46 protein-coding genes (1 of these 46 running past the window's edge) are annotated in these 57,671 nt (G+C 72.7%); 29 read left to right on the top strand and 17 right to left on the bottom strand.

The annotated features are described in order from the left end of the window. Window positions 1-2,093 carry the 3' portion of a TPM domain-containing protein gene (locus tag CUC05_RS15410; protein ID WP_108667016.1) on the top strand. Its footprint begins 238 nt before the window's first position, so the window shows 2,093 of its 2,331 coding nt (coding positions 239-2,331); the start codon falls outside the window, past its left edge; the stop codon is at window positions 2,091-2,093. Window positions 2,094-2,109: 16 nt separating this feature from the next. On the opposite strand, the gene CUC05_RS15405 is transcribed toward CUC05_RS15410, so the two are convergent. The 3 genes from CUC05_RS15405 to CUC05_RS15395 all read right to left on the bottom strand — a co-directional run bounded on the left by CUC05_RS15405 (window position 2,110) and on the right by CUC05_RS15395 (window position 3,970). After that, window positions 2,110-3,132, bottom strand: a complete 1,023-nt coding sequence (locus CUC05_RS15405; protein WP_108667015.1) for an NAD-dependent epimerase/dehydratase family protein — start codon at window positions 3,130-3,132, stop codon at window positions 2,110-2,112. Window positions 3,133-3,202: 70 nt separating this feature from the next. Beyond that, window positions 3,203-3,682: a hypothetical protein gene (locus CUC05_RS15400; protein ID WP_108667014.1), complete on the bottom strand. Its 480-nt coding sequence runs from the start codon at window positions 3,680-3,682 to the stop codon at window positions 3,203-3,205. A gap of 69 nt (window positions 3,683-3,751) precedes the next feature. Next, window positions 3,752-3,970, bottom strand: coding sequence for an antitoxin (locus CUC05_RS15395; protein ID WP_205712365.1), 219 nt, complete (start codon window positions 3,968-3,970; stop codon window positions 3,752-3,754). Between the two features lie 119 nt (window positions 3,971-4,089). Here CUC05_RS15395 and CUC05_RS15390 point away from each other — a divergent pair, with 119 nt between their 5' ends. Then, window positions 4,090-6,552, top strand: coding sequence for an ATP-binding protein (locus CUC05_RS15390; RefSeq protein WP_108667013.1), 2,463 nt, complete (start codon window positions 4,090-4,092; stop codon window positions 6,550-6,552). A 249-nt stretch (window positions 6,553-6,801) separates the two neighbouring features. On the opposite strand, the gene CUC05_RS15385 is transcribed toward CUC05_RS15390, so the two are convergent. Then, window positions 6,802-7,641 carry a siderophore-interacting protein gene (locus tag CUC05_RS15385; protein ID WP_108667012.1) on the bottom strand — a complete coding sequence of 280 codons (840 nt, stop codon included), beginning with the start codon at window positions 7,639-7,641 and terminating at the stop codon, window positions 6,802-6,804. Window positions 7,642-7,738: 97 nt separating this feature from the next. On the opposite strand from CUC05_RS15385, the gene CUC05_RS15380 reads away from it, so the two are divergent. The 11 genes from CUC05_RS15380 (at window position 7,739) to CUC05_RS15330 (ending at window position 24,338) form a co-directional block, all read left to right on the top strand. After that, complete coding sequence (locus tag CUC05_RS15380; protein WP_205712364.1) at window positions 7,739-8,794, top strand: siderophore ABC transporter substrate-binding protein; 1,056 nt, start codon at window positions 7,739-7,741, stop codon at window positions 8,792-8,794. Further along, the gene (locus tag CUC05_RS15375; protein WP_205712363.1) at window positions 8,791-9,819 is read left to right on the top strand and encodes an ABC transporter permease; all 1,029 of its coding nucleotides are present in this window, start codon (window positions 8,791-8,793) and stop codon (window positions 9,817-9,819) included. Before CUC05_RS15380 ends, CUC05_RS15375 begins: the two co-directional genes overlap by 4 nt. Beyond that, window positions 9,812-10,840, top strand: coding sequence for an iron chelate uptake ABC transporter family permease subunit (locus tag CUC05_RS15370; RefSeq protein WP_205712362.1), 1,029 nt, complete (start codon window positions 9,812-9,814; stop codon window positions 10,838-10,840). The genes CUC05_RS15375 and CUC05_RS15370 overlap by 8 nt, the downstream gene beginning before the upstream one ends. Then, window positions 10,837-11,595 carry an iron ABC transporter ATP-binding protein gene (locus tag CUC05_RS15365; RefSeq protein ID WP_108667010.1) on the top strand — a complete coding sequence of 253 codons (759 nt, stop codon included), beginning with the start codon at window positions 10,837-10,839 and terminating at the stop codon, window positions 11,593-11,595. The genes CUC05_RS15370 and CUC05_RS15365 overlap by 4 nt, the downstream gene beginning before the upstream one ends. Before the next feature lie 95 nt (window positions 11,596-11,690). Next, a complete protein-coding gene (locus CUC05_RS15360; protein WP_108667009.1) occupies window positions 11,691-11,957 on the top strand; it encodes a hypothetical protein in 267 nt (88 codons plus the stop codon). 72 nt (window positions 11,958-12,029) lie between these two features. After that, window positions 12,030-15,401, top strand: coding sequence for an exodeoxyribonuclease V subunit gamma (recC, locus tag CUC05_RS15355; protein ID WP_108667008.1), 3,372 nt, complete (start codon window positions 12,030-12,032; stop codon window positions 15,399-15,401). Beyond that, window positions 15,398-18,844, top strand: a complete 3,447-nt coding sequence (locus tag CUC05_RS15350) for a UvrD-helicase domain-containing protein (protein WP_108667007.1) — start codon at window positions 15,398-15,400, stop codon at window positions 18,842-18,844. Before recC ends, CUC05_RS15350 begins: the two co-directional genes overlap by 4 nt. Beyond that, window positions 18,841-20,712, top strand: a complete 1,872-nt coding sequence (gene recD, locus CUC05_RS15345) for an exodeoxyribonuclease V subunit alpha (protein ID WP_157965616.1) — start codon at window positions 18,841-18,843, stop codon at window positions 20,710-20,712. The genes CUC05_RS15350 and recD overlap by 4 nt, the downstream gene beginning before the upstream one ends. A 79-nt stretch (window positions 20,713-20,791) precedes the next feature. Further along, window positions 20,792-21,070 (top strand): type VII secretion target, encoded by a 279-nt coding sequence (locus CUC05_RS15340; RefSeq protein ID WP_108667005.1) that lies wholly within the window; start codon window positions 20,792-20,794, stop codon window positions 21,068-21,070. A gap of 8 nt (window positions 21,071-21,078) precedes the next feature. Next, window positions 21,079-23,265, top strand: a complete 2,187-nt coding sequence (locus tag CUC05_RS15335) for a hypothetical protein (protein ID WP_108667004.1) — start codon at window positions 21,079-21,081, stop codon at window positions 23,263-23,265. Further along, a complete protein-coding gene (locus CUC05_RS15330) occupies window positions 23,262-24,338 on the top strand; it encodes a hypothetical protein (protein ID WP_108667003.1) in 1,077 nt (358 codons plus the stop codon). Before CUC05_RS15335 ends, CUC05_RS15330 begins: the two co-directional genes overlap by 4 nt. Before the next feature lie 62 nt (window positions 24,339-24,400). Here CUC05_RS15330 and CUC05_RS15325 read toward each other — a convergent pair whose 3' ends face one another. Genes CUC05_RS15325 through CUC05_RS15310 form a run of 4 tightly spaced genes read right to left on the bottom strand, consistent with a single transcriptional unit; the run spans window position 24,401 to window position 27,020 of the window. After that, window positions 24,401-24,793, bottom strand: coding sequence for a hypothetical protein (locus CUC05_RS15325; protein WP_108667002.1), 393 nt, complete (start codon window positions 24,791-24,793; stop codon window positions 24,401-24,403). A gap of 38 nt (window positions 24,794-24,831) precedes the next feature. Next, window positions 24,832-25,539, bottom strand: coding sequence for a uracil-DNA glycosylase (locus CUC05_RS15320; RefSeq protein WP_205712361.1), 708 nt, complete (start codon window positions 25,537-25,539; stop codon window positions 24,832-24,834). Further along, entirely contained in the window at window positions 25,526-26,299 is a 774-nt protein-coding gene (locus tag CUC05_RS15315) for a M50 family metallopeptidase (RefSeq protein ID WP_108667001.1), read from the bottom strand. Before CUC05_RS15315 ends, CUC05_RS15320 begins: the two co-directional genes overlap by 14 nt. After that, entirely contained in the window at window positions 26,292-27,020 is a 729-nt protein-coding gene (locus CUC05_RS15310) for a PP2C family protein-serine/threonine phosphatase (RefSeq protein ID WP_108667000.1), read from the bottom strand. The genes CUC05_RS15315 and CUC05_RS15310 overlap by 8 nt, the downstream gene beginning before the upstream one ends. 108 nt (window positions 27,021-27,128) lie before the next feature. Here CUC05_RS15310 and CUC05_RS15305 point away from each other — a divergent pair, with 108 nt between their 5' ends. The 3 genes from CUC05_RS15305 to CUC05_RS15295 all read left to right on the top strand — a co-directional run bounded on the left by CUC05_RS15305 (window position 27,129) and on the right by CUC05_RS15295 (window position 32,059). After that, complete coding sequence (locus tag CUC05_RS15305) at window positions 27,129-29,222, top strand: helicase-associated domain-containing protein (protein WP_157965615.1); 2,094 nt, start codon at window positions 27,129-27,131, stop codon at window positions 29,220-29,222. Continuing rightward, window positions 29,219-30,925, top strand: a complete 1,707-nt coding sequence (locus tag CUC05_RS15300; RefSeq protein WP_205712360.1) for a DNA repair helicase XPB — start codon at window positions 29,219-29,221, stop codon at window positions 30,923-30,925. The genes CUC05_RS15305 and CUC05_RS15300 overlap by 4 nt, the downstream gene beginning before the upstream one ends. Window positions 30,926-31,276: 351 nt before the next feature. Continuing rightward, a complete protein-coding gene (locus CUC05_RS15295; protein ID WP_420810908.1) occupies window positions 31,277-32,059 on the top strand; it encodes an SDR family oxidoreductase in 783 nt (260 codons plus the stop codon). A 412-nt stretch (window positions 32,060-32,471) separates the two neighbouring features. On the opposite strand, the gene CUC05_RS15290 is transcribed toward CUC05_RS15295, so the two are convergent. From CUC05_RS15290 to CUC05_RS25900, 4 genes are read right to left on the bottom strand one after another with little or no spacing between them, the layout of a single operon-like run. Beyond that, complete coding sequence (locus CUC05_RS15290) at window positions 32,472-33,599, bottom strand: hypothetical protein (RefSeq protein ID WP_108666997.1); 1,128 nt, start codon at window positions 33,597-33,599, stop codon at window positions 32,472-32,474. Further along, window positions 33,592-34,128, bottom strand: coding sequence for an RNA polymerase sigma factor (locus CUC05_RS15285; RefSeq protein WP_108666996.1), 537 nt, complete (start codon window positions 34,126-34,128; stop codon window positions 33,592-33,594). The genes CUC05_RS15290 and CUC05_RS15285 overlap by 8 nt, the downstream gene beginning before the upstream one ends. Window positions 34,129-34,183: 55 nt before the next feature. Beyond that, on the bottom strand, window positions 34,184-34,396 hold the full coding sequence (locus tag CUC05_RS15280; protein WP_108666995.1) for a hypothetical protein: 213 nt from the start codon (window positions 34,394-34,396) through the stop codon (window positions 34,184-34,186). Between the two features lie 55 nt (window positions 34,397-34,451). Then, a complete protein-coding gene (locus tag CUC05_RS25900; RefSeq protein ID WP_276308904.1) occupies window positions 34,452-35,567 on the bottom strand; it encodes a transglycosylase family protein in 1,116 nt (371 codons plus the stop codon). A gap of 124 nt (window positions 35,568-35,691) precedes the next feature. Between CUC05_RS25900 and CUC05_RS15270 the strand changes: the two genes are divergently transcribed. From CUC05_RS15270 to CUC05_RS15260, 3 genes are all read left to right on the top strand, one after another. Continuing rightward, a complete protein-coding gene (locus tag CUC05_RS15270) occupies window positions 35,692-37,059 on the top strand; it encodes an MFS transporter (RefSeq protein ID WP_108666993.1) in 1,368 nt (455 codons plus the stop codon). A 96-nt stretch (window positions 37,060-37,155) separates the two neighbouring features. After that, window positions 37,156-40,236 carry a beta-propeller domain-containing protein gene (locus CUC05_RS15265; protein ID WP_157965614.1) on the top strand — a complete coding sequence of 1,027 codons (3,081 nt, stop codon included), beginning with the start codon at window positions 37,156-37,158 and terminating at the stop codon, window positions 40,234-40,236. A 119-nt stretch (window positions 40,237-40,355) separates the two neighbouring features. Beyond that, on the top strand, window positions 40,356-41,411 hold the full coding sequence (locus CUC05_RS15260) for a class I SAM-dependent methyltransferase (RefSeq protein WP_108666991.1): 1,056 nt from the start codon (window positions 40,356-40,358) through the stop codon (window positions 41,409-41,411). 19 nt (window positions 41,412-41,430) lie between these two features. On the opposite strand, the gene CUC05_RS15255 is transcribed toward CUC05_RS15260, so the two are convergent. Beyond that, complete coding sequence (locus tag CUC05_RS15255; protein ID WP_108666990.1) at window positions 41,431-42,291, bottom strand: GGDEF domain-containing protein; 861 nt, start codon at window positions 42,289-42,291, stop codon at window positions 41,431-41,433. Then, a complete protein-coding gene (locus CUC05_RS15250; RefSeq protein WP_170128025.1) occupies window positions 42,284-43,120 on the bottom strand; it encodes a GGDEF domain-containing protein in 837 nt (278 codons plus the stop codon). The genes CUC05_RS15255 and CUC05_RS15250 overlap by 8 nt, the downstream gene beginning before the upstream one ends. A gap of 135 nt (window positions 43,121-43,255) precedes the next feature. On the opposite strand from CUC05_RS15250, the gene CUC05_RS15245 reads away from it, so the two are divergent. Together CUC05_RS15245 and CUC05_RS15240 are read left to right on the top strand one after the other, a co-directional pair. Next, a complete protein-coding gene (locus CUC05_RS15245; protein ID WP_108666988.1) occupies window positions 43,256-45,295 on the top strand; it encodes a serine/threonine-protein kinase in 2,040 nt (679 codons plus the stop codon). Window positions 45,296-45,340: 45 nt separating this feature from the next. Beyond that, window positions 45,341-46,258, top strand: coding sequence for a serine/threonine-protein kinase (locus CUC05_RS15240; protein WP_108666987.1), 918 nt, complete (start codon window positions 45,341-45,343; stop codon window positions 46,256-46,258). Between the two features lie 16 nt (window positions 46,259-46,274). Here the strand turns inward: CUC05_RS15240 and CUC05_RS15235 are convergent, their stop codons facing one another. The 3 genes from CUC05_RS15235 to msrB form a co-directional block, all read right to left on the bottom strand. Then, window positions 46,275-47,324: an HpcH/HpaI aldolase/citrate lyase family protein gene (locus CUC05_RS15235; RefSeq protein WP_108667131.1), complete on the bottom strand. Its 1,050-nt coding sequence runs from the start codon at window positions 47,322-47,324 to the stop codon at window positions 46,275-46,277. Between the two features lie 81 nt (window positions 47,325-47,405). Then, entirely contained in the window at window positions 47,406-48,143 is a 738-nt protein-coding gene (locus CUC05_RS15230; RefSeq protein ID WP_108666986.1) for a YcnI family copper-binding membrane protein, read from the bottom strand. Window positions 48,144-48,249: 106 nt separating this feature from the next. Continuing rightward, window positions 48,250-48,684 carry a peptide-methionine (R)-S-oxide reductase MsrB gene (gene msrB / locus CUC05_RS15225; RefSeq protein WP_108666985.1) on the bottom strand — a complete coding sequence of 145 codons (435 nt, stop codon included), beginning with the start codon at window positions 48,682-48,684 and terminating at the stop codon, window positions 48,250-48,252. A gap of 117 nt (window positions 48,685-48,801) precedes the next feature. On the opposite strand from msrB, the gene CUC05_RS15220 reads away from it, so the two are divergent. The 8 genes from CUC05_RS15220 (at window position 48,802) to CUC05_RS15185 (ending at window position 57,360) form a co-directional block, all read left to right on the top strand. Continuing rightward, the gene (locus CUC05_RS15220; protein ID WP_108666984.1) at window positions 48,802-49,101 is read left to right on the top strand and encodes an MGMT family protein; all 300 of its coding nucleotides are present in this window, start codon (window positions 48,802-48,804) and stop codon (window positions 49,099-49,101) included. Between the two features lie 46 nt (window positions 49,102-49,147). Then, the gene (locus CUC05_RS15215; RefSeq protein ID WP_108666983.1) at window positions 49,148-50,221 is read left to right on the top strand and encodes a 5'-3' exonuclease; all 1,074 of its coding nucleotides are present in this window, start codon (window positions 49,148-49,150) and stop codon (window positions 50,219-50,221) included. Window positions 50,222-50,334: 113 nt separating this feature from the next. Beyond that, a complete protein-coding gene (locus CUC05_RS15210) occupies window positions 50,335-50,991 on the top strand; it encodes a DUF2461 domain-containing protein (RefSeq protein WP_108666982.1) in 657 nt (218 codons plus the stop codon). 96 nt (window positions 50,992-51,087) lie between these two features. Further along, entirely contained in the window at window positions 51,088-52,239 is a 1,152-nt protein-coding gene (locus tag CUC05_RS15205; protein WP_108666981.1) for a hybrid sensor histidine kinase/response regulator, read from the top strand. An 86-nt stretch (window positions 52,240-52,325) separates the two neighbouring features. Beyond that, window positions 52,326-53,894 carry a GMC family oxidoreductase gene (locus tag CUC05_RS15200; RefSeq protein WP_108666980.1) on the top strand — a complete coding sequence of 523 codons (1,569 nt, stop codon included), beginning with the start codon at window positions 52,326-52,328 and terminating at the stop codon, window positions 53,892-53,894. Window positions 53,895-53,935: 41 nt separating this feature from the next. Next, complete coding sequence (locus tag CUC05_RS15195; RefSeq protein WP_108666979.1) at window positions 53,936-55,987, top strand: CHRD domain-containing protein; 2,052 nt, start codon at window positions 53,936-53,938, stop codon at window positions 55,985-55,987. After that, window positions 55,987-56,715, top strand: a complete 729-nt coding sequence (locus CUC05_RS15190) for an SGNH/GDSL hydrolase family protein (protein WP_108666978.1) — start codon at window positions 55,987-55,989, stop codon at window positions 56,713-56,715. Before CUC05_RS15195 ends, CUC05_RS15190 begins: the two co-directional genes overlap by 1 nt. 30 nt (window positions 56,716-56,745) lie before the next feature. Beyond that, entirely contained in the window at window positions 56,746-57,360 is a 615-nt protein-coding gene (locus CUC05_RS15185) for a PH domain-containing protein (RefSeq protein WP_157965613.1), read from the top strand. Window positions 57,361-57,671: the final 311 nt, after the last annotated feature.

The following is a 57,671-nucleotide window of genomic DNA, read 5'->3' as shown; positions in this document are numbered from 1 at the left end:
CGATCGTCGAGGGATGTCAGGGCCTGACCGACGGGAGCGGTGAGTGGGGCGGCAACGTCCTGGCGGTGCTGGTGGCGGTGGAGGATCGCGAGACCGCCGTGTACGAGGGCGGGGAGCTCCCGGAGCTGGACGTGAACGAGACCGACGTCGACATCGACGTCATGAACCCGCGGTTCGCCGAGGGTGACCTGGCTGGCGGGCTGGTCGCCGGGCTGGACCGCATGGCGGCCATCCAGGCCGAGGTCGCGGGGTCGGCCACGGCCGACGCGGACGGGCCCGACGGCGGGGGCACCGGCTGGTTCGCCGGCGGGGTGGGGGCGACCGTCCTCGCCGGTGGAGGGGCCGCGCTGGCCGCACGGTCCCGGACGGCACGTCGCCGGCGCGAGGAGGCACACGCGAGGGCCGTGGCCGCCCAGGCCGACATGGCGCAGACCATCGTCGACATGGAACGCGACCTCGACATCGCCGTCCTGGACGCCAACGCCCTCGCCGACCGCCTGGCGCTGGTCGAGGCCACCCCGCTGCGCCAGCAGCTGACCACCGTCCGCGGCACCGTCATGTCCGTCGTGACCCGGTGGTACGCGCTGACCCAGCAGGTCGACGCCACACCCAGCGGGGACCCGGTGACCTACGACCGCGTGGCCGAGGAGATCGTCGAGCTGGCCCCGACGGCCGTGCACGCCCGCGAGCTCGTGGCCGGCTTCGCCGCCGACGTCGCGGCGTTCGTGGCGGTCGAGGAGGGACTCCCCAGCCGGCTGGACGCCCTCGGCAGTCACCACGATGCCGCCCGATCCGCCATCGCCGATGCCCAGCAGCGGGGCTACCGGACCGACCCGGCGGAGGCCGACCTGTCGGTCTCCGTCGCCGCACTCGGCCGGGCCCGCGACGCCCACGCACAGCGGCTGGTCCGCGGCACCGACGAACACCTGGACCTGGCCGAGGCCGCGGTCGCGGAGGCCATCGAGTGGGTCGAGGGCATCGAGGAGATGCGCGCGGCGCTCGCCGAGGACCTGGCCTCGTTGCGCGCCCGGCGGCAGGCGCTGGAGGATCGCGTCGACGCCGCCGGCACCACGATGGAGTCGCTCGAGGCGCGATGGGCCACCGCGGCATGGGAGGACGTTGCCGGCAACGGCAGCGAGGCCGAGGCCGAGCTGGCCCGGGCGGCCGACGCCCTGCACGCGGCGGAGCACGCCCAGCTCATGGACGTGCAGGACTGGGACGAGGCCCATGACGCCCTGGACGCCGCCGAGGACGACCTCGACGACGCCGCGGCGCTGCTGGACGCCATCCACGCCCGTGACGCGGCGCTGCAGGAGGCCGCGGACCTGGCCCCCAGCACGCTCGCCGGTGCGGCGAGTGCGGTGGCGGAGGCGGCCGCGTTCGCGCGGCAGCACACCACCGACGTCAGCGACCCGATCGAGTCACGGATCACGCAGCTGACCAGCCGCATGGAGCAGGTCGAGTCCACCCTGTCGGAGGACCGTCCCAACCCGGCGGCCGTCGTCGCCGCGGCCGGGCAGGTCCAGGCCGAGGTCGCCGAGCTGCTCGCGACCGCGCGGCAGGAGGTGACCGCGGCGGACATGGCCCGGCGTCGTGCCGAGCAGACGGTGTCGTCGGCCCGCCAGGAGCTGCACCAGCTCCAGCGCTACGCCACCAGCCATCGTCGTTACGTCTCCGCCGGCAGCGCCCGCGCCCTGCAGGACATCACCGACCGGCTCGCGCAGCTCGACGCCGTCACCGATCCCGTGCAGCGCGAGACCCGGGCCGCCGGCATCCAGCGGGAGATCATCGGCCTGTCCGACGACATCCGCCGGTCGGTCCGCCGCGCCACGGCCACTCGGCCGAGCCCCTACGGGCCGGGACGCGGCGGCTACGGCGGGGGCCTGGGTGGCGCCTTCGGCACCAGCCGGCCACGTCGCAGCTCGGGCGGGTTCGGTGGTGGCTTCGGCGGTGGGTCCGGCCGGGGTTCGTCGAGCCGGGGTTCGTCCAGCCGCAGCCGGACCGGGTCCAGCAGCCGCAGCCGGTCGGGGTCGTCCTCGCGCAGCCGGTCCAGCTCGGGCCGGTCGCGCAGCGGACGCAGCTCCCGCTGGTGAGGGGTGGCGTCCGGCCTCAGGTCCAGCGCAGCATGTCGTCGAGCAGTCCCTGCTCGCGATGCTGCCTCAGGATGGGCAGCCGCTTGTAGAGCCGCTGGAAGGTGTCCATCGTCAGGCCCAGCTGCTGGTAGGCCTCGTACAGCTGCTCGGCGCCCTTCAGGGCGGTCCACTGGGGCTGGTAGGCGGGCAGGTGGCGACCGATCTTGGAGAAGTCCACCTGGTAGCTGCGCGGGTCGTTGCCGGCCTCGCCAGTGATGCTCAGCGTGGCCTCGGGCACGACCTGCTTCACGAACCCGGCGATCTCGGCGACCTGGTAGTTCTCGTCGTCACGGCCGACGTTGAACGCCTCCCGCTGCACCTGCTCGGCCGGGGCCTCGACGGCCGCGAGGAAGGCCCGTGAGATGTCCTCGATGTGCACGATCGGACGCCACGGGGTGCCGTCGGAGAGCACCTTGATCTCCTTGGTCAGGTACGCCCACCCGACGAGGTCGTTCAGCACGATGTCGGTGCGCAGCATCGGCGACCAGCCGTAGGCGGTGGCGTTGCGCATGCTCGTGCACACGAAGTCGTCGGTGGCCAGCTCGAACAGCTCGGCCTCGACGCGCACCTTGCTCTCGGCGTAGGGGGTGACTGGCGCGAACTCGGCGGTCTCGTCCAGCGCCCCGGCCCCACCGGCCTTGCCGTAGATGGAGCAGGAGGAGGAGTACACGTAGCGGCCCACCCCCGCGGTGCGAGCGCACTCGGCCAGGTGGATCGACGCGTGGTGGTTGATGTCGTAGGTGGTCTGGGGCTCCAGGCTGCCGACCGGGTCGTTGGACAGCGCGGCCAGGTGCACCACGGCGTCGAAGCCCTCGAGATCGGCCGGCTGGACGTCCCGGAGGTCCTTGCGGATCTCCGGCAGCGGCGGCAGGGGGTCGCCCATGACGGACTCGGCGAAGTATCCCGTGTCCAGCCCGGTCACGTCGTGGCCCGCCTCGACGAAGAAGGGGGCCATGACGGCCCCGATGTATCCCAGATGCCCCGTGAGCAGAATGCGCATGTCGGGCAGCGTAGAGGCTCTGGTCCTCTCGGTTGTCACCCAGGGGGCAGCTGCGCCGCGTCGTCGGTCGTCAGGCGTGCAGGCCGAGCGCCCGCCCCAGGCGATCCGGTTCGCCGCCCGCCCGTGCCACGTCCATTTCGTAGGCCGACCCGTCGGAGAACCACAGCGTGCCCTTGTGGGCCAGCTTGGCCTTCTCCACCTGCACGGCCTGCACGGCCTCGCGGGGCACCCAGCCGAGCAGCTCCTTGGGACGGCCCATCATCTCGCCGAAGGCGTGGACGACGAGCCGACGGTCCGTGACGGACAGGAACACCTTGCGCTTGGGGAACTGGTCGGCCCACGTGCCCTCGGGCGCGTCCGGTGCCCCGTCCCGCCGCTTCTTGTCCATCGCCGCGGCGACACCCAGCCCGACCACGCCGCCGACCCCGCCGGCGACGGCCTGACGGGCCATGGCCCCACGGGGGGTGACGATCGCCGTCTCGAGGACCTGCTCCCCGGGCTCGAGCGTGTCCGCAGCGTGCTTCAGGATCTTCTTCGCCAGATCAGCCATGGGGGGATGATGCGCCAACGGGCGGCCCGTCGGGCCGCCCGTCACACATTGGCAATCGTCGGCGGCCGGCTACTCGGCCTTGTCGTCGCCCATCTTGCCGATGAAGTCCTTGGCGGCCTTCGCCGCGCCCTCGACCTTGTCGTCGATGTTGTCGGGGGTCTTGTCGGTGATCATGTCCTTGGCCTTGTCGATGGCCCCGGTGATCTTGTCCCCGTGCTCCTCGGCCAGGTCCTCGGCCTTGTCCTTGGCGTCGTCCAGCATGTCCTTGGCCTTGTCGGCGAAACCCATGGTCCTCATCCTTTTCATTTCTCGGTGACTGACTGTGTGGGCGGAGCCTAGCGACCCCACGGGGCTAGTCTCCATCCGCGACCTGTCCGATTCCCCCAGAACGAAGCGAGCAACCAGCGATGACCTCGACCGGAGCGCTCCACCTCGGTACCGCTGCAGACACCGACGAACGAGTGGAGGTGGACGCCGAGGACCTGACCACCCACGGGGTGATCGTGGGCATGACGGGCTCGGGCAAGACCGGCCTCGGCATCGTGGCGCTGGAGGAGGCCCTGCTGTCGGGCATCCCCACGCTGGTGCTGGACCCCAAGGGCGACATGGCCAACCTGTGCCTGACGTTCCCCCGGTTCAGGGGTGAGGACTTCCGTCCGTGGATCGACGAGGCCGAGGCCCAGCGCGAGGGACGCACACCCGAGGACCATGCGGCCGCCAAGGCGGAGCTGTGGCAGGGGGGCACGGCCCGGAGCGGCATCACCCCCGAGTGGATGCAGGCGTTGGCCGACGTCGACGTGACCATCTACACGCCGGGTGCCACCACCGGGGTCGGTCTGGACCTGGTCGGCCGCCTGGACGTCCCCGCCGACGCCGACCCCCAGGCGGTCAACGACGAGGTCACGGACCTGGTCTCGGGGCTGCTGGCGCTGGTCGACGTGGACTCCGACCCGCTGACCGGTCGCGAGCACATCCTGCTGACCAACCTGCTGACCGACGCGTGGGGCAAGGGCGAGTCGCTGGGCCTTCCCGACCTGGTCGCCCGCGTGCAGGACCCGCCGCTGCGCAAGCTCGGCGTGATGGACCTCGACACGTTCTTCCCGGCCAAGGACCGCATGGGCCTGGCCATGCGCCTCAACGGCATGCTGGCCTCCCCGACCTTCGCGGCTTGGGCGCAGGGGGCCCCGCTGGACATCCAGCAGATGCTCTTCGGTGACGACGGCAGTGCACGCTGCGCGGTCGTGTCGCTGGCCCACCTCGACGACAACGAACGGCAGTTCGTGGTCACCCTCGTGCTGTCCCGGCTGATCACCTGGATGCGCGGGCAGTCCGGCACCTCCTCCCTCCGGGCGATGGTCTACATGGACGAGGTCTTCGGGTTCGTGCCGCCGGTCGCCAACCCGCCGGCCAAGCAGCCGATCCTCACCATCCTCAAGCAGGCCCGCGCCTTCGGGGTCGGCATGGTGCTGTCGACGCAGAACCCCGTCGACCTGGACTACAAGGCGATCTCCAACGCCGGCACGTGGATGATCGGCAGGTTGCAGACCGAACGCGACCGCGACCGGCTGCTGGAGGGCATGCGCTCCGCTGACGGCGCGGTCGACATCGACGCCGTGGCCGCCGCGATCTCCAGCCTGGACAAGCGGCAGTTCGTGCTGCACTCCGCCAAGGACGGTGGCCGCGGGGTCTTCGGCACCCGCTGGGCGATGAACTACCTGGCGGGCCCGTTGACCGGTCCACAGATCGCCCAGCTCATGGCCGACAAGAAGGCCGAGCTGGCCGCCGCCGCGGCCACCGCCAGCGCGCCGGCCACAGCCTCGCCGACCGCCCCGACCACACCCCCGTCGACCACCCGCGCCGGGGAGGGCGCGGCAGCAGGGACCGCTGCGGCCGTGCCCGCCCCACCCGCCGGGACGACCCTTGCCGACGACGAGTCCACCGTCGCCCCGACCGTGCCCGACGAGGTCGTGCAGCGCTACCTCGACCCGGCGGCCGCATGGGCGGGCGAGGTCGGGGCGATCCCGGGCGGCACCCGCCTCGAACCCCACGTCGCCATCAGGGTGCGGATGACGTTCGACGAGACCAAGGCCGGCCTCGACCACACCGAGGAGTTCGAGGCCGTCCTCCCGCTTAACGACGACCCCAAGGACCTCTCGGGGCTGACCACCGTCGACTACGACGACCGTGACCTGCGCGAGGACGCACCGGACGGCGCGGTGTGGGTCATCCCGGAGGCGAAGATCGGCAACAAGACGTGGTGGAAGTCCGTCGAGGTGGGCGTGCGCGACGAGCTGTACCGCACCCGCACGATGACGGTGCTGCACAACACCGAGCTGGACTGCTGGAGCCGACCGGCGGAGACCCGCGAGGCGTTCGAGCAGCGCTGCGAGGTCCTCTCCGAGCAGCGCGAGGACGAGGAAGCGGCCAAGGTGCGCGACCGGTTCGCGACGAAGGCCGACCGGATCACCGCCGCCATGCGCACGGCACAGGACCGGGTCGCCCAGCTCGAGGCGGACGTCTCCTCGCGCAAGTCCAGCGAGCTCATCAACATCGGCTCGTCCATCCTCGGTGGGTTCCTCGGTGGGCGGAAGTCCGCGCGTGGAGTGGCAGCAGACCTGCGGCGGGCCGCCTCCAAGCGGGGCACCACCTCGCGCACGCAGCAACGGCTGGACACCGCCCAGGGCAAGCTCGTCGACGCCCAGGAGGACCTCATCGAGCTCGAGCAGGAGCTGTCGGCGGAGCTGATGGACATCGACCACCGCTGGATGCAGGCCGCCAGCGCCATCGAGGAGGTCGAGGTCGACCTGGAGAAGAACGACATCGACCTGGTTGCCGTCACGCTCGTCTGGGTACCCACGGCCGCCGCCTGAGCCCGCGTTCTCGGTCTCCACAGCGGTTGTCCACACCTGTGGACAACCGCGTGCTCGGTCTGTGGGGCGGGGGCGCCGCGCCGGGCGACCACCCGGCCACGGGATCGCGTTGTGCACTTCGGGCACGTGGTGCACTGAAGTGCACGAGCCGGCCCTCAGCTCGTGCACGTCGGGCGGCATGTGCGCGGAAGTGCACGAGACGGCTGTCGTGGAGGGGGGGGCGGGGGGCAGGGGGAGTGGTGGCGGCCGTCAGTCGCCGTAGTCGTGGTCGGGGTGGTCCGCCGTGCCGGCACGCCAGTAGCCGCGGATGACGACCCGGTCGCGTGCGCAGCCGTGGACATCCAGCAGGTCCCGCCGGATGTCGCGGACGGTCCGGGCCTCGGCGGCCACCCAGGCGTGCGCCTGGGACGGCAGGTCGGCTGCGACGACCGCCGCACGCAGCAGCGCGCCCGGCTCGTGGTCCCCGCGGGCCAACCACGACACCGTGGCCCCGGCGGGTGAGGCGACGTCCTGCGCGTCGGCGAGCTCGGGCACCTCGACGAGGACCTGCAGGGCCGTGGCGGAGGGGACGGCGGCGGCGATGGCGATGATCGCCGACAGGGCGGTCTCGTCGCCGGCCAGCAGCAGGTGGGCGGCGTCGGGGGAGGGGTGGTACCCCCGGCCCGGACCGGCCACGCCGATCACGTGCCCCGGTTGGGCCCTGGCTGCCCAGCTGCTGGCCGCACCCTCGCCGTGCAGCACCATGTCGACGGACAGGCGGTGGGTGGACGGGTCGAACGCACGTGGGGTGTAGGTCCGGACGATCGGCCTGCTGGCGCGTTCCGGGAACTCCAGGCCGTTCGGACCGAACGTGGGGATCGTGGCCACCCGTTCGCCGGGGGTGGGCAGGAACAGCTTGACGTGGCCGCCGAACCCGTCCCGTGCGGGATCGAAGTCGGCCAGCTCGGGGCCCTCGACGGTGACGCGCTGCACGTGCGGGCTGATGCGCTGGCTGTCGGTGACCGTGGCGCGGCGGATGCGCCGACGGGGAGGCCCGGTCGGTGGGGCGGTGGGCGTCGTCTCGGTGGCAGTGCGCTCGGTGGCGGGCATGGCGGTCCTCTCGGGCTGGATTTGCGTCGGCACAACGGCGTAGGTAAACCTCACCTTACTTAAGCAAGCCTTACCTCACCCAACTCGGAGATCCACGATGACCGCCCGTCCCCGCCGCATGCCGCTGCGCGCCCTCCTGCTCGTCCTGCTGCTGTCGCTCGCCGCCGCGTGTGCCGACACGACCGCCACCGCCGACGCGACCGGATCGTCCACCGCCACCGCCGACGCCGACGCCGACGCGAGCGGATCGTCGACCGCCACCGCCACCGCCACCGCCACCGCCGACGCCGACCCAGCCGACGGCGCGGCCGCCGACGAGGTGGTGATCGCCCACGCGCAGGGCGAGACGACCGTGCCGACCGATCCGGAGACGGTCGTCGTGTTCGACCTCGGCGCGCTCGACATGCTCGACTGGGCTGGCGCCCCGATCGCCGGTGTCCCGGACGTGCCGAACCTGCCCGAGCACCTGGCGCAGTACGCAGGCGAGGAGTACGCGAAGGTCGGCACGCTGTTCGAGCCCGACTACGAGGCCGTCAACGCCCTCGAGCCCGACCTGATCGTCGTCGCGGCTCGCTCCTCGACCGTCTATCCGGAGCTGTCGGAGCTCGCGCCGACCATCGACCTGACCACCGACGACGACGACTTCCTCGGGTCCATCGAACGCAACCTGGAGATCATCGGGGAGATCCACGGTGTGCAGGACCGCGTCGCCGACGCCCTTGCCGACGTCGATGCCGCCATCGCCGCGGTCAACGACAAGGCGGCCGAGGCCGGCACCGGGCTGATCGTGCTGACCACCGGCGGCGAGGTGTCGGCCTACGGGCCCGGCTCGCGCTTCGGCATCATCCACGACCTGCTGGGTGTCGCCCCGGCAGTCGAGGACGTCGAGGCCGCCACCCACGGCGACGCCATCTCGTGGGAGTTCATCGCCGAGGCGAACCCCGACCACCTGTTCGTCCTCGACCGCGACGCCACCATCGGGGAGGACGGCGAGGCCGCATCGGTCATGCTGGACAACGAGATCGTCCACCAGACCACCGCCTGGGCCAACGGCGACGTGCACTACCTCGACGGCGTCAACTGGTACCTGGTCCCCTCGGGCCTGCGGTCGGTCCAGGCGATGATCGGCGAGATCGACGCCGCCCTGTCGTGACCGGTCCCCTCGTGACCGGGCCCGTGGTGACCGGCCTCCTGCGCTCGCCGGGCAGGCGCTCGGCTGGCTGGACCGTCCCCATCGGGATGGGCCTGCTGGGCGTTGCCACCGTGGCCTCCATGGCCATCGGGGTCAGCGACCTCGACGTCGTGGGGGTGGTCCGTGCTGACCCCGATGCGCTGCGGCTGCTGCTGGTCAGCCGCCTGCCCCGGGCCGTCGCGATCCTGCTCGCCGGGGCCGGTGCCGGCGTGGCAGGGATGATCATGCAGCACCTGGCCCGCAACCGGTTCGTCGCCCCCTCGACCGCCGGCACGATCGAGTCGGCGGGCCTGGGCATCGTCGTGGCCACACTCGCCTTCACCGGCGCCTCGCTGATGGTGAAGATGGTCGTGGCCGTCGCCTTCGCGATGGCCGGCACGGCGATCCTGCTGGCGCTGCTGCGTCGCCTGGAGCTTCGCGACACGCTGATGATCCCGCTGGTCGGCCTGCTGTTCGGCGGGGTCGTCCGGTCGGTCGCGACGTTCCTCGCCTATCGCCTCGACCTCCTGCAGTCCCTCGGCGCGTGGACCAACGGGGACTTCTCCGGCGTGCTGCGCGGCCGCTACGAGCTGCTGTGGCTGGTCGCCGGTGCCGTGCTCCTCGCCTACCTCTGGGCCGACCGGTTCACGGTCGCGGGCATGGGGGAGGAGATGGCCACCAACCTGGGGCTGTCCCACCGTCGGGTCGTCGCCACCGGGCTGTTCGTCGTGGCCGCGGTGACCGGCATCGTCGTGGTCGTCGTCGGCGCCATCCCGTTCCTCGGCCTGGTGGTCCCCAACGTCGTCTCGTTGTGGCGCGGGGACAACCTGCGGTCCTCCCTGCCGCTGGTGGCCCTGTGCGGTGCCGGCTTCGTCCTCGTGTGCGACGTCATCGGCCGCGTCGTCAGGTACCCCTACGAGGTGCCCGTGGGCACCGTTGTCGGCGTGGTCGGCAGCGTGGTGTTCCTGGCCCTCGTCCTCAGGCGTCCCGTTCGTGTCGGTGGTTGAGTTGCTCGTGCCCAACCACCGGCCCGACATCCGGGGCGGTCCGACGGCGCCGTGGCCGGGGGGCCACGGCGACCGTCGGACTCGTCGCGTCCTGCTCGTCCTGCTGGCCGTGGCGCTCGCGGTCGTCGCGGCCTTCATGCTGCTCGGCGTCCGGGGCTCCTGGGCGTTCGCGCTGGAGCTGCGCGCCACCAAGGTGGCAGCCATGGTCGTCGTCGCCGCCGCGGTCGGGACCTCCACGGTCCTGTTCCAGACCATCACCACCAACCGGATCCTGACCCCCAGCATCATGGGCTTCGACGCCCTCTACGTGCTGATCCAGTCCGCCGCCGTGTACTGGTTGGGCGGGCTGGAGGTGTCGCGGGTCCGCCCCGAGGTCCGCTTCGCCGTCGAGACCGCCGCCATGGTCGGGTTCGCCCTCGTCCTGCATCGGCTGCTGTTCGGATCGACCGGCCGCGACCTGCACGCCGTGGTGCTGGCCGGGGTCGTGTGCGGCACGTTGTTCGCCTCCGGCAGCGACCTCGTCGGTCGCCTGATCGACCCCAACGAGTTCGTCGTCCTCGCCGACCGGCTGTTCGCCAGCGTCAACACCGTGCGGGAGGAGCTGCTGGCCCTCTCCGCCGTCGTCGTCGCCGGCGGGGCCGGGCTGGCCTGGCGGGGCAGGCGCCAGCTCGACGTCGTGGCCCTCGGCCGCGAGACGGCGCTCGGCCTCGGCGTCGACCACCGCCGGCTCGTCACCGCACAGCTCGTGCTGGTCGCCGTGCTGGTGGCCGTGCCGACCGCCCTGGTCGGTCCGGTCACCTTCCTCGGGCTGCTGACGGCGAACCTCGCGCGGCAGCTGACCGGCACCAGCCGCCATGCCGTCGTCCTGCCCGCGGCGACGCTGCTGGGCGTCATCGCGCTGGTCGGCGGCCAGCTCGTGCTCGAGCGACTGCTCGGGTTCGGCACAGCCCTGGGCATCGTCGTCAACCTCGTCGGCGGCCTGTACTTCCTGGTGTTGCTGATGAAGGAGGGTCGCCGATGATCGTCATCGACGGCGTGACCAAGTCCTACGGATCGACGGTGGTCGTCGACGACGTCTCGCTGGTGCTGCCGAGGGGAGGGGTGACCGCCGTCATCGGCCCCAACGGGGCCGGCAAGTCGACGCTGCTGTCGATCGTCGGCCGCTTGCTGGACCCCGACCGAGGGTCGGTCACCGTCGACGGGATGGACGTGGCGTCCACCCCGTCGCGGGACCTGGCCCGACGGCTGGCAATCCTGCGCCAGGACACCCACCTCTCGGTCCGGGTGACCGTCCGCGAGCTCGTGGCGTTCGGCCGGTTCCCCCACTCGCGGGGCCGGCTGTCGGCGGAGGACACCACCGCCGTCGCCGAGGCGATCGCGTTCCTGGAGCTCGAGCCGTACGCCGAGCGGTACCTCGACCAGCTGTCGGGCGGCCAGCGCCAGCGGGCGTTCGTCGCGATGACGTTGGCGCAACGAACCGACTACGTGCTGCTCGACGAGCCGCTGGCCAGCCTCGACATGCGGCACTCCGCCGCCATGATGCGGTTGCTCCACCGCATGGCCAGCGAGCTCGGTCGCACCGTCGTGGTGGTGATCCACGACATCAACTTCGCGTCGTGGCACGCCGACCGGATCGTCGCCATGCGCGACGGGAGGGTGGTCGCCGACGGACACCCCACCGACATCGTCGAGGGGGCCGTCCTCAGCGATGTCTTCGACACGCCCGTGGACGTCCACGAGGTCGCCGGCAAGCGGCTGGGGGTGTACTTCGGCTGACGCCGGTGCCCTTACCAACCCCTTACCGGGCCCCGCGACGGCGGATCGTGGTGGTACGACCTGTGCCCTCAACGACCGCGTCGACAGGACACCTGATGATCTCCCCACGCCACACCATGACCGCCCTCGTGCTCGCCCTCGGGCTGCTGCTGACCGCCTGCGGTGGTGGCGGGAGCGACCTCGTCCAGACCTTCGTCGACGAGGGCGCCACCCAGGAGGAAGCGGAGTGCTTCGTCGACGCCGTCGGCGACGAGCAGGCCCAGCTGCTGGTCGACAACATCGACGCCGACGAGCCGCCGGAGGGCATCGACATCGACGCCCTGACCGATGCGCTGATCGAGTGCGGGGTCGACCTGGACTGATCACCCACCGGTGAGGAGTCCGCACTGCCCGGGTCGGCCGATGTCGCACCCGGGCAGTACGGTGTCGCCGCGATGCTCGAGGTGACGCGGGGTGCGACCGGTGACGTCCTGGTGGGGGCGCTGGCCGACGTGCTCGCAACCCCGCTGCCCGACCCGATGGCCCGCGAGCACGTCGTGGTCCACAGCCACGGCATCGAGCGTTGGATCAGCCAGCACCTCGGCCTGCGGCTCGGTGCGACGGGGCGGGCCGACGGGGTGTGCGCCAACGTCGCGTTCCCCTCGCCATCCGACGTCGTCGCCGAGGTCATGCGCGCCGCCGGGGCCGACCCGGTCGCGGTCAGGGCCTGGCAGCCGGCGTCGCTGACCTGGCGGTTGCTGGACCTCGTCGACCGCGGCCTTCCCCCGGCCGCGCGACCGCTGGCCGCCCGCACCGAGGCGGCCGGCGATCGACGGCTGGTTCCCCTCGGCCTGCTCGCCCAGCAGCTGCACCGCTACGCCGTCCACCGCCCCGACATGGTGCTGGACTGGCTGGACGGCGGCCGTGGTGACGGCGCCGGTGGGACGCTGGACGACGCCGACGCCTGGCAGGCCGAGGTCGTCCGGCTGCTCGCCGCACACATCGACCGGCCCGCCTTCCCCCAGCAGGTCGTCGACACGGTGGCGGCGCTCGACGGCGGTGCTCCCACCCCTCCGGGGCTCCACCGCCTCGCGCTGTTCGGGTTCACCGCCATCCCCTCGACCCAGCTGGCGGTGCTCGCCGCGCTTGCCCGACGCATCGACGTGCACCTGCTGCTGCTGCATCCGTCCGCGGCGGACTGGGCGGCCGTGCAGTCCGTCACGGGCACGATCGACGCCCGGGGCCTGCCGATCCTGCCGGCCCGGCGGGACGTCGTGCTGCCCGATCCGCGAAACCGCCTGCTGCGTGCCTGGGGGCGCGACGTGCGCGAGCTGCAGGTCGTCGTCCAGACCGTCGCCGACGGCACCCGTGACGTCGACGCCGACACCGCGGACACCCTGCCGATGCGCCCGACGATCCTTCAGCGCCTGCAGCGCGCCGTGCGGACCGACTCGCCCCTCGACGGGGTGACCGGGACGGTCGATCCCGACCAGAGCGTGCAGCTGCACGCCTGCCCCGGCCGGGCCCGCCAGGTCCAGGTGCTACGTGACGAGATCCTGCGGGTCATGGCCGCCGACTCGACGATCCGCCCGCGCGACATCATCGTCATGTGTCCCGACGTCGAGGCCTTCGCCCCGCTGGTCGCGGCGCACCTGGCGGGCGGCGGCAGCGCGGCGGACGACCGGCCCGACCTGCGCGTCCGGCTGGCCGACCGGTCGTTGCGGCAGACCAACCCGATCCTGCGGCTGCTCGACGAGGTGCTGGACCTCGCGGCCACGCGCGTCACCGCCAGCCGCCTGCTGGACCTTCTGGCCGCCGACCCGGTGCGTCGCCGGTTCGGCTTCGACACCGATGACCTCGAGGACATCGGCACGTGGCTGGAACGGGCCGGGGTGCGTTGGGGCGTCGACGCGGCCGAACGGTCACGCTTCGGCCTCGACGGCGTGCGCCACAACACCCTCGACGAGGGACTCGACCGGCTGCTGCTGGGGGTGGCCATGGCCGACGAGGGCAACCGGACCCTCGAGGGGATCACGCCCTACGACGACATCGAGGGGACCGGCGTGCGCACCGTGGGCCGCCTGGCCGAGGTCGGCAACCGGCTGGCCGCCCTGCTGCCCCAGCTGCGCACCCCCCGCCCGGTCGACGCGTGGGTCGACCTGCTGGGCGACACCGTCGACCAGCTCGGCCTGGCCTCCCGGGACGAACCGTGGCAGCGCACCGAGCTGACGGCGCTGCTCCGTGACCTGGCCGACAGCGCCGACGGCCTGCCGACGGACGTGGCGCTGGGCGAGGTCCGCGACCTCCTGGCCGACCGGCTGCGCGGCCGACCCAGCCGGGCCAACCACATGACCGGCGACCTGACCGTGTGCACCCTCGTGCCGATGCGGTCGGTGCCCCACCGGGTCGTCTGCCTGCTCGGAATGGACGACGGGGTGTTCCCGCGCACGTCCCGGCCGCACGTCGACGACCTGATCGCCCGGACGCCCCGTGTGGGGGACCACGACCCGCGGACCGAGGACCGCCAGCTGCTGCTGGACGCAGTTGCCTCCGCCAGCGACCACCTGATCGTCACGTGGACGGGGCAGGAGGAACGCAGCGACGAGGCCGTGCCGCCGTGTGTGCCGGTCGCCGAGCTGATGCGCGCTGTCGACCAGCTCGACCCGGACGCCGACCGGCCGCTGTCGGACCGCCTGACCACCCGGCATCCACGGTACGCCCACGACCCGGCCGCGTTCGACCCAGACGGTCGTCCCGGCTTCGACCGGCTGGCGTACCGGGCCGCTGCGGCCACCGTGTCGACCGAGGACACCGGACCGGCGCTGCTGCCGCCGCCCGAGGACGACGACGTCGACCTGGCCGCGCTGTCGCGGTTCGCGATCGACCCGGCGACCACCTTCGTCCGAGAGGCGCTGGGCATCTGGGTGCCCGAGGACCCCGAGGCGCCCGACGAGAACGTGCCGGTCGAGCTCGACGGCCTCGAGGGCTGGAAGGTCGGTGAGGCGCTGCTGGCCGTGGACCCGTCCGACACCGAGGCCCTCGACGCCGTCGTGACCGCGGCCCGCGGTCGTGGCCTGCTGCCCCCACCCGAGCTGCGGCCGGGCAAGGTGAACACCATCCCGGTGATGGTGGAGGAGCTGCGCGCCCACTGCGAGCAGATCGGGGTGCCCGCCGACGGATCGGGCGACCACGTCGCCGTCGACGTCGAGGTCGGCCGCTGGCGAGTGCACGGGGCGGTGCACGGCGTGGTCGGGGACCGCATCGTCGACGTGTCCTACTCGCGGCTCACCGGCAAGCGGCTGATGCGGGCGTGGATCGACCTGCTCGCCCTCACCGTGCAGGACCCGGACCGTTCCTGGGAGTCCGTCGTCGTCGGACGCGACAAGGTCCAGCGCAAGGACGTCGCGTCCAGCCGGCGCATCGACCCGCTGGCCCCGTCCGCGGACCGCCGCCTGGAGCTGGCCACCGGCTTCCTCGCCGACCTGCTGCAGCTGCGCCACGACGGCCTGCGCGAACCGCTCGTCGTGCCGTCGGACACCGCCCATGCCTACGCCCGGGCGAGGGTGGTCGACCACGAACCCCCGGAGGAGGCCGACAACACCGCGGCGAAGGCATGGGACCCCCACCCGATGGGGTTCTCCAGCGACTGCGGCCGCCCCGCCCACGTGCTGCTGCTCGGTGACGTCCACACCTACGACCGGCTGACCCGCGACCCCGCCCGGACGGACGACCAGCGGCTGGGCATGGCGGCCGAGCCCCACCGCTTCGGCGCGCTCGCCATGCGGCTGTGGGCACCCGTGCTGCAGCGCCTGGGAGGCCAGCGATGACGACCGATCGCGCCCTCGCCCCAGCCTTCGGGATCGGTGTCCACCCGCTGCCCGTGGGCCACCACACGCTCGAGGCGTCCGCGGGCACCGGCAAGACCCATGCCATCGTCGGGCTGGCCACCCGATACCTGGCAGAGGGCCGCTGCACCGCGGAGGAGCTGCTGGTCGTCACCTTCTCCCGCTCGGCGTCCCGCGAGCTCCGCGGACGGTTGCTGACCCGGCTGTCGACCAGCGTCGACCAGCTCGACGCAGCCGTGTCCGGCCGCCCCGTGCCCGGCGACGTCGACGACGAACAGCTGCATGACGCCCTGGCCTCCCCCGAGCACGGTGACCCGGCCGCACGCCTGGCCCGCCTGCGCACGGCGCTGGCCGACATCGACCATGCCAGCATCGCCACCATCCACGGGTTCTGCGACGACCTGCTCCGGCGGCTGGGGGACCCGGCGCTGGGGACGCTGCTGGAGGACGAGGGGGCGCTGGCGACCCAGATCATGGGCGACGTGTACGTCCGGATGGCCCGGCACGAACCGCGGCTCGGCGACGACCTGCCGTACGCCCCGATGAAGGCGCTGCCCATCATCCGGGCGGGCATGCAGCACCCACGTTCGGCGCTGCGTCCCGACGCGTCCTTCGACGACGAGGGTGGCGCCAGGGTCTGGATGGCGATCGCTGCCGGCGTCGAAGCCGCCAAGCGCAAGCAGGCCGGGCGCCTGCACAGCCACGACGACCTGCTCGACCGGTTGGCTGCCCAGCTGACCGACGAGGACCGTGGCCCCACGGTCGCCGACCTCGTCGGCACGCGGTTCCGTGTCGGCCTGGTCGACGAGTTCCAGGACACCGACCCCGTCCAGTGGCAGATCCTCACCGCGCTGTTCGGCGACCCCGACGGGGCCGACGGCCGGAGCCTGGTCCTGGTCGGTGACCCCAAGCAGGCCATCTACGCCTTCCGTGGCGCCGACATCTCCACCTACCTCGCGGCCCGCGGCGACCGGCCCGACGCCACGCTCCAGCGCAACCACCGCAGCGACGGTCCCGTCGTCGAGGCGTGCACCACCCTCTTCACCGGCATGCCGCTGGGCTACAGCCGGATCCGCGTCGACCCGGTCGTGCCGACCAAGCCGGTCCGGCTGGACCCGCCGCCGGTGGCGCCCGTCGCCATCCGGCTGGTCGATCCCGACGCCGACATCCCCGCCAGCCGGTGGGGTCCGCTGGTCGGCAAGATGCGCGAGTTCGTCGCCCGCGACGTGGCCGCCCACACCGTCGAGCTGCTCTCGGCGGGCACGACGGTCATCGAGGACGACGGCGGCAGACGTGACCTCGGCCCCGCCGACATCGCCGTCCTCGTGCGGACCAACGCCCAGGCCCGCCTGGTCCAGACCCACATGCACGAGGTCGGGCTCCCGACCGTCCTCAACGGCGTCGGCAACGTGCTGGACACCCCCGCTGCCCGTGACTGGCTGGCCGTGCTCCGCGCCGTGCAGCAGCCGTGGCACGCCGGCAGCGCCCGGCTGGCCGCCCTGACCGACCTGATCGGCTGGTCCCCCGAACGGGTCGCCGCAGGTACCGACGAGGACGTCGACGGCCTGCACGTGATGCTGCACGAGCTCGCCGAGCACCTGCACGCCCACGGCGTGGCCGCCGCCCACCGCTGGCTGGACGCCCGCACCAGCTTCTCGCCTCGCCTGCGGTCGCGTCCCGGCGGCGACCGGCGGCTCGCCGACCTGCTTCACGTCACCGAGGTCCTGCACGCCGAGGAACGCAGCTCCGCCCACGGGCTCGGATCGCTGATCAGCTGGCTCGAGTCGGCCATGGCGTCGGCCGTCGACCCGCCCCCCGACCGGCTGGCCCGCCGGCTCGAGCAGACCGGCGATGCGGTGGAGATCATGACCGTCCACGGCGCCAAGGGGCTCCAGCGCCGCGTCGTGCTCGTTCCCTTCCTGTGGGACGTCGTCGGGATCATGGACGACGTCATCGTCTTCACCGACCCCACGAGCAAGCGACGGATGGCCGACGTCGGTGGCAAGTGGCCGCGCCGTCCCGAACACGCCGCGCACAAGGAGATCGCCGAGCAGGAGGCCGAGCAGGAGGAGATGCGGCTGGCCTACGTCGCGGCCACCCGCGCCATGCACCACCTCGTCCTCTGGTACGGCCACGCCAACAGGGCGAAGCAGTCGCCCATGTCGACGCTGCTGGGACGTGGCCGGGTCACCCCGACGGCCACCCACGCCGTCCGCAACGCCACCGACCTGGTGGACGGCCACCCCGGGCTGTTCCACCGCACCGTCGTCACCGACTGGGCATCCCGGGACCGATGGACCCCGCCCGACCGCACCCCCCGCGTCGAGTTGTCGACGTTCGACCGCGACATCGACCGCGGATGGCGCCGGTACTCCTACTCCGGGCTGGTCGCCGCCGGCACCGCTGACGCGCTGGCCGCCAGCGGCGGGGTGGCCGGGCTGTCCGCCGACGCACCGCGGGTGGTCGACGACGGGGTCCCTGCCGGGCCCGACGCCCTTGACGACCCGGTCGGCACCGCCGGCGCCCATGCCGGACCCGAACCCGAGGACCCCGACGACCTCGGGGCGGTCGTGCCGCTGACCGTCATGCCCGGCGGGGCCGACGTGGGCAGCGCCGTGCACGCCGTCTTCGAGCACATCACCTTCGACGCCGACGACCTGGCCGAGCAGATCGCGCGGCAGCTGGCCGTGCAGGCACGGGCGTCCTCGGTGGACCTGACGGAGGTCGACGGCATCGTCGACGCGCTCGTCGACGTCGTCCACACCCCGCTCGGGCCGGCCGCGGCCGGACGGGCGCTGCGTGACATCGGCCGGGCCGACCGGATCGACGAGCTCGAGTTCGAGCTGCCCGTCCTGCCGGGCGACCGCGCCGACGACGCCGGCCGGGTACTGCTGACCGACCTGGCCCTGCTGCTGCGGCGCCACCTGCCCGACGACGACCCGCTGGCCGACTACGCCGACGTGCTCGAGGACGCGCTCGGCAGCGTGGAGATCCGCGGCTACCTGGCCGGCTTCATCGACCTCATCGCCCGTGTGCCCGACGCCGACGGAGGCCCCGACCGGTTCCTCGTCGCGGACTACAAGACCAACCGCATCGGCCCGGCGGGGGTGGAGGAGCTGCACGTCGGCCACTACAGCCGCGCCTCCATGGCCGAGGCGATGATGCACCACCACTATCCGGTGCAGGCGCTGTTCTACGCCGTGGCCACCCACCGGTACCTGCGCTGGCGGATCGCCGACTACGACCCGGCGGTGCACCTGGCCGGCGTGGCCTACCTGTTCGTTCGCGGCATGACCGGGCCGGACGCGCCCGTCCAGCCCGACGGCACCCCGTACGGGGTGTTCACGTGGACACCCCCTCCCGCGCTGCTGGAGGATCTCGATCGCCTGCTGACCGAGGGCCTGGACCCGGAGGACCGCCCGTGACCGGCGTCCCCGCATCCACACCCGTCCCCGGCCCCCAGCCGGTCGGCGTCGACCCCCATGACGCCGAGCGTGTCGTGGGGGCCGCGGGGCTGCTCGGGGTGTTCAACGCCGCCGGCATCCTCTCGGCCGCCGACGTGCACGCGGCGCTGCGCATCGGCAGGTTGACGCGCACCACCGACGAGCTGGCCGTCCTGGGTGCGGCCTTCGCGGTCCGGGCCCCCCGGTTCGGCCACGTCTTCGCGGCGATCCGCCAGCTCGCGGACACCGTCGTCGACGAGGACGGACGTGTCGTCGAGCTGCCGGTCGAGACCTGGCCCGACCCCGACGGGTGGATCGCCGCCGTCGCCGGGTCGCCCCTGGTCGGTGCCGACGGGCCGCTGCACCTGGAGGACGACCGGCTGTACCTGGACCGGTACTGGCGCAACGAGCAGGCGGTGGCCGACGCCATCGTCGGCCGAGTGGGCTCCGGCGGCAGCGCCGTGGAGCTGCCCGCAGAGGGCACCCGGGCGCTGGACACGCTGCTGTCGGCCAACGTCGAGCAGAACGCCGCCGCCCATGCAGCGCTGCGCACCGGCCTGTCGGTCATCGCCGGCGGCCCCGGGACCGGCAAGACCTCGACGGTTGCGCGGATGGTCGGCGTGGCGCTGGCCCATGCCCGCGTCGAGGGCCGGCCGGTGCGCATCGCCATCGGGGCGTTCACCGGCAAGGCCGCCGCCCGGCTGGGCGAGGCCATCCGCCAGGCCGCCGAGGCCATCGACCCGGCCCTCGCCGCCGACGGCACGGTCGACGTCGACGGGGCCCTGGCCATCGTCCCGACCACGCTGCACCGGTTGCTGGGATCGATGGGGTCGCGCACCCGGTTCCGCCACGACGCCGACAACCCGCTGCCGTTCGACCTCGTGATCGTCGACGAGGTGTCGATGGTGTCGCTGTCGATGCTCGCCCGCCTGCTCGAGGCCATGCGGCCCGACGCCACGCTCGTCCTGGTCGGCGACCCCGACCAGCTGGCAGCGGTCGAGGCGGGCACGGTGCTGGGCGACATCATGGCCGCCGCCGACGGCACCCCGCTGGCCGAGCAGGTCACCACCCTGCGGACCAACTACCGCTCCGACAAGGGCATCTCCACCTACGCCCAGCTCATCCGGGCCGGCGACGTCGACGGGGCGCTGGCCGCCATGGTCCGCAACCCCGCCGACCCCACCGCCCAGGCGGTCAGCCTGGTCGTGCCGGACCGGCCGGGCTCGTGGCCCCACGGGACCGGCACCCTCGCGGGGGTGCGAGCGCTGCTCGAACCGCAGGTCCGTGAGGCCATGCGGTTGGGCCTGGCGGGGAAGGCCGACGAGGCGCTGCGGACCACGATGTCGGCGCAGGTCCTGTGTGCGCACCGTCGTGGCATCGACGGGGTGACCGTGTGGAACGCCGCGGTCGAGGGCTGGGCCATGGACGTGCCCAGCTACCAGCGGCCCGAGTGGTACGCCGGCCGGCCCGTCATGGTCAGCCGCAACGACTACGACCTGGGTGTCTTCAACGGCGACGTCGGTGTGACCGTGGAGACCGACGGCAGGCTGCGGGTCATCATCGACGGCCGCGACGGCGCCCCCATCGAACGTCGTCGGCTGGGGTCGGTCCAGACCGTGCACGCGATGACGATCCACAAGAGCCAGGGCAGCGAGTTCGACGACGTGGTCGTGGTCCTGCCGACCGACCCCTCGCCGATCGTCACCCGCGAGCTGCTGTACACCGCCGTCACCCGTGCCCGCCGGTCGGTCACGGTCGTCGCGACCGAGGACGCCGTCCGCCGGGCGATCAGCCGACCGGTCACCCGCGCCAGCGCCCTGCCCGACCGGTTGCGACGCGCGCTCTCCTGAACGGGTTTCTCGGCGGCCGGGGAGGAATCCGACGGCCGCGATCGGTAGAGGAGGGTGCCCGACTCCTCCGAGGACCACCGTGACCGTCTCCATCACCGTCGATCCCGACGACCTGCGTGCCCACGCGGACCACGCACGCGCCATCGCGGCCCGTGTCGAGGACATCGCGTCCAGCGGCGGGGCCCCGAGCGACAACGCCGTCGGCCATGCCGCCATCGCCGACGCAGTGGCCGACGTCCGACGCGCCTCGCGCGAGCGGGCCGACACGATCGCCGAGCAGCTCGAGGACGCCGCGGGGTACCTCGACGGCACGGCCGTGTCCGCCGAGCTCCTCGACCGCCTGCTCAGCATCTTCTAGGCGACGACGTGGCCGGACGAGGGAAGGACTTCACGCTCCTGGGCGGCAACGACCCGGCACCCGGGGACATCGAGGTGCTGAAGTACATGCGTGCGGGCGTCGACGACCTGACCACGTCCAGCACCGACCTGGCGGCCGACGTGGACGGGCTGGGGCTCGCGGTCGGCACCTCCGACTGGAGCGGGGACAGCGCCGACGGGTTCCTTCGGACCCTCGCCACCACCCCGCCGATGGTGGCCGCCCAGGGCGAGGCGTGGACGGCGGTGTCAGGGGTGCTGGCCGACTGGGCCGCGACGGTCGAGGGCATGCAGGCCCGCGCCGACGTCCTGCTCGACCTGGCCGAGGCCAACGAGGATCGACGGCTCGCCCTGGTGCAGGCACGACCGGCCGCGGTGCAGGCGCTGGCGAGCGCCCGTGACGCACTCCGCGACGCGCGCGACGACGAGGACGGCTCGACCGACAGCGCCCGCCGGGCGGTCGAACGTGCCGCCGAACGGCTGGCGGAGATCGATGCCGGCATCGCGGAGTGCGAAGCCGAGGCGGCCCGCCTGAAGGGTGAGGCGGCCGCGCTGCTGGAGGAGCACGAGGCCGCCGCGATGGCCGTGGCCCAGCGGCTGCGGGCGGCGATCCCCCCGACGCCGGACCTGCTGCCGTTCGGGGTCGCGGTCGCCGCGGCCGTCGCAGACGACCTGATCCCGGGCTTCGATGCCGCCGGCAGGGACGGCATCATCGACCCGTCGGAGCTCGGTGAGCTGCTGCTGCACGTCCAGGGGGAGCTGCTCGATCCCGACCACGACCTGACCGACGACGCGCTGCGTGCCACCGAACGCATGCTCGAGGCGCTGGCCCGACACGAGGCTGCGGCCGGCGCCGTCGTCGAGGCGCTCGGGACCGGCGGGGTCGCCGCCTCCCTCACCAGCCTGGAGTACCTCGGGCGCTACCGGGATGCGGCGGACCACGGTGACCTCGCCGAGGCGATCCTGTCCATGATCGGCGCGGCGTCCCACAGCGCGGCCGGACGCCAGACCCTCGTGGCGACCGTCGAGGACAACGGTCCGTTCACCGCCGTGATCCTCGCCACCGTCGCCGGCCTGGGCACCGACGTGCTCGTGGCCATCGCCGAGGAGGTCCTGCCCGACCGGGACTTCTTCCTCATCCCGGCCCGCAACGAGTTCTTCCCCAGCATGGGCTTCGGTGAGCACCTGGCGGTCGTGCTGACGGCGTTGTCCAGCGATCCCGACGCCGTCCGGGCCTACCTCGACCCCGGTGACGCCGACCAGCTCGCCGAGCGGGTCAGGCTGCTGCTCGACCTCGACCCCTACGCCCACGGCGTGGACGAAGGGGTCATCGCCGTCCTCGTCGCGGCCCTGCACACGAGCAACGGTGACGCCCTCGCCGTGGCCGAGGCGTTGGCGGGGACCATCGCCGGGGACGGGGCCGGCCACCTCGACATCAACCTGGCCCTGACCGCGCTCCTCCAGCCACACCTCGCCGAGATCATCGACGACCTCGCCCTGCCCAGCAGCGACCTGACCCACGCCGACGTGACCGCCCTGTTCACCAACCTGCTGGACGGGCTCGACGGCCCCGATGCACAGGTGCTGACCGATCTCGTGATCAGCGCCGCCGTCGCCGACGCGGCCGCGCTGGGCCTCGACGACATCCCCGACGACACCGCGCTGTCGGACCTGCTGAAGAACGAGCTGGCCGACTGGCTCAACCCGCTGCAGCACGCGCTGGAGGCCAACGAGCTGTCGGTGGAGGAAGCCCGCGCCGCGATCACCTCGGCGTTCACCACCGGCGCCGGCCTCGCCAGCACCGTGATCGGCCTGGCCGGCCCGTCGGGTGCGGTGGCCAAGGTGGTGGCCCGCGAGGTCACGAAGCGCCTGACGACGTGGATCGCCGAGGAGGTCGCCGACGCCGTCGCCCCGGACCAGGTGCCGGCGCCTTCGGTCCACCAGCAGACGACCGTTATCGTCAACGAGATGTTGCCGCTGCTGCTGCACAACCCCGAGGCGCTCGGGCACATGCTCGACACCAACGCGGTGACGCTGGTCGATGACGGCGACGTGCCGTCCGGGACCGACCCCGGGCTGGTCATCGACGTCGGCAACGGGCAGGTGGCCGTCGTCAACGAGCACACCTACGAAACCTTCTTCAACGACATCCTCGACGCCGTCGAGGCCGGCACGTGACCTGGGGTGTCGTCCACCGCGTCCTCCTCGCGGCCCTGCTCGCCGCGACGTTGGTGGCCTGCACGGCCGCGCCCGATCTGGTCGATGTTGCGACGCGGGCGGGGCTCGCCGAGGCGGCCGAGGACTCCGCAGATGTGGTCGAGGTCCTCGCGGAAGACCCGGCCGCGGCCCGGTCACTGCTGCTGGACGCCGTCGACCCCACCGAGTCCTGGCGGGCGCTGCTGGAGTCCGACGTCGCCCCGGAATCGGTGGCAGGAGTCGTGGCCGGCCTGTCCACCGACCCGTCCCTGGCGACCCCGTTGCTGACCGCGGCAGGTGCGGGGACCGGGGCCGCTCGCGACGCCGACCCCGACACGGTGCTCCTCGTGCTGGACGCCCTGGGCCCGGCCATCCGTCGTGCGGCGACCCCGAACGACACCGGCCTGACCGACGACGTGTTCGAGGGCACCTTCGACGGCATGCTCGCACCGCTGGACGGTGACGACGTGACGGCCGCAGCCCGCCTCGTGATCGCCCACCAGGCGTCGGGCGTGCGCGAGTGGGGACCGGCCGTGGCCGACGACGGCATCCGGGGCGGGGACTTCATGGACGCCGTGGTCACCTCGGTCGCCGCGGTGGTCGGCCCGTTCGGCCGAGCGCTGACCGACCGGGTCGGGGCCGAACGTGCCGAGGTCGTCCTCGACGAGGCGCTGCGGGACGTGGCCGCGCTCCTGGCGATCGTCGACCCGGAGGACACCCCCACCCCCGCCGATCGCCTGGCCGCCGCACGCACCCCCGGGACCGACTGGGAGGCCGGCGAGATCCCCGTGCAGGCCAACAACCTCGGCGCCGCCCTCGCCACGCTCTCGACCCAGCACCTGCTGGACGACGACGGCATCCGGGCCCGCCTGGTCCCCGGCACCATCACCCCCGGCGACGCCATCCCCGAGGACAGCACGAGCTTCCACGCCTTCGCGACGCGGACGCTGGACTCCGGGGCCGTGGTCGCCATCCACGAGGTCCTGTGGGAGAACATGGTGTCGGACCTGCGCAGCACGACCATCAGCCCGCTGGAACGTCGCTGGGACGAATGAGCCGCTGGTGGTGGGCTCGCCGAGTGCTCGGGGACTGTCGTCGGTGCGGCGACGGTCGACGGTCAGCTGAGGTCGATGGCCACGACCGCGGCCTCGCGGGCGGCGGCGGCCACGTCGTGCCCCGTTGCGGTCGGCGCAACACCCAGGTCCGACCACGCCGACGGGTTGGTGTGCAGGTAGGCGACCATCGCCGCGTCCAGCGCGTCGCCCTCCAGGAAGGCCGCTTCACCCGACCTGTTTCCGCCGCCCAGGCGGACGCGCACCGGGGCCGTCCCGTCCGCGGGGATGGCCCGCCACCAGTCCTGCGACGCGCCCCCGAGCACGACCAGCCGGTCGCCATCGCGGTGGTAGCGCACCACCGCCGGGTCGGCACCGTCGACTGACACGATGAGCCACGCCCCCGACCGCAGGCGATGCAGGGGCGAACGGAGCAGCAGCGAGGTGAGGGCGGACACGTCGTGCAGGGTACGGCCGTTGCCGACCGTCGACCCGCTCAGCCGTACGCCAGCTCGATCGCCATCCCCAGCGCCTCGTCGAACATCGCCTCGGTCAGCCGGCCGGTGAAGGTGTTCTGCTGGCTGACGTGGTAGCTGCCCACCAGCGTCAGCCCCTCCACCTCGGCGACGGCACCGTGCCCGAACTGTGGCTTCGGGCGCGGCTTGCCGAGGAACATCCAGGCGCCGTCCCACGCGAACCGGCCGAGGCACAGGATCACCTCGGGCTGCAGCAGGCGCATCTCGTCGGCGAGGTACGGCGCGCACTCGTCGCGTTCTGCAGCCGTCGGCTTGTTGGCCGGCGGGGCGCACTTGACAGGGGAGGTGATCCACACCCGGTCCAGCTCCAGCCCGTCGTCGATGCTGACCGACTCGGGCTGGTTGGCCAGGCCCGCCCGATGCAGCGCCGCGTACAGGAAATCCCCCGAACGATCACCGGTGAACATGCGGCCGGTTCGGTTGGCGCCGTGTGCCGCCGGGGCCAGGCCGAGGACCAGCAGCTTGGCGGCTGGATCGCCGAACCCGGGCACACCCCTCGCCCAGTAGTCCTCGTCGGCGAAGGCCTTGCGCTTGACGCGACCGACCTCCTCCCGCCACTCCACCAGCCTCGGGCAGGCACGGCAGGTCGACACCGCCGCGCCGACCTCGGCAAGGGAGGCATGGGCGGGTGGGGCGTCCTTGGGTGCGGGGTGGTCAGACGGGGTCACGGGTGCGGCCGCCCGCTGCGGTTCGCAGGAAGATCCATGCGCCGTAGGCAAGCACGAGCAGCGAGAACACGCCGCACACGCCACCCCACAACCAGTACGGGCCCAGCAGGGCGTCGGCGATCGAAGCCGAGTCGCTCCGGCCCACCCCGGCGCCGGTCGCTGCCGTCCGCGCGAACAGGTACTCCGACCGGGAGAAGACCGACAGGCCGAGCTGCACCGAGAGGAACACCAGCCACAGCTGCGACCAGTGGTGCTGCTTGATCCCCAGGGCGATGGCAAGGGAGACACCGGAGAGGCCCAGCGCGATCGCCCAGCCGACGAGGCTGCGCACCCAGAACGCGGCGGTGAGGATGCCGAGGATCCCGCCGATCAGCAGGAACCACCTGGCCCACAACCCCTTGCGACCGAACGTGAACCCGACGGCGGCGGCCACTGCCGGGCCGACCAACCCGCCTGCCGAGACGACCGCGCGGGCAACACGCCCGCCGCTGGTCGCCGTCAGCGCCACCCCCGAGCCGTCGCCGAAGATCCGCAGGCTCTCGAAGCTGCCGCCGACGAGGATGGCAGCCAGCCCATGGCCCATCTCGTGGACGTAGGTGGAGATCAGCAGAAGCGGGTAACCGACGATGTCGCCGCCCGGGACGACGTAGAGCACCGCGGTGATGACCAGTGACGCCAGCAACGTGCGTCGCGCCTGTGCCCCGGCGACCTCCTCGGACGCCTGCGGGAGCCCCCGCCCCGGAAGGGGGGCGTCAGCCATCGGGGAGGACTCGGACCATCACGATCGTGATGTTGTCCGGCCCCCCGGCCTCTCTGGCTGCGGTGATGACACCCTCGACGGCGTCCATCAGCGGCTTGTCGTGCACGATGCGTTCCAGCTCGGCGTCGTCGATGACCCCGTGCACCCCGTCGCTGACCAGGACCAGCTCGTCGCCGACCTGCAGGTCGACGTGCTCGCCGGCCTCCACGCCCACCTCCTCGGCCTGTCCGAGCGCCTTGAGGATCACCGATCGCTTCGGGTGGGTCCGCGCCTCCTCCTCGGTGATGACGCCCGCCTCGATGAGCGCGCCGACGTAGGAGTGGTCCGGCGTGACCCGTCGCATCGGGGCATCGCCCCGTTTGAGGTAGGCGCGCGTGTCCCCGACCTGGGCAAGCAGCATCGTGTCGCCGTGCAGCAGCCCGGCGGTGACGGTGGTGCCCATTCCCTCGCGTTCGGGTTCGTTGACGGCCCGCTGGTGGATGCGCTTGTTGGCCGCCTCGATGCTGTTGACCAGCGCGGCGTAGGCGTCGTCGGCCGTGGCGAAGGTCTGGATGTCCAGCCCGTCCATCTCCGCCACGAGCATCGACGACGCCACGTCGCCCGCGTTGTGGCCACCCAGCCCGTCGGCGACGACGAACAGGCGCTCGCCGACGAGGGCACGGTCCTCGTTTCGTTCTCGGACCAGGCCTACATCTGTGCGACCGAATGCCTGAATCTTCACGTGGCTCCATTGTGTACCGCACCGGGACGTTCGATGGGCGACTTGTCACCGTTTGGTCGCCCTCCGCGACCGCCGCGGATGTCACACGGCACGGCTACGCTGCCTCGGATGCGCCCTTCGTCGGACCGGATCTCCGCCCTGCGGAGGATGGCAGCCCCGGACCTGGCCGCCCTGCTCGGGCGGGTGCCTGCCCTTGCCGAGTCGCTGGACGGCACCGGTCCGCTGGCCCCCGGCAGCGACTACGACCTCGGACCGCTCGTCACCCGCTCCGACCGGACGTTGACCCACCTGGCCGTCCTGATGGCCTCCCCGAGGGGGGTGACGACCACCATCGGGTCGCTCAACCGCCTGGAACGCCAGCTGCTGCTCGTCGCCGCGCTCAACGACGGCGCCGTCGAACGCGAGCAGGTCGTCGCCGAGGCCGGCAACCATCGCGAGCTCGACCGGGCACAGGCCGCCCTGGCCCACCTCCTGCTGGCCCACCCCGCCTACGACGAGGGCGAGTGGCTGGTCCTGCGTCCGGGGGTGCTGCGCTACGTCCCGTTCCCCGGCATCCGCATGTACGACGCGCTGCAGTCGCTGTCGGGCTCGGACCTCGACCTGCTGCTGCAGCGCCTCGGCGTGGTCGACGACCTGCCCTACCGCCACGAGGACCGGCGACGGCTGATCGGTCGGATGATGCGTCGACGCGAGGTGGCACAGGGGATCCGCGACGAGCTCGACCCCGACGCCCAACGGGTGCTCGACGTCCTCGTCGAGCACGGCAGCCAGCGGGTCGCCGACCTCGGCCTGCCCCCGTTCGACCCGTGGGACCGTCGGGGTGGACCGCTGCACGAGGTCGTCCAGCGCGGCATGGCCGGCGTCGACACGGCCAAGCAGCGGGCCCACGCCTGGCTCGACGTCGCCTACGGGCTGCGCGAGCGCATGTTCGACGACTGGCCGTTGTCGCCTCCGCCGGTCCAGCCCCAGCCGCTGCACGACCCCGGCCCCCGCACCCCGACGGTGCTGCGCCGGCTGCAGATGCTGCTGGAGCTGTGGGCCGGCGAACCCGCCCCGGGCCTTGCGTCCGGTGGCCTCGGCGTGCGTCCCATCCGGGCTGCGGCCAAGGGGTTCGGGGTCACGCCGGAGTCCATCGGCCTGCTCGCCCACCTCGCCATCGACCTCGGCCTGCTGGGGCAGACCGAGGAGGGGGAGTGGGCCCCGACCCCCGCGCTGCCCGGCTTCCTGGCGCGTCCGCCCGCACAGCAGTGGTCGGCCCTCGTCACCGCCTACCGCCAGGCGTCGACCTTCGACGAACACGAGGGCCTGCCGACCCGGTGGACGGGGGAGATGGTCTGGCCGCCACCGATGGCGCAGCGACGGGTCGTCCTCGACGTGCTGTCCACGCTCGAGGAGGGCACCGGCGTCGACGACGAGACGCTGGTGGAGCTGTGCGACTGGCGCTCGCCCGAGGCGCTCGGCCGCCACGGCGCCGAGCAGATCATCGCCGCCCTCCGCGTCCTCGACCTCGTCCCCTCCACCGGTGCGGTGGGCCTGACCGCCGCCGCCCGGGCGCTGTGGGACGGCGGGGTCGAGGCCGCGGCACGGGCCCTCGGCCCGGTCGCCGAACAGATCGTCGTGCAGGCCGACCACAGCGTCTTCGCCCCGCCCGGCCTGTCCCCGCGGGTGGCCGGTCAGCTGGGCGCCATCGCCGAGCTCGAGTCCGACGCCGGCGCACAGATCTGGCGCATCACGCCGAAGAAGGTGGCCGAGGCGCTGGCGGACGGTCGTACCCGCGACGAGATCGTGACGTTCCTGACCGAGACGTCCAGCGTGCCCCCGCCCGGCAACGTGCTGGTCACCATCGACGACGTGGCCGCCCGCCACGGTCGCGTGCGGGCCGGGGTCGTCGGGTCCTACCTGCGTGGGGACGATCCGGCGGACGTCGCGGCTGCCGCGGCGGTCTCGACCGCCAAGCTGCGGGTGCTCGCACCGACCGTCGCCGTCAGCCCGCTGTCGCGGGAGGCGATGATCAAGGCCCTGCGGACCCGCGGCATCATCGCGGTGGCCGAGGACGGCGACGGTGCGCTGGTCCCCCCGCGCCGCACCAGCGGGGTGGCGCTGGACGACACCGGGCTGCCGCCCGAGGTCGACCGGGGCGCCACCCCCGACACGATGGCGCTGGCCGAGGAGCTGCTGGCAGCCGAGGGGGCGTCCCGATGAGCCTGCTCGGTGGGCAGGCACCGGCCATGCCCGACCCGACCAACCCGCTGATCGTGCAGGCCGACCTGACGGTGCTGCTGGAGACGGCCGCGCCCCGGGCCGCCGAGGCCCGTGGGGCCCTGTCCCGCTTCGCCGAGCTCGACAAGGCGCCCGAGCACATCCAGACCTACCGGATCACCCCGCTGACGCTGTGGAACGCCGCGGCGTCCGGGCTGACGGCCAGCGACGCCACGACGACCCTGACGAGCTTCGCCAAGTATCCGGTGCCACCGGCGGTGCTGACGGAGGTCGCCGAGCAGATCAGCCGCTACGGCCGGCTTCGGCTCGTGCGTGACTTCGACTCCGGCGGACTGGCCATCACCACCGACGAACCGTCGTTGCTGGACACCCTCGTCGCCCACGACCGGGTGGCGCCGCTGGTCGGCGACCGGCTGGACGGCAACCGCTTCGCCGTGCGCATCGGCGACCGTGGGGCGCTGAAGCAGGCGCTGGTGACCCTGGGCTGGCCGCCGTCCGACGAGGCCGGCTACGACGACGGCGCACAGCTGCCGATCGACCTGACCTGCGAACCGCGGCCGTACCAGGGAGATGCGGTGGCCTCCTGGTGGGCCGACGGGTCCGCCGCCGGCGGCAACGGCGTGCTCGTGCTGCCGTGCGGGGCGGGCAAGACCATCATCGGCCTGGCCGCGATGGTGCAGGCCGGCACCAAGACGCTGGTCATCGCGACGTCGGTGATGGCGGCCCGCCAGTGGATCAACGAGGCGATCGACAAGACCGACCTGACCGCCGACCAGGTGGGGGAGTACTCCGGCGAGACCAAGGACGTCAAGCCGCTGACCGTCGCGACCTACCAGATCCTCACCTGGCGCCAGCCCGGGGTGGCCGAGGACGCCGACGAGGAGCTGGCCCACCCACACCTGTCGTTGTTCAACCGCGAGCCGTGGGGCCTGGTCGTCTACGACGAGGTCCACCTGCTGCCCGCCCCGGTGTTCCGCGCCACGTCGCGGATCCAGGCGATCCGCCGGCTGGGCCTGACCGCGACGCTGGTCCGCGAGGACGGCCGCGAGGAGGACGTCTTCTCCCTCATCGGCCCCAAGCGGTACGACGCGCCGTGGAAGGTGCTCGAGGCGCAGGGCTGGATCGCCCCGGCGACCTGCACCGAGGTCCGGGTCGACCTGCCCGAGGACCTGCGGATGGCCTACGCGACGGCCAAGCCGCAGCAGCGGTACCGGCTGGCGGCCACGGCGCCGGCGAAGCTGAAGGCGGTCGACCGGCTGGTGCAGCGCCATCGCGGCGACCGGATCCTGGTCATCGGGCAGTACCTGGACCAGCTCAAGCAGGTCGCCCATCACCTCGACGCGCCGCTCATCACCGGCCAGACCTCCCAGACCGTCCGGGAGGAACGGTTCAACGCCTTCCGGGACGGCGACCTGGAGCTGCTGGTCGTGTCGAAGATCGCCAACTTCTCCATCGACCTGCCCGAGGCCAACGTGGCCATCCAGATCTCGGGTGCGTTCGGGTCGCGGCAGGAGGAGGCGCAGCGCCTCGGCCGGATCATCCGTCCCAAGGCCAACGGCGGGCAGGCCAGCTTCTACACGGTCGTGGCGCGCGAGACGATCGACGCCACGTTCGCCGCCAACCGCCAGCGGTTCCTCACCGAGCAGGGCTACGCCTACGACATCACCGACCTCGCGGGGTTGTAGGCCCGGAGGTGCGGGCCCGGCCCGCTCGGTGGTCGGTCTGGCCGTTGTCGTGGGTGCCCCCTGCGTGTGGTCGGTGTGGTCGGCCGTCCCGGGCGGTGTGGTCGGCGCGGTCGACCCTCCCGGGCGGTGTGGTCGGCGTGGTCGGGCGGTGTGTGCATTGCCCACCTTCCGGCGCAGTCCATGCCGCCCACCCTGGCCGGGCGTGTGCCCTGCCCGCCCGCTGGGGGCGTGCATCGCGCACGGTGGCCGGGGATGGGTGCGTTGCCCACCCGCCGGGGCCGTCCATGCCACACGCCGGGGTGGCTCGGTTGGGTGACTGTGGTCACTTTGGCCTAGGTTGCGCCCATGAAGATCACAGAGCTGTTCAGGGTCGAGGGCAAGGTCGCGGTCGTCACCGGCGGGTCGCGCGGGATCGGGAGGATGATCGCCGAGGGCCTCGTGTCCAACGGCGTGAAGGTCTACATCACGGCGCGCAAGGCCGAGGCGTGCGACGCCACGGCGGCGGAGCTGAGCGAGATCGGGGAGTGCATCTCCATCCCCGGCGACATGTCGACCGAGGAAGGCGTCACTGCCTTCGCGGCCGCGGTGTCGGCGCGCGAGGACCGTCTGGACATCCTGGTCAACAACGCCGGGGCCGTGTGGGGCGCGCCGATCGGGGAGTTCCCCGAGGAGGGCTTCGACAAGGTGCTGGCCATCAACGTCAAGGCGCCGTTCATGCTGACCCAGGCGCTGCTGCCGCTGCTGAAGGCGTCGGGGTCGGCGGAGGACCCCGCCCGCGTCATCAACATCGGGTCGATCGACGGCCGACGGGTGCCGGACACGCCCAACTACTCCTACTCCGCCTCCAAGGCCGGCATCCACATGCTGACCCGCCACATGGCCCACCACCTGGTCCACGAGGACATCACCTTCAACGCCATCGCGCCGGGCCCGTTCGAGTCGAAGATGATGGCCTACGCACTCGATGACCCCGAGACCCGGAAGGTGATCGAGGGTGTGGTGCCGCGCGGCCGGATCGGCTCCCCCGAGGACGTGGCGGGGACGGTGCTGTACCTCTCCTCCCGTGCCGGGGCGTACCTGACCGGCGCGATCATCCCCGTCGACGGCGGCATCTCCACCCACGGCTCCGGCTGACCCCACCCGGCGGCCGCCCGCGGTGTCGGCCGCCCGCGGTGTCGGCCGGGCCGGTGTGTCGGCCGGGCGGGCGGTGTCGGCCGGGCCGGCGTGTGCGATCCACACCCCCCTGGGCAGGGGATCACACACACCCTCGGCCACCGTGTGCGATGGCCGCCCGCAGGGGTGGGGGATGCCACACGAGGGCGGAGGGTGTGCGGCATGCCCGCCCGGAAGGGGAGGGCAACGCACACGCCAGAGGAGGGGAGGGGGCGCACAGGACCGAGGGTGGTGTGGCATGCCCGCCGGCAGCGGTGGGGGAACGCACGCGCCAGGGGGAGGGGGGGCGCTGGGGGAGGCGTGGTCAGCCCGTGGAGGGGGCGCTGGGGGGAGGTGTGGTCAGCCCGTGGAGGGGGCGCTGGGGGAGGTGTGGTCAGCCGGTGGAGGGGGTGCAGGCCAGCGCGCTGACCAGCAGCTCGGCGGCGGCGACGTGCACGTCGGCATCCGTCGAGTCGAGCATCAGCGTGTAGCCGGTGTCGCCGCAGTCGAACGCCGTCACGGGCAGGCCGTCGGCCTCCACGTAGCGGGCGACGCCGTCGGCCACGGGCACCTCCACCCCCTCGGTGAGGAGTGACCCGCCGACCAGCGAGGGGCCGGCGAAGACGTACACCTCGGGGCCGCTGTCCCACTCGAACCCGGTGGAGGCGCCGGACCCGCCGTGGGACGGCTCGCCGCAGCACTGCACCAGGCCGAGCGCATCGATGGCCGCCCCCACCCTCGCCTCGCGGATGGACTGCCACCGCTCGATCGTGGAGCCGTCGTCGGCGGTGAACGACGTCGGCACCCCGGGCGGACGGGGCTGGCATCCCGCCGCCAAGGGGAAGGCCGCGACCGAGTCCGGGTCGCTGCCGCCGGCGCCCGGTCCCGTCGTGGTGACCGACGCGTCCCCGCAGGTGAAGGCGAGCATCCCGCTGTCGTCCAGCACCGCGGCCTCCCCGTCGGCCAGCGGCACGATCTCCGTGTCGCCGTCGACCACCCAGCCCGGATCGACCCCCTCGTGGGCCACGCTGACCCACACCGCCGACGTACCGACGCCGGGAGGGGTGTACGTCACGGTCGTGCTGACCTCGTCAACGGTCCGTTCGCCCAGCGCCAGGCCCCCGGCTTCGACGGCCGCGAACAGCCCGGCGGCCACGGGTTGCTCGCCCGTGGCAACCGCCGGGTCCTCCGCCCCGGTCTCGACCGTCGAGGGGGTCGGGGAGGGCACGGGGGTCGAGGAGGCCGGGGTGGCGGGTCCTCCCGGCCCGGGTGTGGCGGCGGCAGTCGCCGCAACGCTGTCCGGATCGCCGTCCGGGCTGTCGATGGCCGCGTCACCGCCCGTGGTCCGCAGCCCGCTGACCACCCCCACCGCGACGAGCACGACGACGCTGGCCATCAGCGCGACCGTCGCGCGACGCTGCCGCCGCTGCGACGACGCCACCCGGGCGCGGACGTCCTCGACCCCGAACGACGGATCCGACGGGTCGACGGCGCGGTGGAGCAGGTCGGTCAGGTCAGGCATCGGTCGCCACCTCGGCTGGTCGGGCCGGGCCGGGCTCGTCCACGACGAGGCCCGAGCGGCGGAGCGCGGTGATGGCCTGGCTGGTCAACGACTTGACCGTCCCCTCCGCGCAGGCCATGACGTCGGCGGTCTCGGCCACGGTCAGCTGGGCGTAGAAGCGGGCCAGCACCACCTCGCGCTGCCGTGGGGTCAGCTCGGCCACCGCCGCGCGCACCGCAACCGCGTCCGCCGAGTCATGGTCGACGACGACCCGCGAGGCCATCGAGGACACCCGGGCGTTGGCTCGCCGCTCGGCCTGCCGTCGACGGAACCCCGACCGTGCCAGGTTGAAGGCGCACCGGTAGGTCCACGCCCGTGGATGGTCCAGCTGCCCCCACCGCTGCCAGGCGCGGACCAACGCCTCCTGGGCCAGCTCCTCCGCCGTGGCTCGCTGGCCGACGTACAGCTCGAGCGTGCCCACCAGCGGGCCGCGCACGTCGGCGCAGAACGCCTCCGGCGTGGCCCAGCCCCCTTGCTCGTGTCGTGTCATCTCACCCCTTGGGACGCACGAGCGGCCCGGTCGGTTCAGACCGGGTAATGACGACCTACTTGATGGCCTTCCTGCCCGCGTCGGTCAGCCGCAGGTCGTGCGTCAGGTAGCCGGCCGTGAACAACGTGTTCACGAGGTCGTAGGCCTCCATGAACGTCAGGCGTGCCTCGATCGCGGCCGCCTGCACCGTGGGGACCTCGTGCCGTTCCTCGATGCGCCCGAAGGCCTGCAGGAGGAGCTTGTCGTGATCCGTCGTCGTACCAGTCATCGACGGCAGGATACGCGACCGTGTGCCCAACCAACGAGGCGAGGCCGCCCCGTCATCAGCTTTCGCTGGGCGCGTCGACGATGAGGCCGAGCTTGCGCGCGCACTGCGGCCACGCCTCCCAGCCCTGGATCTGCCACAGCAGGGTCCCGCGGTAGATCTGCTCCTCGCGGGTGTGCTCGTGGGGCAGGCCGGTCCCGCCGACCCACGCCCACGACTCGGGCAGGAACTGGATGCCGCCGTAGTAGCCGTTGCCGGTGTTGATGTGCCAGTCGCCGGAGGACTCGCACATCGCCAGGTGGTCCCACACGTTCTCCGGGGTGATCCCGGCGGGCGGCACGATCGTCTGGCTGTTCGGCAGGCGCGGGTCGGGGACCTCCTCCGCCTCCAGCCCGGCGTCCTCCAGCGCCTCCACGGTCGCCGTCGGGCTGGCCTCGTCCTCGAGCCCCACGAGCAGCCGGGCGGACGCCCCGGTCACCGGTAGCGTCGACAGCTGGTCGGCGTGCACGATGGCGTCGGCCACCGGCGGTGTGCCGTTGGTCGCGAACGCCCCGACCCGGATCGGCGTCTGCACCGCGCCGACGCCGAGCATCGACCCGAGCTCCACCTCGTGGACCGTGCCGAACTCGTGGGTCACCGCGACGTCACCGGCCTCGATGCGGCTCCACAGCGGTTCGTGGTCGGCGGTGGCCTCCGGGGTGAAGGGGCGGAACTCGTCGGGGTCGACCCCGGCCACGTCCGCCTCGACGCCGCCCAACGTGGTCGTCACCAGCTGCACTCGCGCGACGTGGACGACCCCGTCCAGGCCGTCGAGGACCTCGCGGGCGACGGCCTCGGAGGTGTCGTCGACGGCTACCGTCACGGCGGCCCGGGTCGTGGAGTCGACCGGCACGAACGGCTCGTCCGCCGCCCCGACGACCGTCTGCATCGTGGCGACGGGCACCGGGGTGCCGACCGGTTCGGGGGTGGCACGGACCGCCTCGGGCACCACGGGCGGTGCCGCGACCTCGGTGGGCTCCGGCCGGTCCACCACGACCACGGCCTTGTCGGCCGCGGCGGTGTCGTCGGCACGGCGTGCCTCGGCCGTCGAGCCGCCCACCGCGAGCAGCACGACGATCACCGACGCCAGGGCGGACCGCACTGCCGGCCGCGGCGCCTCGAGGGCATCACGCACGCGAGCCACGGTACCGCTCACCCACGGCGACAAGCGGACGAGGGTGCGACCGGGGGGTGCTGCGCTACGCTCGCGTGCTTCCCTCCCACCGGGGGGAGGCATCCCGCCGAAGCCGAGCCAACCCATGTCCTCCACGTCGTCGTCGCCACTGCGACGCCTCCTCCGCCGCCCGCTGTTCCGCCGCTGGGCGGTCGTCAACCTGCTCGCACGCCTGCCGATGACGATGAACCTGCTGGCGCTCGTGCTGGTCGGCGAGGCCGTCACCGGCTCGCTGGCCAACGGTGCGTCGCTGGCCGGCATCGCCACCGTCTCCGCCGGACTCGCCGCCCAGTGGCGTGGTCGCATGCTCGACCGCGTCGAGCTGCGTGACGGGCTGCGGCGCCATCTCGGGCTGTCGGCCATCACCGTCCTCGCCCTCCTCGGCGCGGCCGCAGCGGATGCCCCGTTCGCCGTCCTCGCGGTGCTGGTGGCCGTCCAGGGTGTGGCCTCGGCCGCGATCCTCGGGGCCTTCCGGACGTTGCTGGTCGAGTGCGTGCCCAAGGAGGACCTCGAGCCGGCCAACGCCCTCGACGCGGTCTTCGTCGAGGTCGCCTTCGTCGCCGGCCCCGCGGTCGCCGGTGTCCTCGCGCTGGCCGTCGGCCCGCTCGGCGTGCTGGTCACCATGGTCACCTCCTTCGTCGTGGCCGCGCTGATGCTCGGTGGCCTGCCCACCCGCGAACCAGCCGAACCCGGGGCCACGCGCGGCCCGGCACCGCTGCGCACCCGTGGCGCCACCGCCGTCTACGCGCTGGTCTTCGCCACCGGCCTGCCGCTCGGGGCGTGGGAGGCCACGATCCCGGCCCGGATCGAGGCGTTCGGCATGGACCCCGCCAGCGCCGGCCCGCTGATGGCGCTCGCCGCCCTCGGCAGCGGGATCGCCGGGCTCGCCGCAGCCAACCTGCGGGATCCGCTGCGCTACGGCCGCCTGATGGCCAGCGCCCTGCTCGTCGCGTTCGGCCTCCTGATCCTGCCGACCGCCCACGCCACCTCGCTGCCCCTCCTCGGCCTGGCGATCTTCGGGTTCGGCCTGCCGATCGCCCCGCTCAACGCCCTGGCGGGCCTGGCCTTCCAGCGGACCGTCGCCACCCCCCGGCGTGCCGAGGGCTTCGCCCTGTACCCGGCGATGATCCTCATCGGTGCGGGCATCGGACAGACCGTCGCCGGGCTGCTGCTGGACCGTGTCGGCGCCGCGTCGCTCATCCGCATGCTCGCGGTGGTCCCGATCCTCGTCGCCGTCCCCGTCCTGGGTGCCGCGCTGCGACGCCGGTTGGCCGGCCTGCCGCCGGGCGTCGGCTTCGGCCACGACCCGACGATCGTGGATCCCGACAGCTGGCTCGTGGCTTCCCCGGAGGCCCACGTCGACGCCTCGGACACGGTTGCCGGCCACCGCACCGCACCGGTTGCGCCACGGGCCGACTCGAGAGAAAACCTGGATTCCGCGCAACCCTCGTGACGCACGGCACGTCTGAGGTTGGCGCCTGTCCACAGCACGGGGGCATCACCCCTCGTGGACAGGTCCACGCTGACCCCAGCCATCAAGGATCCGACCGTGAGCCACGCCACTGCCGTCCCGCGTCCGACCCGTCCCGCACCACGACGGCCATCGGCACTCCGAACGGCAGGGTTCGCGGCGGTGGTCCTGGCGCTGCTGCTCCCGCTGCTGACGGCCATCCCCTCGGCCGCGCAGGACGGCAGCAGCGCCTTCGATGGCGACCCCGCGACCACCGAGCGCATCCTCGCCGGGGACCCGGCAGCCGCAGCGCTGGAGGTGTCGCGGACCCGGTTCGCCGCCGCGGGGAGCGACGGCCGTCAGGCCAGCCACGCAGTCGTGGCGACCACCGATGCCTTCGCCGACTCCCTCGCGGGCGCTGCCCTGACCTCCGAGGGTCCACTCCTGCTGACCGGCCCCGACCGCCTCGCCGGCGCCACCGCCGCCGAGCTGGACCGCGTCCTGGCCGACGGCAGCACCGTCTACGTCCTGGGCGGCGAGGCGGCGCTGTCGCCCGCCGTGGCCGACGGCATCACCGCCCTGGGGCTCGTCGTCGTCCGCCTGGCGGGCACGACCCGCGTCGAGACGGCCCTGGCGGTCGCCGACGAGGTCCGTCGCCTCACCCCCTCCTCGGTGGTCCTCCTCGCCCGTTCCGAGGGTGCCGAGGGCAACCCGACCAGCGCCTGGGCCGACTCGATGACCGGTGGCAGCCTGGCCGCCGCCGCCCGGGTCCCGATCGTCGTCACCCCGACCGACGGGATGCACCCGGCCGTCGCCACGTGGCTGGAGGCCGTCCAGCCCGACCGCACCGTCCTGCTCGGTGGTGACGCCGCGCTGGCCGAGGCCGTCGAGGACGCCGCCCCGAACGCCGAACGGCTGCACGGCCCCGAGCGGACCGCCACCGCCGCCGCGATCGCCGGCTCGGACCTGTGGCCTATCAGCAGCACCCGCCGCTACGTCGTGCTCGACGGTGGCCGGGCCGACGGGTGGGCCTACGGCCTGTCCGGCGCCGGCATCGCCGCCGACGCCAGCGCCCCGCCGCTGATGGTCGTCGGCAACGTCAGCCCGTCGACCCGGCGCGAGGTGTCCACGTGTGGTCCGGCCGCCGTCGACCTCGTCCTCGTCGGGGACGAGACCATCATCGACGCCGCGATCGAGCAGGCGCTCACCACCTTCGACGGGCAGGCCTGCGCCAACGCGTTCACCAGGCTCGACCCCTTCGACTCGTGCACCGCGACGCTGGACTTCTTCGTGGCGGAGGGACTGGAGCGGGTCGGCCCCTACGGCCTGGACGGCTACTGGTACGACGCGCCGTTCCTCGAGGACGTCGCGGTCGGGCAGCCCGTCCCCGCACCCGCGCCTGCCCAGCCCGAGGAGGACAGCGGCGGCGACGCCCCTGCGGCTCCCGCTGCGCCGCAGGAGGGCGCCGACGGTGGTGACGCCAGCGACGACGGCGGGTCGGTCGACGTGTCCGACACCAACGTGCAGGAGGTCGGCGTCGACGAGCCCGACTGGGTCAAGACCAACGGCGACGCCGCGTACGTCAGCAACGGGCGCGAGGTCGAGGTCATGGACCTGACCGCGGGCGAGGCGCCGGTGCACGTCACCTCCCTCGCCGTGCCCGGCGAGGTCTGGGGCCACGACCTGCTGCTCGACGACGACGTCCTGCTGGTGCTCAGCCGTGGCGACGGCTTCGTGTACCCGGTCGACAGCCCACCGGCCGAGACCGACTTCATGCCGCCGTACTACTACCCGGACCCGACCACCCGCATCGCCCGGTACGACGTGTCGACGCCGACCGCGCCGGTGCTGCTGGACGACACCGTCATCGACGGCGACTACCGCTCGGCCCGCATGGTCGACGGCACCGTCCGGTTGGTGACCTCCTCCAACCCCTCCGGCCTGCACTTCGTCTACCCCGCCGACGGCAGCCAGGAGGCCCACGACGCCGCGATCGCCCACAACCGCCGGGTGATCGAGGAGTCCACCATCGACCAGTGGCTGCCCAGCGTCGGCGAGGGCGAGGACGCCCGTCCGGCCGTCGACTGCGATGCCGTGTTCGCCCCGCCCGGCTTCTCGGGCATGGCCACGGTGCTGGTGTCCACCATCGACGCCGCCAGCTCCGTCCAGCCGACCTCGTCGGCTGCGGTCCTGGCCAACGCCGAGACCATCTACGCCTCGAAGGACCGTCTGGTCGTCAGCTCCAGCCAGTGGGGGGTCTGGAGCGACGCCCAGCCGGAGGCCGTCACCACCCAGCTGCACAGCTTCGACATCAGCGACCCGGCCGCCACGACCTACGTGGCGTCGGGCGAGGTGCCGGGCTACGTCCTGAACAGCTTCGCCCTCAGCGAGCGCGACGGCTACTACCGGGTGGCCACGACCACCCAGCCGCCGTGGCTCGGGGACCAGGCGCCCGCGACCGACAACGGCGTGACGATCCTCACCGAGGGGGGCAGCGAGCTGTTCGAGACGGGCAGGGTGTTCGGGCTCGGCGAGGGCGAGCGCATCTTCGCCGTCCGGTACCTCGGGGACATCGCCGCGGTCGTGACCTTCGAGCAGATCGACCCGCTGTACCTGGTCGACCTGACCAACCCCCAGGCCCCGCGGGTCACCGGCGAGCTGAAGATCCCCGGCGTGTCGCGGTACCTGCACCCGCTGGACGAGGACCACCTGCTGGGCGTCGGACAGGACGGCGACGACGACGGTCGCCTCACCGGCCTGCAGGTCAGCCTGTTCGACATCTCCGACCGGGCGAACCCGACGCGGGTCGACTCCCTCGAGTTCGGCCCCGGCGACTCGCCCGTGGAGTGGGACCACAAGGCCTTCCTGTTCTGGGCACGCCTCGGGCGAGCGTTCGTGCCGAGCACCCTCTACGGCCCCGACTACTCTGGGTACCGCGGCGGGGTCCAGGCCATCGACGTGTCGACGACCGACCAGACGCTGACGCTGGCGGGCGAGGTCACCCAGCCGACCCAGCAGGGTGGGTACAGCCCGGCGCCCGACCGGACGTTCGTGGCCGACGGGACGCTGTACACGGTGTCCTACCGCGGCCTGTCCGCCCACGACGTCTCCAGCCTGGCCGACCTCGGCTTCGCGGAGTTCCCCGGCACCCAGGACGAGTGCTGCGTGGTCATCGACTGACGTCGACCGCCATCGGTCCCCGCTGACGGGGGACGGGGGAGGGCCACGGGCCCTCCCCCGGTGGTCGGTGGCGGTAGCATCCCGGCCCGCCGACCGATCAGGGAGAGGGCCGACCGACCATGGCCGAGGACACGTTCGACCGCACCCGCTCACGGGCGTTCTCGCAGCGCCTGATGTCGATGTACGGCGAGGCGATGTTGACCAACGCCATCGCCCTGGGCGCCCGCACCGGCCTGACGGCGGCGTTCGCCGAGGCGCCGGGGACGTCGGCGGAGATCGCCGCCCGGGCGGGCATGCACGAGCGGTACGTGCGCGAGTGGCTGCACGCCCTCGTCGTCGGCGGCGTCGCCGAGCACGCCGACGGGACGTTCTCCCTCCCTCCCGAACACGCCATCTCCCTCACCGGGGACAGCTTCCTCAACACCACGGCCATCGCGGCCATGGCCGCCGCGGCAGGCGGCAACCTGGACGGCCTTGCCCACGCGTTCACGACCGGCGAGGGCACCCCGTTCCACGACCAGGCCGGCGACATGCCGGCGATGATGGACCGGCTCAGCCGGGCCAGGTACGAGACGTTCCTGATCGACAGCTACCTGGGGCAGGTGGACGGGCTGGCCCAGGACCTGGACGCCGGCATCAGGGTGGCCGACATCGGGTGCGGGACGGGCCGGGTCGCCCTGCTGATCGCCACGGCGTTCCCCGACAGCCGGGTCACCGGCATCGACCTGTCCGCCCCGTCGATCGCCACGGCACGCGCAGCCGCCCGGGACGAGGGCGTCGACAACGTGACCTTCGTCGAGGGGAGGATCGACCAGCTCGACGGCCCCCAGGACCTGATCACGGCCTTCGATGTCATCCACGACCTCGGGCACCCAGCCGAGGCGGTCGCCCACGTGCGGTCCTGCCTCGCCGACGGCGGCCGGTTCGTCATGTGCGACAGCGCCGCCCCGGCGTCGCTGGATGCGCAGGCCGAGCTGCCGTGGGCGCCGATGATGTACGGCCTGTCGATGTTCGGCTGCGTCGGTACCGCCCGGTCCCAGGGAGGGGAGGGACTGGGCAACATGTGGGGGCAGGACGCCGCCGTTGCGCTGCTGCGGGATGCCGGTTTCGGCGACGTCGAGGTGCTGCCGGCCAAGGGCGACCCCATGAACGCCATCTACGTCGCCACCGGCTGACCGGGGCGACGACCGCGGGCTACCGGCTGCGGGACCGCTTCTCTGCGTACATGGATGCGTCGGCCCGTTCCAGCAGTGCGGTCGGCGTGTCGCCCTCCCGGGGGACCGACAGGCCGATGCTCGCCCCCAGCGGATGGGGCAGGCCGGCCAGCGCCCGCCGCAGCTCGGGGATCAGGGCCTTCGCCTGACCCCCACCGTCGGGACCGGCGGTGACGACCACGAACTCGTCGCCGCCGAGGCGGCACACGAGGTCGCGCGGACCCGAGGCCGCACGGAGCGCATCGGCGCAGCCGACCAGGGCCATGTCACCGACCCGGTGGCCGAGGGTGTCGTTGACGGCCTTGAAGCCGTTGAGGTCGAGGTACAGGAGGCCGACGTCGGGGACCACCCCGTCCTCCAGCAGCCCGTCGAGGTGGCGGAACAGGCCGCGACGGTTGCGCAGGCCCGTCAGCGAGTCGTGGATCAGGTGGAACGCCGCCCGTGCCTGCTGCAGGCGCCGGCGGGTCACGTCGCGCCCGACCGACATGAACCCCAGCAGCTCGTCACCGTCGAAGATCGCCTGGTCGGACCACTCGTGCCACGACGGTGCACCGGTGACCGTCCGGGTCTCGTGCTCGTTGCGGCGGGTGGGGTGCTCGGGTGTCAGCTGCTGCAGCTCCAGCAGGACCGTCCTGATGACGTCGCGCTCCTCCGACGGCGACAGGTCCACGAACGACCGGCCGATGACCTGCTCGGCGGGCAGGCCGTGGAAGTCGAGGTAGGCCTGGTTGGCGTAGTTGATCGTCCCGTCGACGCGGGTGCGGAAGACCATGTCCGGGAGGTCGTCCACGATGGCCTTGAGGGACAGCTGCTGCCAGAGGGCGTTGGAGTGGTCAGGCATCGATGCGCACCTCCTTGGTGCCGTGCTTGTGCACGAACATCTGGCGGTCCGCCTCGGCGATCAGCTGGGCCCACGACTCGCCGTACCGGGGGCTGGCCAGTCCGACCGACACCCCGACGGGATGGTCGAGGGTGTTCAGCGCCCGCATGATCTGGCGGATCCTGGCGATGGGGAGGGATGTCCGGTCGGTGCCGTGGAGGATGAGGACGAACTCGTCCCCGCCGAGCCGGCCGACGGCGTCGTCGGGCCGCACCACACCCTGGAGGACGTCGCCGACCGCGATCAGCGTGGCGTCCCCGACGTGGTGGCCGTGCCGGTCGTTGATCTCCTTGAACCCGTCGAGGTCGAGGTAGATCAACGTCAGCTCGGGGACCTCCTGCTCGGCCACGGCGTAGCATTCCGCCAGGTGCTGCTCGACGCCGTACCTGCTCAGCACCCCGGTGAGGGCGTCGTGGCGGATCTCGTGGGCAAGCTGCGCCTGCTCGATCTGGCGGGCGGTGATGTCACGGCCGGAGGCGATGACGCCGAGCAGCTGTCCGTCGTCGTCGAAGTGTGCCGTGTTGGTCCACTCGACGAACATCGGCTTCCCCCCGGGCCGGACCTCGGTGACGCTGTGCACCGTGCGGTTCTCCGGCGTCACGTCGGTCGCCAGCCGAGCCAGGAAGCGACGGGCAGTCCGGTGATGTTCCTCGGGCAGCAGGTTGACGAAGTCGGTGCCCACCAACGTGCCCGGGGCCGCCCCGTGGATGAGGTCGTGCGCACGGTTGGAGTACAGGAGGGTGCCGTCGGGAAGGAAGCAGACGAGCGGGTCGGCAAGATCGTCGATCACCCTGCGTATCGCGTCGTCCCCCCATTCGTCTTCAGTCAGCACTTCGCTCCACCTGTCCCGCTACGTCAGTTGCTGTTCGTACGAATCGGCGGGACGCAGCGCGACCTGAGCCGTCGGGCATAGGCTGCGCGGGACATGGACGAACCGGCATTCGCCGTCCCGGGGTTCCAGCTGCAGCAGCAGCTGGGGCGAGGGGGATTCGGCGTGGTGTACCTGGCGACGGCGACCCGGTCTGGACAGCCGCTGGCCCTCAAGGTGCTGCACCGCGTGCTGGACGAGGATGCTGTGCACCGCGTGGCCGCGGAGGTGCAGGTCATGGGCACCCTCGCGTGGCACCCGGCAATCGTCGCCATCATCGACGCGGGCGACGTCGACGGCCAGCCGTGGATCGCGATGGAGTACCTGGCTCGCGGGTCGCTCGGGGACCTGATGCGACGGGAGGGCGCGCAGCCCGTCGACATGGTCACCGCCGCCGGCATCCAGGCGGCCACGGGCCTGCAGGTGGCGCACAACGCCGGGCTGCTGCACCGCGACGTGAAGCCCGACAACCTGCTGATCGCCGACGACGGGCAGGTCAAGGTGTCGGACTTCGGGGTGGCGCTGGCGGCAGGGGCCGCGGGACGTCGTCGCGGGACGACGGGGACGATCGCCTACAGCGCCCCCGAGCTGCTGGCCGGCGCCGGCGCATCGACGGCAACGGACATCTACGCGCTGGGTGCCACCCTCTATGCGCTGCTGACCGGCCAGCCCGCCTTCCATCGCGACACCGACGAGTCGCCGGCGGCGATGATGCTGCGAGCCCATCGCGACCCCGTGCCCGACCTCGCCGAGCAGGGGTTCCCCCTGCCCGTCGCCCGGGTGCTCCGCCGCGCGATGGCGAAGGCCCCCACCGACAGGCCGGCCAGGGCCGAGGACCTGGCCCGCGAGCTGCAGTCGGCCCGGCAGGAGCTCGGGCTCGCGGCCGTCCCGGTCGTGACCGCCGGTCGTCCCGCGTCCCCCTCCGCGTCGGGCCTGCCCGCCCCGGCAGCCGGCCTGCCCGACCAGCCACCGGCCGAGGCGCGGCGGAAGGCCCAGCGGCTGCAGCGCATCGTGGGGGGCATCGGTGCAGCTGCGGCAGCGCTGGTGGCCGTGACCTTCGTGGCCACCTCGTCCTTCACCGGGGGCGGTGACCCGGACGTGGGCAGCGACGCCGCCCCGGACGTGCTGCCGACCCAGCTCGGCGAGGCGCCCGACGCGGCGGAGGAGCTGCCGGACCTCCCCCAGACCGGTCCCCAGCCCGGCGACCCCGAGGACGACCCGGGTCAGGACGCGGCCGAGGCGCCGCCGGTGACGGCGACCCTCGAGCCCGCGCCCGCGCCGACCGTTGCCCCGGGCCCCCCTGCGCCGGCGCCACCACCACCGCCGCTGCCCACGACAGGCGACCCGGCCGCCGTCGCGGCCGTCACGTTCGAGGGAACCGCGACCGCGCTGGCCAGCGACGGCGATGTCATCTGGGTGTCGACGGCCACCGAGGTCGTCCGCCTGGCCGACGGGGGCCGGATTGCGACCCCCGTCCCGGACATCTCCGGCCTCGCCGTCAGCGGTGACCTGCTGGCGGTGCGGCTGCCGAACGGGGTCCAGGTCCTCGACGCGACGACGTTGCGGCCCGTCGGCGACGTCGTCCCCGGCGCGGTCGACGTCAGCCCGGCCACCGGCGGGTTCCTCCTGGCCGATCGGCAGGGCCTGGCCCGTTGGGTCGACGGGACGGTCGAGCGGGTCGTGGACCTGCCGGGAGCGACCCAGGTCGACAGCGCCGGGGACACCATCGTCGCCGCCACGACGGACGGCACCGTCGTCAGCGTGCGAGACGGCATCGTCGACCAGCTCGAGCAGGTCAGCGGGACCCCCGTCGAGCTGGTCACCGCCGGTCCCGATCGCGTGGCCGTCCTCACCGGCGACGGCCGGCTGCACGACCTCGTCCCCGGTGGTGCGGTTGTCACCACCGGAGCCACCGACGTCGCCGGGACCACCGACGGGCGGCTGTGGGCCGTGGTCGACGGTCGGCTGCAGCTGATCCGCCTCGACGGTGCCACCGCTGCGGTCGACACCGTCGGCGACGTCACCCGCCTGGCGACGACCGGCGCGGGCGTCGTCGTCGCCGAACCCGACGCCGCGCTGGTGGAGCTGATCCAGTGACGCAGCGGGTGAGCGGGACACCGACGCGCTAGCGTCAGCGCTGCCATGCACGAGATCCCCGGATACAGCCAGCTCGAGCCGATCGGTTCGGGTGGCACGGCCACGGTCTACCGGGCCACGCAGGAGAGCATCGGTCGCGAGGTGGCGATCAAGGTGCTGGCCGCGCCGGCGCTGGACGCCCGCACCGAGAAGCGGTTCACCCGGGAGTCCCAGGCGCTGGGGGCGCTCGGCTGGCACCCCAACATCGTGGTCCTCTTCGACGCCGGCCAGACGCCGAAGGGCATCCCCTACATCGCCATGGAGTACCTCGGCGGTGGGGCGCTGGGCGGCGACCAGCCCCTCTCCGCCCCCGAGGCGACCAGCGTCGGCATCCGGATCGCCGGTGCGCTGCACTGCGCCCACGAGGCCGGCGTGCTGCATCGGGACGTCAAGCCGGCCAACATCCTGCGCAGCGTCTTCGGTGAGGTGAAGCTGGCCGACTTCGGCATCTCCGGCCTGGTCGACGCCACCCACACCACGGGGGGAGGGATGACGCTGGCCCACGTCTCACCCGAGGTCGTCGAGGGGGGCACGGCGACGATCGCCTCCGACGTGTACTCCCTCGCATCGACCCTGTTCGAGCTGCTGGCCGGTCACGCCCCGTTCGTGGAGGGCGACGCTGCCGAGCAGCCGATCGCCATGCTGCTGCGCATCATCGATGCCCCGGCCCCGGACCTCCGGGCCCGAGGCGTGCCCGACCCGCTCGTCCGGGTGATCGAGCAGGGACTGGCCAAGGACCCGGCCCAGCGCCCCACGGCCGATGCGTTCGGCCGGATGCTCGTCGAGGTCGAGCACCAGATGGGCTGGTCGACCACGACCCTGCCCGTCGCGCCGACCCAGGCCGGCCCGGCGCCGCCGACCCACGAACGCCGGATGATCGACACGACCATCGAGTCCGGCCCCCCGCCACTGCCGCCGACCTGACCCGGGGTGCCTGGGCCTACAGGTCGTAGGTGGCGGCCAGCTCGGGGTCGCGGGAGCCCAGCTCACGGGCCAGCTCGAGGATGACGCGGCACTGCTTGACGCTGGCGTCGTCCTCCATCTTGCCGTCGAGCATGATCGCGCCGGTGCCGTCACCCATCGCCTCGACCACGCGCTTGGCGTGGGCGACGTCGGCGGGGTCGGGGGAGAACACCTTCTTGGCGATGTCGATCTGGACGGGGTGCAGCGACCAGGCGCCGACGCAGCCCAGCAGGTAGGCGTTGCGGAACTGGTCCTCGCACGCCTGGGTGTCCTTGATGTCGCCGAACGGGCCGTAGAACGGCAGGATCCCGTGGGTCACGCAGGCGTCCACCATCCGGGCGATCGTGTAGTGCCACAGGTCCTGCTGGAAGGTGGGGCGCGCGGCCTCGGGGTTGTCGGCGTCGGGGTCGGAGCGGACCAGGTACCCCGGGTGGCCACCACCGACGCGGGTGGTCTTCATCCGTCGGTTGGCCGCCAGGTCGGCCGGGCCCAGCGACAGGCCCTGCATGCGGGGCGACGCGCCGCAGATCGCCTCGACGTTGGCCACGCCGCGGGCGGTCTCCAGGATCGCGTGGACCTGCAGGGGGGTGTCCAGGCCGGCCTTCGCCTCCAGCTGGGCGAGCAGGCGGTCCACGTAGTGGATGTCCTCGGGGCCCTCGACCTTGGGCACCATGATGACGTCCAGGGCCTCCCCGGCCTCCAGCACCGCGGCGGTCAGGTCATCCAGGCACCACGGCGAGTCGAGGGAGTTGATGCGGGTCCAGAACTGCGTCTCGCCGAAGTCGTTGTCCCGGGCCACCCGGACCATCCCGGCGCGGGCCGCGTCCTTGTCGGTGGCGGGGACGCCGTCCTCGAGGTTGGCCAGCAGCACGTCGACGGTCGGGATGATGTCGGGGACCTTGGCCACCATCTTGTCCACCGAGGGCGGGAAGAAGTGGATCATCCGGGACGGACGGACGGGGATCTCGCGCAGCGGCTCGGGGGCGCCGACGGCGAGGGGGCGGAAGAAGTCCTTGGGTGGGCGCATGCCGATCACGCTAGGGCGGCGTCGCCGCCGGTGACAAACCGCGTCGGGGGGCGGATGGCACCGACGGCGACGCCAGTCAGCTCAGCTGCGGCCTGCTCGCGCGAGCGCGGTCCCGCCCAGACCCGCCCCGGCGAGGCCGACGACGAGTGCCGCCACGGCGAGGCCCGATCCGGTGCCGGCGGTGGTCGCCTCGTCAGTGGACTCGCCGGTGTCCTCGTCTGTGGTGTCCTCCGTCATGGCGTCCTCGGCTGCGGCGTCCTCGGTCGCGCTGTCCTCGGTCGCGCTGTCCTCGGTGGTGGCGTCCTCGGCTGCGTCGTCGTCGCTGGCGGAGTGGCCGTGGGCGTCGTCGGCGTCGGCGGCGACCAGCTCCACCATCGAGGCCGGCTTGTCCGCGCCCTCCCCTCCCGTCCATTCCACGACCTCACCGGAGTCGTAGGTCTGGATCGCGGCGAACCGCAGCGCGGTTGCCTCCTCGGGGTTGCGGGCGGAGAAGCGGAAGTCCTGGAACTGCCCCGGTTCGATCGCGCCGCCGGAGATGGTGATGACCGTCTCGCCGATCTCGATCTCCCAGCCGGGCACCGGCTCGTAGCTGTGGACGGTCAGCCCCTCGGGGATCTGGACCTCGATCGTGGTGGTGGAGGCGTCGTCGCGTTCGGTGGGCACGCGGACGGTGTAGACCCCGTAGCCGTTGGCGGTCGGGTTGTCGGTGCGGACCGTCACGTGCGCCAGCGCTGGACCGGTGAGGGACAGCAGCGCGACGACGGTCGCGAGGAGGAGCAGCACGAGGCGGCGGGACGTGGTGGAGCTGGCAGCGGTCATCGGTCGTTTCCTGGATCGGGTGGGGACCGTCGGGAAACGACTGGACCCCTCGTGGACTGTGTCGCCGAGGGGTCGATCGGTTGGCCGGGAGAGTTCCCGGCCGAGGTCATTGCGTGTCGAGCTCCATGGAGACGGAGTTCATGCAGTACCGCAGGCCGTTCGGTCCGGGGCCGTCGGGGAAGACGTGGCCGAGGTGGCCGCCACATCGGGCACAGACGGCCTCGGTGCGGACCATCCCCAGCGACCGGTCGGTGTGTTCCTCGACCGCGTCGGGGCTGATCGGTTCGGTGAAGGACGGCCAGCCGCTGCCGGAGTCGTACTTGGTGTCGGAGCGGAACAGCTCGGCCCCGCACCCGGCGCAGCGGTACACGCCCGGGTCCTTGGTGTCCCAGTAGGCGCCGGTGAAGGCACGTTCGGTGCCGGCACGGCGGAGGACCTGGTACTGCTCCGGGGTCAGCCGGCGACGCCACTCCTCGTCGGTGAGCTCGACGCGCTGGTCCGCGCCACCCGGCTCGGTGCTCGTCGGATCGACATCGGTCATGGGATGCTCCTCGTTGGTGGACGAGTGTGGGAGACCACACGGTACGAGCGTGGCCGTCTGCCACCATGACGAAACGATGACACGACTCGACTTCGAGGAGGAGAGGAGGAACGGACGGTGGGGGAGGCGACGGACGAGGACAGCCAGCCGCCCGAGGACTTCGGTGCGGCCGTGCGACAGGTCGTGGCCAGCCTGCGTCCCGGGGAGTGCGCCAGCTACGGCGAGGTCGCCGAGGAAGCGGGTCGTCCGGGGGCCGCTCGGGGTGTCGGCCGGGTGCTGCGTGAGTCCGACGGGTTGCCGTGGTGGCGGGTCATCCGCGCCGACGGGACGCTGGCCAAGGGGGACGACCAGGCTCGTCGGTTGGCCGCGGAGGGTGTCGCTATAGTCAACGGACGAGTTCGACCGGCGGGTCGCTGACGCGGCATCCCTCCCCCCGCCCGATCGGGTCGAACGGGTGTGCGCGATGGACTCCCTGGCGTTGTTCGACGATGACATGCAGGTCGCCGAGGCGGCCGTGCCGGTGCGCCCGGTCACCGACACCGTGATCCCGCGCCGCACCCCCATCGCCCGCAAGCCCGCCGAGGTGCCGCTCGGCCCGACGGTGCTCGCCGTCGACGGCAACTCCCTGGCCCACCGCGGCTACCACGCCTACGCCGGGCGACGCGACGACGGGGACCTGGTGGGGGCTGGCCTGTACGGCTTCCTCGCCCTGCTCGCGGCGGTGGTCGACATCGTCCGTCCCGCCTCGACCGTCATCGGCTTCGACTGCCGCAAGCGATCGGTCCGCAAGGAGGCGTGGCCGGCATACAAGGGGCAGCGGCCCGACAAGCCCGACGCGCTGGACGCGCTGCTGGACGAGATCCCGATGGCCCTGGACGCGCTCGGTGCCTGCGTGGTGACCCACGAGGGATACGAGGCCGACGACGTCTGCGGGTCGGTCGCCGCCACCGCCGAGGACGCCAACCGTCGCTGCGTCGTCGCGACGTCGGACCGCGACGCGTTCTCGCTGGTCAGCGACGCCACCTCGGTGCTCCGGATCCGCTCGGGCATGCACCGTGCCCAGCGCATGGACACTACGCGCTACCGCCGGGAGCTCGGTATCGCGCCCGGGCAGTACACCGAGTTCGCAGCGCTTCGCGGGGACACCAGCGACAACCTCCCGGGCATCAACGGCATCGGCCCGAAGCGGGCCAAGGACCTGCTGAACCGGTTCGAGACCGTCGAGGAGGCCGTCGCCGACCCGATGGGGTGCCGCAGCGTCCTCGGCCCCGAGGTGGGACAGGTCCTCATCGACGACCTCGCCTCGGAGGAGTCGGTGTTCAAGCGCAACATCGACCTGATGACGATCCACCGCCATCTCGGGGTCGACCTCGACGCCGGTGTCGCCGCCACGCCGACGACCACGATCGAGTCCTACCTGCGCGGCCGCCGCCTCGGCGGGCTCGTCGAACGCATGGTGCTGTGCTTCGGCACCGTCCACACCGGAGACGCCCCGCCGCCGCTGGACGACGCCGACGCGCCGCCGCTGCCGTTCTGAGGCTCCCGCGTCGGCCCGGTTGTCCACGAGCGTCGTCGATTGCCGCCACGCGTGTTCGTCGACATCGGTACAACCGTTTCGGTAGCCGACGACCGACGAGGAGCTGAGGATCGATGACGTTCAGCGGGTGGCCCGAATCGCTGGTGACGTTCTACTCCGAGCTGGAGGTGAACAACACCAAGGCGTTCTGGGAGGCCAACAGGCACGTGTACGACGAGGAGGTGCGTGCCCCGATGGAGGCCCTCCTCGCCGAGCTGGAGGACGAGTTCGGGACGGCGAAGATCTTCCGACCCCACCGCGACGTCCGCTTCAGCAAGGACAAGACCCCCTACAAGACCCAGGTCGCGGCAGCCTTCCACACCGCTGATGGCGGCGGCTTCTACGTCAGGGCGTCTGCGGACGGGTTGGGCGCTGGCGGCGGGTACTACCAGCTCGCCAGGGACCAGCTCGAGCGCCTGCGCCACGCCGCGGCGGACGAGGCGACGGGGGAGGAGCTTGCCGAGCTCATCCGCGCGACGGCAGGCAGGACGGGCGTCGAGGTCCACAGCGAGATGCTCAGGACGGCGCCGCGGGGATGGGACCGTGACCATCCCCGGATCGACCTGCTGCGTCGCAAGAACCTCACGTGGATGCGCGAGGCCGAACCCGGCCCCACCGTCCACACCCGCCGGGCGGTGCGGTTCGTCCGCGACACCTTCAGGCACGGCGCGCCGCTGCTGGCGTGGCTGGACCGCCACGTCGGTGCGTCGACCGAACCTCGGCGCCGCTGACCGTCGCGTCGGGAGGCCGGACGTCGCCTGCCGTTCCGGGCCCGGTGCGCCGGGCTCTAGGATCGGGGTTCCCGACTGCAGTCAGGAGCCACACCGATGGAGCCCTCCGAGGCCCGCGCGGATCCCTCGAACAGGGTTCGTGACCGGTCGCGAGTGCTGCTGGTCGAGGACAGCCTGACCGACGCGGCCATCGCCCACGGGATGCTCCCGGAGGACCGCTTCGAGGTCGAGATCGCCACCAGCCTCGCCGAGGCGATGGAGCTGCTGGAGTGGTCGCTGGACTTCGACGTCGGGATGATCGACCTGAAGCTTCCCGACGCAAGGGCGCTGGACGCCCCTCGCAGGCTGCTCGCCCACCCCAACGTGCCGCCGCTGGTCGTGGTGTCGGGCAGCATCGACGACCTGCTGGTGCGCGAGTCCCTGCGGCTCGGGGTGGACGACGTGCTGGACAAGGCGCACGTCACGACCCCCCAGGTGCTCGCTCGCGTCCTGTCCCATGCCGTCGACCGGGCGGCGTTCCGGACCGCGCTGGAGGCCCAGAACCGCGCGATCCTCGGCGGCAACACCCAGCTGCGCAAGATGGTGGAGCAGATCGCCCACGACCTGCGCAACCCGATGGTTGCGATGCGCGGCTACGCCAAGGCGCTGAACCGCGACGAGATCGACGAGGAGGTCCGCCAGCGCCTCCGGCAGGAGCTGGCCGCGGTGGCCGAGCGGTCGCTGATGGCCCTCGACGCGATGCTGATCGACATCGCCGACACCAGCGGACGCACCCGGATCAACGTCACCGAGATGGTCGCCTGGGCCCACGACATGCTCCACGAGGAGTTCGTCGAGTCCGGTGCATCGATCCTGCTGGAGGACCTGCCCGACGTCTGGGGTGAGCCGTCGTCGTTGCGGCAGGTCGTGCTCAACATCCTCCACAACGCCATCCGGCACTGCACCCCGGGCACACAGCCGCGGATCCGCGTTCGTGCCGAGCTCGTGGCGGAGGGCGAGCGAATCGTCTTCTCCGACAACGGTCCCGGCGTGCCCCGCGCGCAGCTCGAGCGGATCTTCGGCCTGGGTGATCGGCCGCCCGCCATGCCGGGTCACGCGGCGCTCGGGCTGGCGTCGGTCAGGGGTGTGATGACCCGCCACAACGGCACCGCCATCGCCCGGAACAACGAGGGGGGTGGCCTGGACATCGTCCTGACCTTCCCCCGTCGCCGCCCCGGTGAGGTCGATGTGGGGGACCGCGGCCGCTGACCGGTCCCATCGGTGACCACCGCACCCGAGGAGCCCGCGACCCGGGTATAGGGTGACGGCCTCCGTTCGGGCCGAAAGGGTTGTGCATGTACGACTACGTGATCGTCGGCGCAGGGTCGGCTGGCTGTGTCCTGGCCGGTCGCCTCAGCGAGGACGAGGGCGCGAGGGTGCTGCTGCTGGAGGCCGGCGGGCCCGACACCAACGCCAACCTGCACATCCCCGCGGCGTTCCCCAGCCTCTACCGCTCGCGCTGGGACTGGAACTTCGACACCGAACCGCAGAAGCACGTGCTGGATCGGCGCGTCTACTGGCCGCGCGGCAAGGTCCTCGGCGGGTCCTCCTCGATCAACGCCATGATCTACATCCGCGGTCACCGCGGCGACTACGACCGCTGGCGCGACCACTGGGGGTGCAAGGGCTGGGGCTACGACGACGTCCTGCCGTACTTCGTGCGAAGCGAGGACAACGCCTCCAAGCACGACCGGTTCCACGGCACCGGGGGGCCGCTGCACGTCAGCGACCAGGTGTCCCCACGTCCCATGACGCCTGCGTTCCTGCAGGCCGCCGCCGACGCGGGCCTGCCGATGAACGACGACTTCAACGGCGCGGAGCAGGAGGGGATCGGCATATACCAGCTGACCCAGCACCGCGGCCGACGGTGGAGCGCCGCCGACGCGTTCCTGGCACCGGCGAGGGACCGTCCGAACCTGGAGGTGTGGACCGAGTCGCCGGTGAACCGGGTGACGTTCGACGGGACCCGTGCCACGGGCGTGGAGGTGCGGCGACGTGGCCGGGTGGAGCACGTCGGGGCCCGCGAGGTCATCCTCGCCAGCGGCGCCATCGGGTCGCCGCAGCTGCTGATGCTGTCCGGTGTCGGGCCGGCCCACCACTTGGTCGACGTCGGCGTCCCGGTCGTCGCCGACCATCCGGGGGTCGGGCAGAACCTGCAGGACCACGTGATGGCCGGCCCGATCTTCGGCGCCCCGGGCGGCAGCCTCTTCGGGGCCGACGCGCCCCACCACCTGGCCAACTTCCTGCTGCGCGGCAAGGGGCCGCTGACCAGCAACGTCGCCGAGGCGGGCGGGTTCATCCGCACCGACCCGTCGTTGTCGATGCCCGACATCCAGCTGCACTTCGCCCCCGCGATCTTCGCCGACGAGGGGCTCCGCGAACCCGACGGGCACGGGCTGACCTGCTCCTCGGGGCTGCTGCGGCCACGGTCGGTCGGCCACATCCAGCTGAAGGGGACGGACCCTCGCTGGTCGCCGATCATCGAGCCGAACTACCTCGACGATCCCAGCGACTTCGAGGCGCTGATGGCCGGCTGGCACATCATCCACGACGTGCTGACCCAGCCGGCGCTCAACCCGTTCCGCGCCAACCGGATCGTCCCGCCGCCGAGCGCGACCAGCGAGGACGAGATCCGCCAGGCCACCCTGCAGCAGCTGCAGACGATCTACCACCCCGTCGGCACCTGCGCGATGGGCACCCACGAGGACGCCGTCGTCGATCCCGACCAGCTGCGCGTCAACGGGCTCGACGGCCTGCGCGTCGTCGACGCCAGCGTCATGCCCGACCTGATCGGCGGCAACACCAACGCGCCGACCATCATGATCGCCGAGAAGGCCGTGGACGCCATCCGCGGAGCCGCCTGAACCGAACAGCACGCAGCACCCCACCATCACAGGAACCGTCCATGACGCTCGCTGCCCGTGTCCTCCTCGTCGGATCGTTGCTGCTGGGAGGCCTCGTGGCCGTCCCGGCGGCGGCACAGGAACCCGCGGCGGAGGTGGACGTGGTCAACGTCGACTACGAACCGGCAGACGTCACCATCGAGCTGGGTGAGGTGGTCCGCTGGACGTTCGTGGAGGGCACCCACACCGTCACCGCCGACGACGAGCGCTTCGACTCCGGGACGCAGACGTCGAACACCACCTACGACGTGACGTTCAACGCCGTCGGCACGTTCGAGTACTACTGCGCGATCCACTCCTCGCCCGACGGCGATCGCCAGAACGGAACCGTCACCGTCGTGGAGCAGGGGGAGGGGCCCGGGGACCCGGAACCGACCGAACCGCCGAGCAGCGAACCGCCCATCGACGGACCGCTGGACGGCACCGACCCGATCGCCACGTCGCTGGCGTGGAGCGCGCGACTGCCCGACGGCGGCGCGACCACGGCCTTCGTGGGGACCGCGGGCGGCTTCGCGGACTCCCTCGCCTCGGGCACCGGGCAGGGCCTGCTGGATGCGCCGCTGCTGCTGACGCCTCGTGACACCCTCGACCCTCGGGTCGCCGACGAGCTGCGACGCCTGGGCACGACCCGGGTGATCGTCCTTGGCCTGGAGGCGGCCATCGGCGCCGAGGTCGAGCAGGCCCTTGCCGATGTCGTTGACACCGTCGACCGGGTCGGGGGGCCGAGCCGGCTGGAGACCGCCCGCGCGGTCGCCGACCTGCTGCTCGGGGACACCATCCCCGAGGTGCTGCTGGCCCGCGCGTTCGGCGAGGGGTCGGCGGCCTTCGCCGACTCCCTCGGGGCCGGCGCCCTCGGGGCCGTCCAGGGGACCCCGGTGCTGCTGGTCGGCGACACCGTCGACGACGGGCTGCGCACGTGGCTCGCCGACCACGGGGTCCAGCGGATCACGATCGTCGGCGGCACGGCAGCCGTCCCCGCCGCAGTGGAGGAGGACCTGTCCTCGGCCCACACCGTCGTCCGGGCGGCGGGGCCGACCCGTACCGCCACGGCCGCGTCGTTCATCGGGGCGTTCCCCGACGCTGCTGGCGTCGTGGTCGTCGAGGGATTCGGTGACACGGCATGGGCCAGCGGGTTCGCGGCGGCGCTGCACGCGCACGGCGGGCTGGTGCTGGCCGACGGTGGCCGTCCAGCCCTGCCCGGGGACACCGTCGAGGTCCTGTTCCGCCGCGGGCCGGTGGTCTGCGGTCCGACCCTCGCGGCCGACCTGTGCGGCCAGGCCGTGGCCGCGCACGGGCGCCAGGACCTGCAGAACCCCCTGATGGCGGTCATGGACGTCGGACAGGAGGTCGCGACCGACCCCGCCACCCCGGCAGCCTCGGGGGTTGCCAGGATGTGGCGTTCCGACGCCGGCGAGGACGCGCTGTGCGTCGATGCGGAGGTGTGGGACCTGTCCGGCCCGATCGTGGCCGCCCACGTCCACGTCGCCCCGCCGGGTGAGCCCGGCCCGGTCGCCGTGCCGGTGCACCTCGAGCCGGTCGCCGGCCAGGACGGTCGCGTGGTCGGCTGCTCGAGGGGTGGGGCCGAGCAGGCACAGGCCGTCGCCGCGCTGGTCGCCGACCCCGCCGCCCACTACCTCAACGTGCACACCGACCTGAACCCGGCCGGGGAGATCCGTGGCCAGGTGTTCCTCCCCGGCACCTCGCGCGTCGCGGCGTTGTCCGGGGCCAACGAGGTCCCGGGCCCCGGGCACCCCGACGCGACGGGTGCCTTCACCCTCCACGACACCGGGGTGGCCGACGAGCTGTGCTGGTCGATCTCCTGGGAGGGGCTCGACTCGCCGGTCACCGGCGCACACATCCACGCCGGGACCTCGACGGAATCGGGTGGAGTCGTGCATGCGCTGAATCTGGGACCCGGCAGCCGATCGGCTGGGTGTGACCGAGAGGTCGACCCATCGGTGCGCACGGCGATCCTCGCCGACCCGGGCGGTCATTACGTCAACGTCCACACCGAGGACTTCCCCGACGGCGCGATCCGCGGGCAGCTCACCTGATGCCACGCGGGCGGCTGGCGCTGCTGCTCGGCCCGGGCCTCCTCGTCGGCGGGGCCATCGGCAACGTCGTCGGTGTGGTCGGTGCACGGCGCACGGCCCGACGGTTGCGGTTGCCCCACGAGCTGGACGGGCTCGTCCCCCCGCCCGGCCCGGCGGTCGACACCACCCCGCTGCGCCTGCTGACCCTCGGTGACAGCGCCATGGCGGGCGACGGCATCCAGGATCCCGACCTGACCCTGCCCCGGCAGGTGGCGTCCCGGCTGGCCGAGGCGACGGGCCGCCCCGTGCACGTCGAGCAGCGGGCCGTCAGCGGCCACACGACCGTCGACGTGGCCGGCCAGCTGGTCCCCGCACCCCAGCCGGCCCCCGACGTGGTGGTGGTCTCCGCCGGGGTCAACGACGGCCTCAAGCGGCGGCCGCTGCGGACCATCCGTCGGGACACCGTGGCCATGGTCCACACCATCCGGGACGTCGCCCCCGACGCCCGCATCGTCCTCGTCGGCGCCCCGGACCTGCGGCATGCCCCCGCGCTGCCGCAACCGTTGCGTCGGCTGGTCGGGTTCCTGACCGGCCGGGTCGGGCGGGCGCAGGCCAGCTGGCTCGCCACACACGGCGTGGACGTGGTCGAGATCGGCACCCCAGCGAGCGACTTCGGCCCCGACGGCTTCCATCCCGGACCGACCGCCACACCCATGATCGCCGGGTGGATCGTGGACCGGCTCGCCTGAGGGTGGGCCGTCGGCGGTATCGTGCCCGCCGTGGCGTACCCCAAGAAGCTCCTGAACGACAACGAGTCCGTGGTGCTGGACCTGAACCCGCACTGGCGGATCTTCCTCGGGCCCTTCGCCCTCCTGGTGATCGCGCTGGCCCTTGTCGTCGTGGTCGTGGTGGTCGTGGATCAGGTCGACACCGTCTACGAGATCGCCTCGGCGGTCCCGCTGGCCTTCGGGCTCGCGTGGTTCGTGTGGCGCTGGATCGTGTGGCGCAGCACTCACTTCGTGCTGACCACCGACCGGGTGATCTACCGGTCCGGCGTCGTCTCCAAGCACGGCCAGAACATCCCGCTGGAACGCATCACCAACGTGGCGTTCAGCCAGACCGTCCTCGAACGGCTGCTCCGGGTCGGTGACCTCAGGATCGAGTCGGCGGGCGAGACCGGCAGCCAGACGTTCTCCGACGTCCTGAACCCCTCGATCGTGGAGAACCGCATCTACTCCGAGATCGAGAAGTCCAAGGAGCGTGACGACATGCGTGCCGCGCGTGCGGGCGTCTCGGTGGCCGACGAGCTGACGAAGTTCGAGCGGCTGCGCGCCCAGGGCACCATCTCCGAGGAGGAGTTCCAGGCCCAGAAGGCACGGCTCCTCGGCCAGTAGCGACCCGAACCGGCCGGCCGGGACCGGGGCGGGCGACTCAGGCGGCGGGTCGGGCCCATCAGTCCCAGCGGGGCCGCGTGTGCGTTGGACGCCCCGCGCGGGTGGGGATGGGGCACGGGGTAGGCGGTCGTGTGCCATGACAGGCCTCGGCGGGTGGGGGTCGGCCACGCCGCGAGGGGGTGGGTGCGTTGGACGCCCCCTCGGGACGGGGATCGCACACGCCGTCGGGTGGGGGTCGGCCACGCCGCCAGGGGGTGGGTGCGTTGGACGCCTCGTGCAGGTGGGGATCGCACACGCCGTCGGGTGGGGGT

Source organism: Euzebya rosea (assembly GCF_003073135.1).
In the GTDB taxonomy this organism is placed as follows: domain Bacteria; phylum Actinomycetota; class Nitriliruptoria; order Euzebyales; family Euzebyaceae; genus Euzebya; species Euzebya rosea.
Note: the sequence above shows the minus strand (reverse complement) of the source record. Positions and strands in the feature narration are given on the sequence as shown.

Coding starts and splice junctions, on each gene's coding strand:
- CUC05_RS15405 (WP_108667015.1), bottom strand. CDS start 3,132: ATGCGCATTCTGCTCACGGGGCATCTGGGATACATCGGGGCCGTCATG.
- CUC05_RS15400 (WP_108667014.1), bottom strand. CDS start 3,682: ATGGCTGATCTGGCGAAGAAGATCCTGAAGCACGCTGCGGACACGCTC.
- CUC05_RS15395 (WP_205712365.1), bottom strand. CDS start 3,970: ATGGGTTTCGCCGACAAGGCCAAGGACATGCTGGACGACGCCAAGGAC.
- CUC05_RS15390 (WP_108667013.1), top strand. CDS start 4,090: ATGACCTCGACCGGAGCGCTCCACCTCGGTACCGCTGCAGACACCGAC.
- CUC05_RS15385 (WP_108667012.1), bottom strand. CDS start 7,641: ATGCCCGCCACCGAGCGCACTGCCACCGAGACGACGCCCACCGCCCCA.
- CUC05_RS15380 (WP_205712364.1), top strand. CDS start 7,739: ATGACCGCCCGTCCCCGCCGCATGCCGCTGCGCGCCCTCCTGCTCGTC.
- CUC05_RS15365 (WP_108667010.1), top strand. CDS start 10,837: ATGATCGTCATCGACGGCGTGACCAAGTCCTACGGATCGACGGTGGTC.
- CUC05_RS15360 (WP_108667009.1), top strand. CDS start 11,691: ATGATCTCCCCACGCCACACCATGACCGCCCTCGTGCTCGCCCTCGGG.
- recC (WP_108667008.1), top strand. CDS start 12,030: ATGCTCGAGGTGACGCGGGGTGCGACCGGTGACGTCCTGGTGGGGGCG.
- CUC05_RS15350 (WP_108667007.1), top strand. CDS start 15,398: ATGACGACCGATCGCGCCCTCGCCCCAGCCTTCGGGATCGGTGTCCAC.
- CUC05_RS15315 (WP_108667001.1), bottom strand. CDS start 26,299: ATGGCTGACGCCCCCCTTCCGGGGCGGGGGCTCCCGCAGGCGTCCGAG.
- CUC05_RS15305 (WP_157965615.1), top strand. CDS start 27,129: ATGCGCCCTTCGTCGGACCGGATCTCCGCCCTGCGGAGGATGGCAGCC.
- CUC05_RS15300 (WP_205712360.1), top strand. CDS start 29,219: ATGAGCCTGCTCGGTGGGCAGGCACCGGCCATGCCCGACCCGACCAAC.
- CUC05_RS15290 (WP_108666997.1), bottom strand. CDS start 33,599: ATGCCTGACCTGACCGACCTGCTCCACCGCGCCGTCGACCCGTCGGAT.
- CUC05_RS15285 (WP_108666996.1), bottom strand. CDS start 34,128: ATGACACGACACGAGCAAGGGGGCTGGGCCACGCCGGAGGCGTTCTGC.
- CUC05_RS15280 (WP_108666995.1), bottom strand. CDS start 34,396: ATGACTGGTACGACGACGGATCACGACAAGCTCCTCCTGCAGGCCTTC.
- CUC05_RS15270 (WP_108666993.1), top strand. CDS start 35,692: ATGTCCTCCACGTCGTCGTCGCCACTGCGACGCCTCCTCCGCCGCCCG.
- CUC05_RS15260 (WP_108666991.1), top strand. CDS start 40,356: ATGGCCGAGGACACGTTCGACCGCACCCGCTCACGGGCGTTCTCGCAG.
- CUC05_RS15255 (WP_108666990.1), bottom strand. CDS start 42,291: ATGCCTGACCACTCCAACGCCCTCTGGCAGCAGCTGTCCCTCAAGGCC.
- CUC05_RS15245 (WP_108666988.1), top strand. CDS start 43,256: ATGGACGAACCGGCATTCGCCGTCCCGGGGTTCCAGCTGCAGCAGCAG.
- CUC05_RS15240 (WP_108666987.1), top strand. CDS start 45,341: ATGCACGAGATCCCCGGATACAGCCAGCTCGAGCCGATCGGTTCGGGT.
- CUC05_RS15235 (WP_108667131.1), bottom strand. CDS start 47,324: ATGCGCCCACCCAAGGACTTCTTCCGCCCCCTCGCCGTCGGCGCCCCC.
- CUC05_RS15230 (WP_108666986.1), bottom strand. CDS start 48,143: ATGACCGCTGCCAGCTCCACCACGTCCCGCCGCCTCGTGCTGCTCCTC.
- msrB (WP_108666985.1), bottom strand. CDS start 48,684: ATGACCGATGTCGATCCGACGAGCACCGAGCCGGGTGGCGCGGACCAG.
- CUC05_RS15215 (WP_108666983.1), top strand. CDS start 49,148: ATGGACTCCCTGGCGTTGTTCGACGATGACATGCAGGTCGCCGAGGCG.
- CUC05_RS15210 (WP_108666982.1), top strand. CDS start 50,335: ATGACGTTCAGCGGGTGGCCCGAATCGCTGGTGACGTTCTACTCCGAG.
- CUC05_RS15205 (WP_108666981.1), top strand. CDS start 51,088: ATGGAGCCCTCCGAGGCCCGCGCGGATCCCTCGAACAGGGTTCGTGAC.
- CUC05_RS15200 (WP_108666980.1), top strand. CDS start 52,326: ATGTACGACTACGTGATCGTCGGCGCAGGGTCGGCTGGCTGTGTCCTG.
- CUC05_RS15195 (WP_108666979.1), top strand. CDS start 53,936: ATGACGCTCGCTGCCCGTGTCCTCCTCGTCGGATCGTTGCTGCTGGGA.
- CUC05_RS15190 (WP_108666978.1), top strand. CDS start 55,987: ATGCCACGCGGGCGGCTGGCGCTGCTGCTCGGCCCGGGCCTCCTCGTC.